The organism is Pseudonocardia xinjiangensis, assembly GCF_050948425.1.
GTDB classification, from domain to species: domain Bacteria; phylum Actinomycetota; class Actinomycetes; order Mycobacteriales; family Pseudonocardiaceae; genus Pseudonocardia; species Pseudonocardia xinjiangensis.
Map to the genome: position 1 here is coordinate 7,272,618 of NZ_CP192009.1, position 56,850 is coordinate 7,329,467.

Sequence of the window (56,850 nt, forward strand, 5' to 3'; positions counted from 1 at the left end):
ACGATGAACGTCAGCCCACGGCCGCCAGCACCGCCCGGCCGGTGAGCACCTTGGCCAGGTGTTCACGGTAGTCGGCGGCCGCATCCGCGTCACTTGGAGCGGATGTGCCCTCCGTGACGTGGTCGGCGGCGGCGCGCACCGCGTCGGCGGTGGCAGGCTGACCGACGAGCGCCTGCTCGACGCCGGTGGCGCGGATCGGCGTGGTGCCCATGTTCGTCAGCCCGACCCGGGCCTCCGCGATGGTCCCACCCTCGACCCGGATGGCCGCCGCGATGGCGACCATCGACCAGGCCTGCGCGGTCCGGTTGAACTTCTCGTAGTGGCTCCCCCAGCCCGTGTACTTCGGGAACCGGATCTCGGTGAGGATCTCGCCCTCGCCGATCGCCGTGGTGAAGTAGTCCACGAAGAACTCGCTCGCCGGCACCGTGCGCGTGCCGTCCGCACCGGCGATCACCAGCTCGGCGTCCAGCGCCAGCGCCACGGCGCCCAGGTCACCGGCGGGGTCGGCGTGGGCCAGCGAGCCGCCGAGGGTGCCCCGGTGGCGCACCTGGCCGTCGGCCACCGTCTCCGTGGCCTGGGCGAGCAGCCTGACGTGCTGCTTCACCAGGTCGTCCCGAATGACGTCGTAGTAGGCGGTCATCGCACCGATCGCGATGCGGTCGCCGTCCTCGCGGATGCCCCGCAGCTCCGGGATCCCCCCGAGGTCGATCAGCACCGACGGCGTCGCGAGCCGCAGCCGCAGCACCGGGATCAGGCTCTGGCCGCCGGCCAGGATCTTGGCGTCGTCGCCGCCGTCGCGCAGCGCCGTGATGGCCTCGGCCACCGACGACGGCTTGACGTAGTCGAACTTGGACGGGATCACTGGACCTCTCCCTGAGGGTTGTTCGGGTCGATCGAGCCCAGACCGGCACCCGGCGAGTGGGTGTCGACCGGGGTCTCCTGGGTGGAACGCCCCTGTGCGTCCTGGAGTGCCCGCCACACGCGCTGCGACGTGCACGGCATCTCGACGTCGCGGACGCCGAGGTGGCGCAGCGCGTCGAGCACGCCGTTCACGATCGCGGGCGTCGAGGCGATCGTGCCCGCCTCGCCGACGCCCTTGACGCCGAGCGGGTTCGACGTGGCCGGGGTGCTCACCGTGCGGGTGTCGAAGCTCGGCAGGTCGGCCGCCGAGGGCAGCGTGTAGTCGACGAACGTGCCGTTGACCAGCGTGCCCTGGTCGTCGTAGTTGGCCTCTTCGAACAGCGCCTGCGCGATGCCCTGGGCGAGGCCGCCGTGCACCTGGCCCTCGACGATGAGCGGGTTGACCACGTTGCCGATGTCGTCAACGCAGACGTACTTGCGCAGGTCGACGTGCCCGGTCTCGGTGTCGATCTCGATGGCCGCCAGGTGCGTGCCGTGCGGGAACGAAAAGTTCTCCGGGTCGTACACGGCGTCGGAGTCGAGCGAGGGCTCCATGTCCTCCGGGTAGTCGTGCGCCATGAACGCGGCGAACGCGATCTCCTGGATCGACCTGCCCTTGTCCGTGCCGCGGACGGTGAAGTTGCCACCCGCGAACTCGATGTCGTCCTCGGACGCCTCGAGCAGGTGCGCCGCGATCTTCTTGGCCTTCGCGATGACCTTGTCGGCGGCCTTCACGATCGCGATGCCACCGACCACGAGCGAGCGCGAGCCGTAGGTGTCGAGGCCCTTCGGTGAGATCTGCGTGTCGCCGTGCAGGACCTCGACGTCCTCGAACGGCACGCCCAGCTGGTCGACGACGATCTGGCTGAACGCCGTCTCGTGGCCCTGGCCGTGCGCCGAGGCGCCCGTGATCACCTCGACCTTGCCGGTGGCGAGCATCCGGATGCTCGCGGCCTCCCAGCCGCCCGCGCCGTAGGACAGCGAACCCAGCACCCGCGAGGGCGCGAGACCGCACATCTCGGTGAACGTCGAGATGCCGATCCCGAGCTGGACGGGGTCGCCCGAGCGCCGCCGCTCCTCCTGCTCACGACGCAGGCCCGCATAGTCGAACAGCTCCATCGCCTGCTGCGTGGCCTGCTCGTAGTTGCCCGAGTCGTAGGTCAGCCCGCACACCGTGGTGAACGGGAACTCCTCGTGCTTGATCCAGTTCTGCTCGCGCAGCTCCATCGGGTCGCGGCCGAGCTCGACGGCGAGCTCGTCCATGATCCGCTCGACGGCGAACGTGGCCTCCGGCCGCCCGGCGCCGCGATAGGCGTCGGTCAGCGTCTTCGTGGTGAAGACGTTGGTGCACGTGAACCTGTAGGCCGGGAACTTGTAGATCGCGTTGAACATGAACGCGCCGAGGATCGGCACGCCCGGACCGACCAGGCCGAGGTAGGCACCCATGTCGGCCAGTAGCTTGACGTCCAGGCCGGTGACCGTGCCGTCCTTCTTCGCCGTGATCGTGATGTCCTGGATCTGGTCGCGGCCGTGGTGGGCGGCGAGCAGCGACTCCGAGCGCGTCTCGCTCCACTTGACGGGCTTGCCCAGCTTCTGCGCGAGTGCGACGACGAGCATCTCCTCGGGCAGCACACCGATCTTGCCCCCGAAGCCGCCGCCCACGTCCGGGGCGATGACCCGCAGCTTGCTCTCGGGCACCCCGAGCGTGACCGTCGTCATCGTCCGCAGGATGTGCGGCACCTGGGTGGCCGCGTAGAGGGTGATCTGCTCGCCGGTCGGGTCGCACACCGCGGACCGCGGCTCCATGAACGCCGGGATCAGGCGCTGCTGGCGGAACCGGCGCCGCACGACCACCTGGTCGGGGTCGGCCTCGGCAGCCGAGATCGCGTCGCTGACACTCGTGCCGGTGCCGGCCTCGCCCGAGTCGAACACCCAGGTGGCGTTCTCGTTCGTCCCCAGGTCGGGGTGGACGAGGGTGGCGCCGTCGGCGAGTGCGGCCTCCATGTCGAGCACGGGGTCGAGCGGCTCGTAGTCGATCTCGACGAGGTCGGCGGCGTCGCGGGCCTCCGCGGGGCTCCGGGCGACGATGACGGCCACGCCCTCACCGGCGAAGTGCACGGTGCCGGTGGCGAGCACGGGACGCTGCGGCGCCTTCATGTCCGGGGTGACCGGCCACGCGCAGGGTAGGCCGACCCCCTCGAGGCCCAGGTCGGCGGCCGTGTAGACGCCGACGACACCCGGAGCCTGCTCGGCCTCGGACTTGTCGACGCCCGTGATCGTCGCGTGCGCGAGCGGTGAGCGGACAACGGCGATGTGCAAGGTGCCCGACGGCGTGATGGCGTCGGTGTAGCGGCTGCGGCCCGTGATGAGACGGGCGTCCTCCTTGCGGGGTCGGGCCTTTCCGAACTCGACGGTGGGTTCCGCGGTCGCGGTCATCTAGTCGCCCCCTCCGGCCACGGACACCGGCGACTGCACGTCGGCCTGGGCGCCCGGCTTCATCTTCTCCGCGGCGCTCTGGACGGCGCGGACGATGTTCTGGTACCCGGTGCAGCGGCAGAGGTTGCCCTCGATGCCCTCGCGCACCTCCTGCTCGTTGGGGTCGGGGTTGTCCCCGAGCAGGTCGATGGACTGCATGATCATCCCCGGCGTGCAGTAGCCGCACTGCAGCGCGTGGCACTCGTTGAAGGCTTCCTGCACCGGGTGCAGCTTGCCGTCACGCGCGATGCCCTCGATCGTCGTGACCTCGGCACCATCGACCTGGACGGCCAGCACGGAACAGGACTTCACACTCTGCCCGTTCAGGTGGACGGTGCAGGCTCCACAGTTGCTGGTGTCGCACCCGACCAGGGTGCCCGTCTTGCCGAGGCGTTCCCGCAGATAGTGGACCAGCAACGTGCGGGGCTCGACGTCGTCGGCGTACACCACGCCGTCGACCGTGACCCGGACCTGTGCCATGAGATCTTCTCCTCAACCGCGACCACGGTGTCGTATCGCGCCAGCATGTCTTCCGGAGGGCCGGCCGAGGTGGTCGCACCACCATCCGGGCCGCCACGCCGTTGTGGCGGCGACCACATCACACCCCTGTTGATCCGGCGGCGCAACGGGTCCCCTTCCGACCGGTATACCCACCCGCAGGTGACCTCGGGGCGAACAAATCACTCACCAGGCCTTCCCTCCGCGGATGCGGCGCAATATCGCACCCCGGAAACGCATCGGCAGACCGGGTGAGCGGTTGGTCTCACCCATCCGGATTACTCCCGACGGACGGCTGCATCCACCGGCAACGGTGGTCCGTCGTGGTCCGAAGATCCGCTACGACCCCGTACCGACCGGCCGGAGCGGTTCCGTCGTGCGGTGCCGCAGTGCGCCCCACCACAGGCCGGTGCCGTACGCCAGGTCGTCGAGCCGGTGCGCCACCAGGTGCCCGAGCAGCCCTGGTCGCACGGACGCGTCCCGGCCGCGGTGGCGCCACCAGTCGACGATGCCCTCCGCCACCGCAACGGCCGCCACCGTGCGCCGCGCCCGCCGCGACAGCAGGCACGCGGCGAGCGACACGGGCCAGTAGTGCCGCGTCACGCCGTCGGCCGTCTGTGCCACCGTGCCCACCGCACCCATCGCGATCAGCCGGGCCGCCGTGGCGCGCGGACGGCGCACCGGCAGCTTCCGCGCCAGCCGCTGCGCCGCCGCGGCGCTCACCGCCACCGCAGCAGCCGCTGACCACGGGGTGCCCACCAGCACCAGCGCCCCGACCGCCGCCGACCACGGGCTGAGCACCATCGGCGGCACGGAACCGGGGTGCGCCACGGCGAGCGGCGCCGCACCCGTGCCGTAGTAGGCCTTGCGCAGCCACCAGGCCGCCGGCGTGGTCCGGTGGTCGTGCGCGACCCGGGCGGCCGGCTCATAGCGCAGCCGCCAGCCGGCCTCGTGCATGCGCAGCACCAGGTCGACGTCCTCGGCCACCCGCATCCCGTCGTCGAAACCGGGCCCGACCGCGGTGCGGCGCACGAGCACGGCGGCGCTCGGCACGTACGCGACGCGCGAGCGCGGCACCACCAGCGCCGGGTCCGGACCAAGGTCCAACGATGACCGGACGGCCTCGTACCGGGCCAGCAGCCCGTCGATCCGCGACAGGGGTCCCGGGGGCAGGGCGACGATCCGCGGCGCCGCGAGCCCGACCGCGGGATCGGCGAAGAGCGCCAGCAGCGGCTCCAACCAGCCGGGCAGGGGCACCACATCGGAGTCGAGGAACGCCACCAGCGCAGTGGTCGCCGCGGCGAGCCCCGCGTTGCGGGCGGCGGCCGGGCCGAGCGGCCGCTCGTGGCGGAGCACCCGCGCACCGGCGGCGGCGACCCCGCCGACCCCGTCCGCGTCCACCGACCCGTCGTCCACGACGATCACGCCACCCAGGCCGCCGGGCAGAGCGGCGAGGAGCCGGCGCAGGCCGTCGACGCGGTCCTTCACCGGCACCACCACGGTGACGTCGCAGGCGGACGGCACGTCGCCGCCGGGAACGGCCACCGGGTGGGCCATCCCGGCGTCCACCAGAGCCCGGGCCAGCCGCGCCGAGGCCTCGTCGCCCACGGTGCAGATGCCGTCCGCGGCGAGCAGGTCCCGGGCCGCCCGGGCGAGGCGCAGCATGCGCGGCGGCGCGCCCCCGAACATGACCTCGCCGTCGTCGACCGTCCACACCCTCCGGTCGAGGGCGATCCGGAACCCCGCGGGAAGGCGTGTCCGGGCCGGGCCGGCGGGTACCTCGATCACGGCGCCGATCGTGTCACGGCCAGGGGCGCCGCCGCGGTGAGGCGGTCAGGCCGGGCGCGCGACCAGCAGCGGCACGACCTGCTCGGCCACGGTGAGGGAGCCGTGCTGGCCCGGCAGGCCCGCGAGCACGGGCTCGGCCACCGAGCGGACCACGGCCGTGCCGCCGCGGGCGGCGACCACGACGTCCCCGATCCGGTTGCGCATGCGCTGGTCGACCCGCCCGAACCAGCCTTCGGCGACGGCCTGCTCGCCCGGTACGACCCAGGCGCCGTCGCCGAGGACCGCTCGCCACGCGGCCAGCACGTCGTCCTGGGCGCCGGGCTGCACGTAGACGTGCCGCGACCGGGGGTCGCCGCCCAGCAGGTCGACGCCGGAGCGCAGCGCCGGGTCGGTGTCGGCGTCGACGACCCGGTCGACCCGGACCATCCCGTGGTCGCCGGTCACCACCAGCATTCCGTCGGGCGGGAGATGCTCGGCGACCAGCGCGGCCAGCCGGTCGACCTGGCTCAGCTGCAGCCGCCACGGCAGCGTCCCCGGTCCGTACAGGTGACCCAGGGCGTCGAGGTCGGCGTGGTAGCCGTAGACCAGCCGCCTGCCCTGGCCCGCGAGCGCCCCGATCATCTCGGCGGCGAGGTCACCGAGCGCGTACGTGCCCGCGTACCGCCCGCCGCGCAGCGCCGCGCGGGTGAGGCCCGAACCGCCGAACTCCGCCTTCGACACCACCGTGACCTCGACGCCCGCGGCCGCCGCCCGCTCGAACACCGTGGTGCTCGGCTGGATCTCCTCGGGCGGCCGCCGCTCCCGCAGGTCGACGGGCTCCGGCGTCCCGACCGACCGCCACTGGAGGGTGTCGAGCAGCTCGTCGGGGGCGGTGCGGAAGGAGATGCCGAGCATGCCGTGCGCGCCCGGTGGCAGGCCGGTGCCCAGCGAGGTGAGGCTGATCGACGTGCTGGACGGGAAGCCGACCGTGAGCGGGCCGGCGTCGGACAGGCCCGCGAGGAACGGCGCGTCGGCGGCGTGCGTGCGGAGGAGTTCGCTGCCGAGCCCGTCGACCAGCAACAACGCGACGGCCGGGGCCGGGGCGAGCTCCAGGCCCGGCTGCCCGGGTGCCTCGCCGGGCACACCGAGCGCGGTGAGCAGAGCGGGCAGCACTTCGGCGAGCGAACGGTGCCCGTACACGGGCAGGACGGGATCGGTCACGACGTCCAGCATCGCACCGCGGGGGCGCCCCGATCCCCGGCCGCCCGTTGCAGCAAAGCCACTTTCATGCAGCCACGTTGCGTCAAAGTGGCTTTGCTGCAACCCCGGGGGAGCTCAGCTCAGCGCGCCTCGGGAGGTCGGGGTCCAGTTCTCGACGGCGCTGCGGAGGCGGGCGGCCATCTCCGTCAGCAGCCGCTCGCCCTCCTGCGCGGTGGCGCCGGCCGGGTCGCCCAGCACGCCGTTCGGGCTCACGGCGGCGACGCCCCCGCTGCGCAGGTCGGCGAGCAGGTCGGTGAGCGGGGCGGTGTTGCCCGCCGCCGCCTCGTCGAGACGGACGAGCCCGGGGGCCAGTGCGAGCAGCAGCGACGTCTCGGTGCGGCCGGCGTGGGCGTCGCCGCCCGCCACGCCGCAGCCGAACCACGCCGCGTCCCGGCCTTCGGCGCGCAACTGCACCACGGCGTCGGAGACGGTGGGGAGGTTGCCGCCGTGACCGTTGACGAACACCAGCCGAGCGGCCCAGCGGCCGGCCGAGCGGCCCAGCTCGACCAGCACCGCGCGCAGCGCCTCGTGCCCGATGGAGAGCGTCCCGGGGAACGCCTCGTGCTCGCCCGACGCGCCGAAGGCCAGCGCGGGCGCCACCAGCACACCCGGCGCTGCGTCGGCAGCGCGGCGGGCGACGGCGGCGGCGACGCGGGCGTCGGTGTCCAGCGGCAGGTGCGGGCCGTGCTGCTCCAGCGACCCGACGGGGACGAGAAGCGTGTGCCGCGCCTCCAGCTCGGTCCAGGTGCGGCTGCCCAGCGAGCCGGCGGACGGGTTCACAGCGCGACTCCGATGCGGTGGCCCTCACGGACGGCGGCGGCGGCCCGGCGCGGGGCGAGGCAGTCGCCGATCCGGTGCACCGGAACGTCCTGCCCGCGCAGCGCCCGCCACAGCGCGTCCTCCGGTTCCGGTGGTACGGCGGTCACGACCCAGTCGTACCCGATCTCGGTGACGGCATCGACGGCGTGGTCGAGCACGGTGAGCACCACGCCGGACCGGGCGGGCGCCGCGGCGAGCACGACCCGGTCGGTGGTCATCGTGATCCCGGCGGCGTGCGCGCGGCGGTGGAACAGCTCCATGTCGAGCGTCAGGCCGAGGTCCTGGCCGACCACCATCGCCGGAGTGGCGATCTCCACCGCGCAGCCGGCCGCCACGAGGTGCTCGGCCACGGAGGTGGCCGGGTGGAAGCCCAGCTCGTCGTACACGAGCACGGAGCCCGTCGGCGCCACGCGGCCGGACAGCACGTCCCGCACGTCGGCGACGCGCGCAAGCGAACCGGCCCACGCCGGACGGGCCGGGCGGGCGCCGGTCGCGAGCACCACGGCGTCGGGCCGCTCGCGCTCGACGAACGCGGCGTCCACGGTGACGCCGGTGCGGATGTCGACGCCGTCGCACTCGGCGAGCAGGTCCCGCACCACCGCCGCGAACCCGGCTCGCCCCGGCGTCGACGCGGCCACCGCCACCTGCCCGCCTGTCCGCTGTTCGCGCTCGCACAACGTCACCCGGTGCCCCCGCGCCGCCGCGGTGGCCGCGGCGCTGAGCCCGGCGGGGCCCCCACCGACGACGAGGACGGCCCGGCCGCGCCGCAACGGGCGACTCGCCCACGGAATTTCGGCGACTCGCGCGCCGGAAACGGGCGACTCGCGGGGGATGCGGGGCGGGGGCAGCGCCACCGCCTCCTGCCCCGCCCGCGGGTTCACCAGGCACCCCAGCGACTGGTTGAGCCCCACCCGCCCGGCACACTCCTGGTTGCACCCCACGCACGTGCGGCCCGGCCGTCCGCTGCGGGCGTGCGCGGCGAACTCCGGGTCGGCGATCTGTCCGCGGACGACCCCCACCAGGTCGCAGTGGCCCTCGGCCAGCGCGCGGGCGGCGTCGGCGGGGTCGGTGAACCGGCCGACCCCCACCACCGGCAGCGCGACGGCCGCCCGGATCGCGGCCGCGACGGGCAGCGCGTACCCGGCACGCACCGGCATCGGCGGCTCGACCAGGTGCAGCGTGGCGGTCGCGACGCCGACCGAGGTGTTCAGGTAGTCGATCCGGCCGTCCGCGGCCAGCAGCTGTGCCGTGGCCACGGCCTCGGCGAGCGTCGTGCCGCCGGGGATCCCCTCGTCACCGCAGAGCCGCACCCCGAGCACGCGCCGCGGGCCGATCGCCTCGCGCACCGCGGCGAGCACCTCCAGGACGATCCGCGCCCGCCCGGCCAGGTCACCGCCGTAGCGGTCGGTGCGCCGGTTCGTGAGCGGGGAGAGGAACTGCCGCAGCAGCGACGCCTGCGAGCACTGGATCTCGACCCCGTCGAAGCCGCCGGCGGCGCAGTGGCCCGCGGTGCGCGCGTATCCGGCCACGACCTCGCGGATCTCCGCTGCCGTGATCTCCTTCGGGACCTCGCGGAACAGCGGGTCGGCCACCGGCGATGGCGCCAACAGCGGCCGTCGCGAGTACAGGCCCGACGACTGCCCGCCGTTGTGGTTGAGCTGCGCGAGCACCGGGACGCCGTGGGCGTGCACGGCCGCTGTGAGCCGCCGGTAGCCGGGCACGGCGGCCGGATCGTGCCCGCGCAGCAGCTTCTCGTAGGGCCGGTCGTCCGGGTGCACCGAGTGCTCCTCGGTGACGATCAACCCGGCCCCGCCCGCGGCACGTGCCGCGTAGTAGGCGGCGTGCCGCTCGGTGGGCAGCCCGTCGAGCGCGCTGCCCGTCAGATGCGCGCAGAACACGATCCGGGTGGGCAGCGTCAACGGCCCCACCCGCAGCGGTGAGAAGAGCGTCATCCTGATGCGCCGACCGTGAACGCGGCACGGCGGCCCTCGAGCACGGCCTCGTGCACCGTGCGGGGCGCGACGCAGTCCCCGGCCCGCCGCAGCTGCGGCCGGGCCCGCCACAGCTCGTCGGCGGGCAGCCGGTGGCCGCAGTCGATGACCACCGCGCAGCCGATCTCGCGGCGCGCGCCGGTCCAGACGTGCTCCAGCACCGCCCGCCCGTCGCGCACGTCGAGCAGCCGCGTGCGCAGCTCCCGCACCACCCCCGCGCGCTGCAACCGGATGTTCGCCGGGACGAGGTCGCCGGTGCGGGCCAGCTGGACCCCGGCCACCTGGTCCGGGGTGACGAGGACGGCGGCCCGTCCCGCGGCCGCGACCTGCTCGGCGATCCCGACGCCGGTCGCGTCCCCGACCGGGTCGTGCACCACCACCGTGCCTGTAGGCCGGCGCGCCAGCACCGCCGCCGTCGACCCGGCCGCCAGCACGGCGGACTCGAAGGCGGCGGCGTCGAGGAAGACGGCGTCGAGGACGGCCGGCCCCCCGATCGGCGACTGCGCCGGGCGCGAACCGGTGGCGAGCAGCACCGCCTCTCCCGCGCGCTCGGCCGCGTCGAGCAGCGCCGGATCGGCCTCGGCGCCCAGCTCCACTGCCACCCCCAGGCGCGCCAGCTCGCGCTCCCACCACGGCACGAGCAGACCCATCCGCGCCCGGCCGGGCACCGCGGCGGCGAGCCGCAGCGCGCCGCCGAGCCGGCCGTCCCGCTCGAGGAGGCGCGCCCGGTGCCCGCGCAGCGCCAGCACCCGCGCCGCCTCCATCCCGGCCGGTCCCCCACCGACCACGACGGCGGCGCGGCTCACGGCGTCGGTGCCCTCGACGGGCGGGTCCTCGGTCTCGTGCCCGGCACGGGGCTCGGCGTCGTCGGAGACGACCGGGTTGCGCGGGTCGCGGACCGCGGTGCGCGCGTTGGACAGCGTGCACGGGCGGATCCGCTCCGCCGTCCCGGCCCGGACGTGCCTCACCAGGTCCGGCTCGGCGATCTGCGCTCTCGTCATCTCGACGAGATCGGCGACGCCCTGGTCGAGTGCCTGCTGTGCGGACGCCGGGTCCACCACGCTGCCCTGCAGGACGACGGGGACGGCCACGGCGGTGCGCACCCGCGCGCAGAGCCCGCGGTTGAAGCCGGGCTCCTCGTGCATGTCGGGGCGGGTCGCCCAGACCGACAGGCCCGACCCACGAACCGGCACCAGGTAGTCGACGGTCCCGGCGACCGCGCCGGCCACCGCGGTCCCCTGCTCCGGGGTGATCCCGGCCCACGGGGCCAGCTCGTCGCAGCACAGCCGCAGCCCCAGCACGCCGTCCGCGCCGAGGCCGGCCCGCACCGCCGTGAGCACCTCCCGGAGCAGGCGGACGCGGTCGGCGCCGTAGGTGTCGCGGCGGCGGTTGGTGAGCCCGGACAGGAACTGGCGCAGGATCGAGTGCTGGCCGGCGGCGACCTCCACGCCGTCCAGTCCGGCGGACACGGCGGAGGTTGCCGCCGCGGCGAACCCGGCGACCAGCGCGTCGATCTCGGGCTGCTCGACCACCATCGGCACCTCGCGGGTGCCGGGGTCGGCCACCCCGGACGGCGCCCAGAGCGCCTGCTGCCCGTACGCGGAGCTGCCCTGCCCGCCCGAGTGCCCGAGCCCGGCGAGCACCAGCGAGCCGTACGGGCGGCACGCCTGCGCGACCGCCGCCCAGCCGGGCCCGGCGTCGGCGGCGAGCGGCGCCCGCTCGTAGGGCCAGTCCGACCCGTGCACGCTCGCCACCTCGGTGACGATCACCCCGGCCCCACCGGCGGCCCGCCGGGCGTAGTAGGCGACGTGCCGCGATGAGATCTCCCGGCGCCACGCCAGGTTCGTCTCGTGCGGCCCGAACAGCACCCGGCTGGGCGCCGTGCGTCCGCGCAGCACGACCGGCCCGGCCAGCCGTGGCACGTGCGCCTCCGACGTGGGCCGGATCGAGGTCAGCTCCCGGCCACCGGGACCCGCAGGCGCGAGTCGGAGGCGTCGCCGGGCATCCCGGCCAGCGGGCTCGTCTCGCAGGCGCGGTCCGGCTGGGCCGCGGGTCCGGTGCCGGCACCGGCCCGGCTCGGCATGCCGATCTGCACCGGCACCGGACCGCGGGCGTTGCGCGGCGCCGAGCGGGAGTGGTCCACGTCCGACCGCGGGACCAGGGTGCTCCCGTCGCGCGCGGCGAGCGCCTCCTCGCCGAACCCGCGCACGCACTCCGGGTCCGGACCGTCCAGCGGCAGGCCGGTGAAGAACTTGGCCGCCATGCAGCCGCCCTGGCAGGAGTCGTAGAAGCCGCAGCTGCGGCACGCGCCGCCGGTCTGCGGCTGACGCAGCTGCGCGAACAGCTCCGAGTGCTGCCAGACCTGCTGGAACCCGCCCGGCGACCGGACGTTGCCCGCGAGGAAGTTCTCGTGGATGGCGAACGGGCACGCGTAGACGTCCCCGACCGGGTCGATCAGGCAGACCACGCGCCCGGCGCCGCACAGGTTGAGCCCGGGGAGGGACTCGCCGTACGCGGAGAGGTGGAAGAAGGAGTCGCCGGTCAACACACCCTCGCCGTGCGCGACGAGCCAGTCGTAGAGCTGACGCTGCTGCCCCGCGGTGGGGTGCAGCTCGTCCCAGACGTCGGCGCCACGCCCGGACGGCCGCAGCCGGGTGATGCGCAGCTGCGCTCCGAACCTGTCCGCGATGGCCTTGAAGTCGTCGAGCTGGTCGACGTTCTGCCGCGTCATGACGACACTGATCTTCGGCTGGGCGAACCCGGCCGCCGCGAGGTTCTCCAGAGCCCGGATCGCCGTGGCGTACGAGCCGGGGCCCCGCACGTGGTCGTTGACGTCGGCGGTGGCGCCGTCAAGGGAGATCTGGACGTCGACGTAGTCGGTGGCCGCGAGCTGCCGGGCCCGCTTCTCGTCGAGCTTGATCCCGTTGGTCGAGAACTTCACCCCGACGTCGTGGCCGACCGCGTAGTCGAGCAGCTCCCAGAAGTCGGAGCGCACGGTCGGCTCGCCACCGCCGATGTTGACGTAGAAGACCTGCATCCGCTGCAGCTCGTCGATCACGCCCTTGGCCTCTGCGGTGGTCAGCTCCCGCGGATCCCGGCGTCCCGACGACGACAGGCAGTGCACGCACGCCAGGTTGCAGGCGTAGGTGAGCTCCCAGGTGAGGCAGATCGGTGAGTTCAGGCCGTACTGGAAGTGCTCGACCAGTTTCACTGCGACTCCGTCTCTACGACGTCTAGTGCGGTGGCCACGAACGTTGCCGGGTTGATCGCGGGATCCAGGTGGTTCCTCGCAAGGCGCCGTCCGCAGCTCATACCGGGGTATTTGCCAGGACGGCAACGCCGCGAGGGGCCGCCTGGGCCAGCGAGGAACCCGGTGGACGTTTGTGGCCGCCGCACTAGGACCGCTGCTCGATGGTGCCGTTGGCGGCCAGGCCGGCCAGGGCGCGCAGGTACGCCGGGCGCTGCGTGTCCTCCACGTCGGCCGCGTCGATCGCGGCGTGCACGGAGTGGTGCTGCTCCAGGCCGGACACGACCGCGACCAGCTGCGGCGTCTTCAGGAACGACAGCCTGCGGGTGCCGAAGTGGTAGACGAGCGCCCCGAACGGCTCGGGGCGCAGCGCCACCCGCGGACTGCAGCGGTAGGCGCGGTCCGGGTCGAACGGGTCGCTCGGGGCGGGGTCAGTAGACACCGCACATGCCGTCGATCGAGACCTCCTCGACGAGCATCTCCTCGACGACGGGCTCCTCGGTCGCGGACTCGGACTGCTCGATCGGGGGCATGGAAGGCCTCCTGCCGTCGACGGGGTTGTCCGCCGCACGTTAATTGGCACCCGGTGCCAATGACAAGGCTCGGCGGCATCCCGTCCCGGTTTCCGGCACGGCGGTCCCGCTCCCGAGCCGCGCAGGCGGCATGCTGCCTACCGTGCCCGGTCCCCTCCTGCACCTGACCACGCCCGCCGAGTGGCGGTCCGCCCTCGCCGCCGGCGCGATCGCGCCGGCCTCCCTCGCCGACCTCGGGTTCGTCCACCTGTCCACGCCGGAGCAGGTGGCGCTGCCGGCCGGGCGGCTCTTCCGCGGCCGCACCGACCTCGTGCTGCTCGTGCTCGACCCCGACCGCATCGTCGTCCCGGTCCGCTTCGAGCCCGGTCTGCCGACCGATCCGCCCTCGATGCGCTTCCCGCACGCCTACGGTCCCGTGCCCACCGCGGCCGTGCTCGCCGTGCTGCCGTACCGCCCGCAACCGGACGGCGGGTTCGACGCTCCCGAGCTCGGGCCCGTCGGCCCCGGTTGGCGCCACGGCGTCCTCGAACCGTCGGTGCTGCGGAGAACGGCCACCGCCGAGGTGCCCGTCACGGGCGGGGTCGCCGTCCGCACCGCGGCGGTCCCCGCGTCACCGGCACACAACCAGCTGCTGGTGAACGGCCGGGTGGACGCGGCTGCGGTAGACGCCGACGCCGACCGCGTCCTCAACGGCACGGCACAGCGCTGGGCCCTGCTCTCCGGAGCGCACCTGGCGGACACGGCAGCCGGGCTCGCCGGCCGCGGCTGGGAGGTGCAGGAGATGGTCGGGATGGCGGCGCCCGCGGGCGGGGAACCGGTCGCGCGCGTCGAGCAGGTCGACGCCGAGGCGTTGCGCCCGTTGATCGACGCCTCCTGGCGGCGCGACCTGCCCGGCATCCGCGACGAGGAGATCACCCAGGCCGTCGACGGACGGCGACTCGAGGAAGCCGTCGTCGACGTCCGTTACCTCGCCGTCCCCGCCGGTGGGGAGCTCGTCGCCTCGGCCGTCCTCGCGATCGACGGCGGCACCGCCCTGCTCGACGCCGTGAGCACGGAGCCGGAGCATCGCAGGCGCGGGCACGGCGACGCCCTGCTCCGCACGGCGATGGCCATGGCGGCACAGGCCGGCTGCGACCTGGTCGTCCTGAACGCGGCCGTCGACGACTGGACCAGGCACTGGTACACGCGCCGCGGCTTCGCCGAGGTCGGGCGCTCCTGGTCGGCCCGGCTCACCACGTGAGGGCGGCGGCCACGACCTGCCCCGTCACCCGGTGAGCAGGACGGCGGCGCGCTCGGCGATGGCGTAGACGGTGGCGTTGGTGTTGGCGGAGACGATCGAGGGCATCACGGAGGCATCGGCCACGCGGAGCCCGTCGATCCCGTGCACCCTCAGGTCGCTGTCCACGACCGCCGCGTCGTCGGAGCCGATCCGGCAGGTGCCCACCCCGTGGAAGTACGGCAGCAGGCTCCTCCGCACGTAGTCCTGCACCCGGTCGGCGCCGAACACGTCGAGGCCGGGCAGCGCCTCGGCGTCACGCCAGGGGTCCAGCGCAGGCGCGTCGCCGATCTCCCGCGCCATCCGCAGCCCGAGGGCCATCAGCTGCAGGTCCCGCTCGTCGGTGAGGTAGGCGGGGTCGAGCAGGGGCGCCGCGGCCGGGTCGGCCGTGGCCAGCCGCACCGTTCCGCGGCTGCGCGGGTTCATCAGCGAGACCGCGATCGTGTAGCCCTCCTGGGGACCCGGGAGCGTCATGACGTCGTAGTAGGGCATGGCGACGAACAGGATCTGCAGGTCAGGGCCGTCGGTGTCGGGACCGCTGCGCACGAGACCGATCGCCTCGCCGTGGTTGTTCGCACTGGCGGCCATCGGCTGCCTCGAGGTGTAGACGACGGTCGTCATGGGGTGGTCGTGCATGTTCGCGCCGACACCGGGGAGGTCGAGTGTCACGTCGACACCGACCTCGCGCAGGTGCGCCTGGGGACCGATGCCGGACAGCAGGAGCAGCTGCGCCGACCCGACGACACCCGCGGTCAGCACCACCTCCCTCGTGCACGCCGCCGTGACCACCTCGGTGCCCACGCGGTACTCCACGCCGGTGCAGCGGCCGCCCTCGACGAGGACCCGGTGGACCGGCGCATCGGTCACCACGTCGAGGTTGGGTCGCCGCAGCGCCGGCCGGAGGTAGGCGTCCGCGGCGCTCTGCCTCTCCCCGTCGACGATGTTGAGGTCGGGCAGACCGAACCCCTCCTCCCGGCCGCCGCTGATGTCGGTGGCCACCGGATGACCCGCCTCGGCCGCCGCGTCCAGCAGCGCCCGCACCGCCGGGTTCGGCTCCGCCGGCCGGACGGTCAGCGGACCGCCGACGCCGCGCAGGGCCGGGTCGCGACCCTCGACGTTCTCGGTGCGCCGGAAGTACGGCAGCAGGTCGGCGAACCCCCACCCCTTCGCTCCCGCCTCGGACCACGCGTCGTAGCTGGAGTAATGCCCGCGGGTGAAGACCATGCCGTTCAGTGCGGACGAGCCGCCGAGTCCGCGCCCCCGCGGCCAGGGCATCGGTGACCCGGTGGCAGCCAACTCGACGGTGCTCGTGCACCAGTCCATCGACGAGCCCAGGAGCGTGGGCCACGCCGGCGGTACCGCCGAGGCCTCCAACGGCTGCCCGGCCCCGGCCTCCAGCAGGAGGACGCGAACGTTCTCGTCCTCGGAGAGGCGGGTGGCCAGCACACAGCCGGCACTACCTCCACCGACGACGATGAAATCGTGAACAGATGCCGGGAAAGCCATTCCCCACGCCCTTCGGATGAGCCGAAACTACTCCCGGCCCCAGCGTGCACATCTTTTCCCCGGCGCTCCTGCGCTGTGCCGCCCAGCGGCACAGCGATCACCAGCCGCCGTCCCGCCCGACATTGTCGACGTCGATGCCGATGCTCTCGCTCATGCGATGCAGCGCTTTCACGAACTGCTCGACGCCCCGGCCACGGGGCAGCGTGAGGGTGAGAGCACCGACCTCACCGGTGGCGAGCGGGAACAGATCCGCGATGCATTCGTACCCGGGCCCGACCGAGCCACGTTCGATCGCCGGGCCGCCGGCCGCCATGGCGAGCGCCGCGGCCGAGGCCGGGTGCGCGGCCATGCTCATCTGCTGCTCCGGAGAGATCCGCGGATCGATCAGTGCGCCGCTGACCTGGTCCAAGGTCACCGGACCCGCGGCGTCGCCCACGGAGAGGAAAGTGGAGGCACCGGTGGCCAGCGCAATCCTGCGCAGGCGTGGCCTGGTGACATATCTCAATCCGGACACCGATCGCGAATCCACCCCGACCTGTCTCATCGTGAGGCCGATGGTCCAGGCCCGTCCCACGCGTTCGACGGCGCCTTCGGCGGCCATCTGCACCAGCAGCCGTTGAACGGTCGACTTGGGTAGCCCGACGCGTCGCGACAAAGTGCTGACGCCCAACGGCGCAGTCTCTTCCCGCAACTCACGCAAAACCGCGAATACCCCGCGGACCACACTGCGGCCAGCGCTGTCGTCCGCCGCCGACTCCCTCGTCACCCCACAAACATACCGAGGCAGGCAGGTTGCCCAATCGCCGATCATCGGCTGTGCCACTTACCGAATTGTTACGCGTCACCAGTGGGTGGAAATGCCGGGAGAACGACCATCGGCGACATTCCGCAGCGGCTCGGCACCCGGCTGGTGGGCACGGTGCGGACCCGGCCCTCGGCACCGCACTAGAGTCCGGGCCCGGCGGACGGCCCCCGCTCCGCGTGACACGAGGGAGCGCCGTTCCGTGTGGCCCGCTGACGGCGTCCCGCCTGCCCGACCACCCTGGACGGGCCGGGTGGTGACCGCGGCGGGTGTGCTCGTGATGGTCGCCGCCGTCGCGGTGGCCCAGCGGTACACGCTCTTCTGGTTCGACCCCGACGAGGGATGTGCGCTCCACGGTCGATGTGCCACCCCGGAATCGGCGAACATGCTGCGTGCCATGTGGTGGGTGGCGGGCGCCGGGTTCCTGCTGGTGCTCGCCGGCCGCACCTTGACGTGGCGTCAGCTCCCGCGGGGCCCACGCTCCGCCGCCGGGTTCCCGCTGCCCCCGTGGGGCCAGGCCGGAGCCGCGGCGCTGGTCGGGCTGGTGTTCTGTCTGGTGGCCGGACCTCCCCTCCTGGCAACCGCCTTCGGCTCCGAGCAGGCCATCCCGACCGCCCTCTGCATCTTCTGGCTCCTCCAGGCGCGCCTGGTGACCGAGGTCGACCGCGCGACCGGGCCCCCACGCCGCCCGGCGCGCGTCGAGTGGCTGATCGGGCTGGTCGGCAGCGCCGTGGCCCTCGCCGTGACGGTGGGGGTGGGGCTGTGGCTGATCGACGGCGGCCCTGATGCGGTCGGGCCGCTCCTGATCGCCGACGCCGGAACGCTCGCCGCCGCCGTCCTCCTGGACCGCGTCCTGCCCGCACGAGGCGAGCAGTCGACCGGGACAGGGCCGGTGCGGAACGTCGCCGGGGCCGTCATCGCTGTCCTCGGCGTCGCGGCCCTCGTCGCACCGGCAGTGCCGTGGCCGGACTCCGCCGAGGAACCCGGCACTGCCGGGCCGCCTCCGGCTGCCGTGCTCCCGACGCTCCCTCCCGAGCCGGCGCGACGCACCACGGCGCCCGCCCCGCCGCCTGCTCCGGTCGATGCGGCAACCCCGTGCCTGCCCGGCGACCTCACGTGGAGCGTCGCCGGCTGGGACGCCACCATGGGCTCCCGGGCCGTCACCGTGGTGGCCACCCAGCACGGCCCCCACCCCTGCTACCTCGACGGGTTCGCCGGCGTCACGCTGGCGCAGGGCGGCCTGCCGCTGCGCCTCGACATCGTCCCGGGATCGATGAGCGGATCCGGTAAGGCACCGACCGCCCAGCGGGTCGGCGTCGCCCCCGGCGGCACGGCGTCCTTCACCCTGTTCTGGAAGGGGTACGGCGCCGCGGCGGACCACGACACCCCGCAGACCATGAGCGTCACGCTGCCGGGAACCGCGGCCCCCGGCGACGTCCCGCTCGGGGAGGGCCCCGCCCCGTTCGACGTCGTCGACGGGGCGACGATGCAGGTGAGCGGGTGGAAGCCGGGCAGCCCGTGACAGATCTCCGTCATTCCCTTCCGGACTGGACCGGCACCCGGCCGATGCCCTGCACGCGGTGCGCGAGCAGTTCCAACGGCCCGCGGTCGAAGCGCCGCAGCCACAGCGACGCGGCCACCATCAGTACCGCGCAGACCCCGGCCCAGAGCCCGACCACCCACCACGGCCGCGCATCGGCCAGGCTGACGGCCAGGCCGAGCCCCCAGCCGTAGCAGAGCACGCTGCCCAGCACGTTCTGCAGCACGTAGGAGGACAGGGCCGTCCGGCCGACCGCGGCGAGGCCTCGACGCAGCGGGCCGGGCGCTTCCCGCGACCGCAGCACGATGCTCGTCACCAGGCCGAGCAGGCCGAGCGCGACGAGCGGCGGCAGCAGGTAACGGTCGACCAGGAACCAGTCCTCCCCGCCGAACGTCGTGAGCGCGTTGAGCGGGAGAGCCACCCCGAAGCCCCAGACCATCAGCCTGCGCCGGATCCGCGCACCGGGCGGTGAGCCGGCGAACGCACCCGACCGCAGCAGCCGCGCGCCGACCAGGAACAACACGGTGGCCGACGGGACGATCAGCAGGATCTCGATGCGGAACAGGGGGAGGTACTGCAGGCGGTCGGCGACCTGGGCGGTCCAGCTCGCGGTGGCCGCGAGATCCGCCACCGGCGGTGTGGCCGGTGCGTCGTCGGGCAGGGCGAGCAGCAGCGCGGTCAGCCCGAGCAGCACGACCACGTAGATGCCGCCGACCGCCACCGTCCACGCCAGCACGGCATGGTCGCTGCGCCCCACCAGGTAGGCCACCAGCAGCGCGGCGACCGCGTATCCCATGAGCACGTCGAACTCGAAGACGAGCACGTAGTGCAGCACGCCCTCCACGAACAGGACCAGCGCCCGCACCGGGTACCGGCCCGGCCACCGCGCGCCCCGGCGCAGCGCGGCCCGGTACTGCAGCTCGATCCCGACGCCGAACAGCAGCGTCAGCAGCGCGAGGAACTTGCCGTTGGACAGCAGCCGCAGCCCGGCCTCCACCGGGTCGTTCGCCAGCAGCCCTCCCGACAGCCACACCGAGGCACCCCCCGGGACGGCGAACAGCCACGCGTTGGACGCGAAGGTGCCGAGGATCGCGACGCCCCGCAGGACGTCGAGCGACGCGATCCGGCCGGTGGCCGGCGTCTGCTCAGCCACGGACATCGGTGGTCTCCGGTGCGCGGGGCGGGGAGAGCGTGGTCCACAGCGGCCAGCCGACGAACCAGATCAGCACGACGGGCACGAGCCGGGCTCCCCAGCTCCACATCGGGTCGGCGGACCAGTCGGACGGCGCGGGCACACCGGTGCCGGCGACGGTCGCCGTCAGCAGCATCACGGCGAGCGCGATCCCCCACGCCAGCACGATCTTGCCCCACTCCCGCCACTCGTACGCCACCTTGGCGGCGCCGTAGCGGGGTGGTCGCGGCGGTGGCGGCCCTCCGGCGAAGCGGTGCGCGAACCGCGCGTCCGCCCAGCGGATCAGCGAGTGCCCGAACGCGACCGTGCCACCGAGATAGACCGCGGCCAGCCCGTGCGTGGCGTCCGGCGGCGAGCCCCCGGCCACGTCGACGAGTGCCGCCGACACCAGCACCACGTCGAGGACGGGCACGAGCAGCAGCAGGACGGTGCTCAGCCGGCGGGCTCGCAGCAGGTAGCGCGCGGCGAGGCCGGCGGCGAGCAGCACCCAGAAGCCCACCTCGCTGGCGCCGATGAGCAGCACCAGCGGGTTCTCGGACAGGAAATCCCCCATACCGGGAGACTCTGGCCGCCGGGCGCGCCCCGGTCGTCGGTCGTGGGACCGATCTCCGCCGCCCCGGACGTACCTCCTTCGACCGACGCGCCGCACCGGGCGGCCGTGCTGGGATGGGCGCGTGCGGCTGTCGGGACGGGAGCGGGGCGAGGACGCGTTCCAGGCCATCGGCTACTTCGCGGTCGGCGCGCTCCTGCTGCTGGTCCTGCCCGAGGTCACGGTGTCAGCGCGCCCCGGCGCGGGAGAACCGCCGCTCTGGACCGGGCTGGTCGTGATCGCCGTGGCGTGCCTCGGCGAGACGCAACGGCGGGGACGGCCCGTGCTCGGCCTGGCCGTGGCCTGGGCCGCGGTGCTCGGGGGGATGCTGGCCACCGGGAGCAGCCCGCTGGGAGCGGTCCTGGTCTTCGGCGACATGCTCTACTGCGCCATCCTGTTCACCTCGCGGCGTGCGAGCCGGGCGGTGGCGGCCACCGCCGCGCTGGTCGCGGGCGGTCTCGGGCTGGCCAGCCTCGTCTCCGACGGCGGCCGGGCTGCCCTGCTCACCGTGCTCAACCTCGGTCTGCTGCTCGCGATACCCGTGCTGTGGGCCCAGGAGGTCCGACGGCATCGCGAGGCCGCCGACTCCGAGCGCGAGCGCACCGAGCAGACCCGCCGGATGGCCGAGCTGGACCGGGTCGCGGCGATCACGGCGGAGCGCACCCGGATGGCCCGCGACCTGCACGACGTGATCGCGGGCCAGCTGTCGGCCATCGCGATCCAGTCCGAGGCCGCGCTCACCCTGCCCGACGCCGACCCCGCCACCCTGCGCCGGGTACTGGCGGCGGTGCGCCGCGACAGCGTGGCGTCGCTCGCGGAGATGCGCACCATGATCGGCCTGCTACGGGCCGACGACTCGGCCGACGCGGAGCCGCGCACCTCCCCGGCCGGGCTCGGCCGCCTCGACGACCTGCTCGCCGCCGGGCGGTCCAACGGGCTGCGGATCGACGTGGACGACCGCCGCTGCGGGCCCGGTCCGGTCGCGGCCGCCGTGGATCTCGCCGCCTACCGGATCGTGCAGGAGTCGTTGACGAACGCGGCCAAGCACGCCCCCGGCTGCGCGGTGCGTCTGACGCTGCAGCACCGGGACGGTGAGCTGGTGATCGAGGTGGACAACGACCTCGTTCCGGACGCCCCGGCGGCCCCGGGCACCGGTACCGGACTGGTGGGGCTCGCCGAGCGGGCGGGTGCGGTGGGCGGCACGGTCGAGGCGGGCCGGCGGGGGCGGATCTGGAGTGTCCGCGCCGCGCTGCCCGTGCCCGTGCCGGACGGGGTGTCGCGATGACGGTTCGCGTGGTGGTGGCCGACGACCAGGCGGCGATCCGCACCGGCCTGACGATGATCCTCGACTCCGCGCCGGACATCACGGTGGTCGGCGAGGCGGCCGACGGGCTCGCGGCCGTCGCGCTGGCGCGGGAGACCGCCCCGGACGTCGTGCTGATGGACATCCGGATGCCCGGCATCGACGGGATCGAGGCCACCCGCAGGCTCGTGGGGGATCCCGGCACGCGGGACCGGGTGTGCGAGGTGCTCGTGCTCACGACCTTCGACCTCGACGACTACGTCGACTCCGCCCTCGCCGCCGGGGCGGCCGGGTTCCTGCTCAAGTCCGTCGACGCCCCGTCGCTGCTCGCGGCCGTGCGGGCGGTGGCCCGTGGTGACGGGGTGCTCGCCCCGGAGATCACCCGCCGGGTGATCTCCCGCCTCGCCCCACCGGCCCGCCGTCCGCAGCCGCCGGCGGGTCTCGCCGACCTGACGCCCCGGGAGACCGACGTGCTCACCTGCCTGGGGCGTGGCCTGTCCAACGCCGAGATCGCCGCGGAGCTGGTGATCACGGAGGCGACCACGAAGACGCACGTGTCCCGGGTGCTCACGAAACTCGGGCTGCGGTCCCGGGTGCAGGCGGCCATCGCCGCGCAGGACGCCGGCCTCGTCGGCTGACGGTCGGCGGCTCCGGCCCCCCATGCACGGCGAGCTGTGACGTCCGACGTCGGCCTGTCCTCCGGCCGGGTGCGCGGAGCTAGCGTCGGACCCGTTGCCGCGCTCGGCGCGTACGAGGCGGCGGTGCGGGGGGGTTCGGCATGGAGACCGACGACCACGGCGTGGTCGGTGGTGGGAGCGCGCCGTGCGTGCTGGCGGCGCGTCTCTCCGAGAACCCCGGCACGCGGGTACTGCTCCTGGAGGCGGGGCCTGCGACCGGGCCGCCCGCCATGAGCGTCCCGGCCCGCTGGCAGGAACTGCTCGGCAGCACGGTCGACTGGGCCTACGAGACGGTGCCGCAACGTGGCACGAACGGCACGGTCCACGCGTGGCCCCGAGGGCGGGTCCTCGGTGGCTCCGCAGCGATCAACGGCATGGCCTTTCCCCGCGGCGACCGCTCCGTGTTCGACGGGTTGCTGGTCGCGCAGGCCTCCGTCATACCGTCGGTGCCCTCGATGAACCCCAACGCCACAGTGCTCGCCATCGCCGAGCGCGGCGCCGACCTGATCATCGACGCGCACTGACGCTGCCGCACTACTCGTTCAGCAGACCGGCGGACACGGTGCCGTGCGACGCCCCCGGGATCCCGGGCACCACGGCGCCCTGATCGACGTCCGGCACGGAGACGGGAGCGGGTGGGTCCGACGGCGAGGCCCCGGCGAGTACCGCGACGACCCCGGTGAGCAGCATGAGCGTGAGCCGGGACGCCGCAGGCCTGCGCTGCCCACGACAGGGCAGCCGGTGCCGCCCGTGCCGCAACCCGGCAGGCGCCCGCCGCGTCCGGCGAGCCGGATCCGCGGCGAGGACGGCGGCGACCTGGGCGGCGGTGGGCCGTTGCCGAGGGTCGCTCCTCGTCATCGCGTCGAGGAGCTCGCCGAGGCCACCGGGCAGTCCGCGCGGCACCGCGGGACAGCGGTGCAGCCGCGCGGTCGCCGACTCCACCGCGAGCCCGGGATACTCGCGGCGGCCGGTGAGGGCCTCCAGCAGCACGAGCCCCAGCGCGTAGACGTCGACCGGGGGTCCGACCGCCTCCCCGCGCACCTGCTCGGGAGCGAGGTAGGCGGCCGTGCCGACGACGCACCCGGTCGCGGTGGCCGCGGTCCCGTCGAGCGCGCGGGCGATGCCGAAGTCGGCGAGCCGCGGGCGGACGCCGTCGAGCAGCACGTTCGCGGGTTTCACGTCCCGGTGCACGATCCCACCGCTGTGCACGTGGGCGAGCGCCTCGGCCAGCTGCCTGCCGAGCGTCCGCACCGCTCCGGGCGCGAGCGGGCCCGCGCTGATCCGCTGGGCCAGCGTCGGACCTTCGACGAGGTCGGTGACCACGAACGGCCTGCCGTCCTCGGTGCCCCCGTCGTGCAGCCCGACCAGGCCGGGGTGGTCGAGCCGCGCGAGCACCGTCATCTCCCGGCGCTGCTGGCGCAGGTCGTGCGGCGACGACCCGGAGTGGAACCGCTTGACCGCCACCTCGTCGCCGCTGCGCAGGTCACGAGCCCGGTGGACGACCGCGGACGACCCGGTGCCGAGCACCCGGCCGAGCGCGTACCGACCGGCGATGAGCCGGCGCCCGTCCCGGGGCTCAGCAGCGCGATCCCTGGACGGCATGGACTCGTCGAGGGCCATGCCGTCCTCGTTCCCCCATTGCGCCGCATCCATGCGCAAATGGCGGAATCATCCCCAGGAGTGTCAGCCGGCGGCGGTGGTGAGGGCGCGGCGGGTGAGGAGCCGGGCGAGGTGCCGCCGGTACTCCGCCGTGGCCGACACGTCGGTCTGCGGGTCCGTGCCCTGGTCAGCCAGCGCCGCAGCCTCGTCGATCGACGCCCCGTCGGCCAGCGCGGCCTCCGTGGCCGACGCCCGCAACGGGCTCGCTCCCATGTTGACCAGGCCCACGCGGCCGTCGACGACCGCGACCCCGACGATCGCCCAGTCGTTGGCCCGACGGGTGAACTTCTCGTACGCCCACCCGGCCGAACCCGTGCGCGGCACCCGGATCTCGACGATCAGCTCGTCGGGCTCCTTCACCGAGGAGAACATCCCGGTGTAGAAGCCGGTGGCGGGGACCTGACGCTCCCCGCGCGGGCTGCGCAGCACGATGGTGGCGTCGAGCGCGAGGACAGCGGCCGGGAGGTCGGACGCCGGGTCGGCGTGCGCCAGGGACCCGCCGATGGTTCCGCGGTGACGCACCTGCGGGTCACCGACGGTGCGGGCCACCGCGGCGAGCAGTGGCACGTCGGATCCGAGCACGTCGGAGGCCTCCAGGTCGCGGTGCCGGGTGCCGGCGCCGATCGCGACCTCGTCGCCCTGGACCCGGATGTAGCGCAGCTCCGGCAGCCGCCCGATGTCGATGACCACCTCGGGCGCACCGAGCCGGAGCTTCATCACCGGCAGCAGCGAGTGGCCACCCGCGAGGATCGTGGCGTCCTCCCCGTGCTCCGCGAGCAGCGCCAGCGCACCGTCGACGGAGTCCGGACGCGCGTAGGAGAAAGCGACGGGGATCATGCACCACTCCCGGTGGAGAAGCCCGGCGCGGACTCGACGCCGCCGGCCGGTGACTGGTCGGCGTCCGCGTCGACGGAGGTGGTCTGCACGGCGTCGGGGTTCTGGCCGCTGGCGGAGAGCACCGCGCGCACGATGTTGTGGTAGCCCGTGCACCGGCAGAGGTTGCCCTCGAGACCCTCGCGCACCTCGCGCTCGGTGGGGGTGGGGTTCTCCTCCAGCAGGCTCACCGCGGCCATCACCATGCCGGGCGTGCAGAACCCGCACTGCAGGCCGTGCTCGGCGCGGAACGCCGCCGCCATCGGGTGCAGCTCGGTGGAGTTCGGGGAGAGCCCCTCCATCGTGGTGACCGACTGCCCGTCGGCCTGCACCGCGAGCACGGTGCACGACTTCACCGACTCGCCGTCCACGAGCACCGTGCAGGCGCCGCAGGAGGTGGTGTCGCAGCCGACGTTCGTGGCCTTGAGCCCGAGCACGTCCCGCAGGTAGTGCACGAGCAGCAGGCGCGGCTCGACGTCGGCGGTGGTCTCCTCGCCGTTGACGGTGATCCCGACCTTGACGGATGTGTTCACTGAGATCGTCACTGCTGCGCTCCCTCGGAGCTGTCGCTGCCGGCTCCGCTTTCGCCGCGGGCGGCGTTGATGGCCTCCCACACCCGCAGCGGGCTGGTGGGCATGTCGATGTGGCGGACGCCGAGGTAGGACACGGCGTCGATCACCGCGCTCTGCACCGCGGGCGTGGCACCGATGGTGCCCGCCTCGCCGATGCCCTTGGCGCCGAGCGGGTTGAGGTTGGTGGGTGTGGCCATGTCCAGCAGCGTGAAGCTGGGCAGCTCGGCCGCCGACGGGAACGCGTAGTCGGCGAAGGTGGCCGTGAGCGGGTTGCCCTCGGAGTCGTAGACGACCTCCTCGAGCAGCGCCTGGGAGATGCCCTGGGCGATACCGCCGTGACGCTGACCCTCGGCGAGCAGCGGGTTCACGATCGGCCCGGCGTCGTCGAGCGTGACGATCCGGTCGACCACGGCCTTGCCCGACTCGATGTCGACCTCCACGACCGCGACGTGCGCGCCGAACGGGAACGTCGGGGCGCCGCTGTCGAACACGGTGTCGACCTTCAGCTGCTCCTTCTCCGCGAGCTCGGCGAGCGTGACGCTCGTGTCCGTGCCCTTGACCGTGACCGCGCCCTCGGCGACCTCCAGGTCGTCGACGCTCGCCTCCAGGACGTCAGCCGCGCGCCGCTTCGCCAGCTCGACGAGCTCGCCCGCCGCCTGGTGGACGGCCACACCGCCGGTCTGCAGGCTGCGCGAGCCCATGGTGCCGGAGCCCCGCGGGATGAGGTCGGTGTCGCCGTGCTTCACCGTGATCTTCTCGATGGGGATGCCCAGGTGCTCGCTGGCGAGCATCGACCACGCCGTGGCGTGACCCTGGCCGTGTGGTGAGGTGCCGGTCAGCACCGTGACCGTGCCGTCGGGGTGCACCTCGACCGAGGCGTCCTCGCTGAACGCGCCGCCGCCGGTGATCTCGACGTAGGCCGAGACGCCGATCCCGAGCTGGACGACGTCGCCACGCTCGCGGCGGGCGGCCTGCTCAGCCCGCAGCTCGGCGTAGCCCGCGCCCTCCAGCACCCGGTCGATGGCCTTCGCGTACTCGCCGCTGTCGTAGACGGCGCCGCCCTTGGTCTCGAACGGGAACGCGTCCGGCGGCACGACGTTGCGCTTGCGGACCTCGGCCGGGTCCTTGCCGATCTCGGCGGCGAACAGGTCCATGGCCCGCTCGATCGCCGCGGTGGCCTCCGGACGCCCGGCGCCGCGGTAGGCGCCCGTCGACGTCGTGGTGGTGACCACGGTGCGCGCCCGCGACTCGACCTTGGGGATGTCGTAGACACCAGGGGCCATCTGCCGGGTGAAGAACGGCAGGAACACGCCGAGACGCGGGTAGGCACCGGCGTCGGCCAGGATGTCGAGGCGGTAGGCGAGCACGTCGCCGTCGCGGTTGCCGCCGATCGTGATGGTCTGCAGCTGCGCCCGGCCCTGCAGCATCCCGGTGAGGTTCTCCGAACGGGTCTCCGCCCAGCGCACCGGGCGGCCGGCGGCCTTGGCGAGCCACACCACCAGCGCGAACTCGGGGTCGGCCCCGATCTTCGCACCGAAACCGCCGCCCACGTCGGGCGCGATCAGGTGGATCAGCGCGGCGTCGATGCCCAGCCACCCGGCGATCTCGTCCCGGGCGGACTGCGGGTTCTGGGTGGACGCCCAGAGGGTGACGCGCCCGTCGTCGCCCCAGACGGCGGCGGCGGCGCGCGTCTCCAGCGGAGAGGCGGCGAGGCGCTGGTTGACGATGTCCCGCGTGACGACGACGTCGCAGTCGTCGAAGAGGTGCTCGTCGAACTCCTTGTCGTGCCCGAAGCCGCCGGCGAGGTTGGTGCCGACCTCCTCGAACAGCAACACCTCGTCCGCGAGCGCGGCCCTGGGGTCGACCACCGCAGGCAGCGGGTCGTAGTCGACCTCGACCAGGTCGGCGGCGTCCTGGCCCTGGTAGACCTGCTCGGTCAGTACGGCGGCCACCGGCTCGCCGACGAAGCGCACCTTGTCGGTGGCCAGCCAGGGTCGGACCATGCCGGGGTTGGCGCCCGCGAACAACAGCGCCGGCGCCAGGTCGACGTCGGCCCCGGTGAACACCGCGACGACGCCGGGCGCCTCGCGGGCGGCCTCGACGTCGACGGCGGTGATCCGCGCGTGCGCAAGCGGGGACCGTACGAGCGTGAGGTGCAGGGCACCGTTCAGCCGCTCGTCGGTCAGGTCATCGGTGTAGGTGGCGCCCCGGGAGAGGAACACCGGATCCTCTGTACGGACGACGCGCGTGCCCATGATGCTCATCGCCGTCGAGCCTAGTCCGGAGCTGCTCTGATCGCGTGGCGCAGCGCGTCACACGATCTCCCGGGACGCCACCGGGGCTCACCCGTTCACGATGGGCAACTGGACCCGGCCGCCACTGCTGGTGAACTCCTCGGCCTTCTCCGACATACCGGCCTCGATCGCCTCCACGCTCGTCAGCCCGTGCGCCTCCGCGTACTCGCGGACGTCCTGCGTGATGCGCATCGAGCAGAACTTCGGCCCGCACATCGAGCAGAAGTGCGCGGTCTTGGCCGGCTCGGCCGGCAGCGTCTCGTCGTGGAAGGACAGCGCCGTGTCCGGATCGAGCGAGAGGTGGAACTGGTCGAGCCAGCGGAACTCGAACCGGGCGGCGGACAGCGCGTCGTCGCGGGCCTGGGCCCTGGGGTGCTCCTTCGCGAGGTCGGCGGCATGCGCGGCGATCTTGTAGGTGATCACGCCGGTCTTGACGTCGTCCCGGTCCGGCAGGCCGAGGTGCTCCTTCGGCGTGACGTAGCAGAGCATCGCGGTGCCGCGGGCCGCGATCGTGGCGGCGCCGATCGCGCTGGTGATGTGGTCGTAGCCGGGCGCGATGTCGGTGGCGAGCGGGCCGAGGGTGTAGAACGGCGCCTCGCCGCACCACTCCTCCTCCAGCCGCACGTTCTCCGCGATCTTGTGCAGCGGGACGTGGCCGGGCCCCTCGATCATCACCTGCACGTCCCGGGCCCTGGCGATGGCCGTGAGCTCTCCGAGGGTCCGCAGCTCGGCGAGCTGCGCCTCGTCGTTGGCGTCGGCGATCGAGCCGGGCCGCAGCCCGTCGCCGAGGGAGAACGTGACGTCGTAGGCGCGGAGGATCTCGCAGAGCTCCTCGAACCTCGTGTAGAGGAACGACTCGCGGTGGTGCGCGAGGCACCAGGCCGCCATGATCGACCCGCCACGCGACACGATGCCCGTGACGCGCTTCGCGGTGAGCGGCACGTAGCGCAGCAGCACGCCGGCGTGCACCGTCATGTAGTCGACGCCCTGCTCGCACTGCTCGATCACGGTGTCGCGGTAGACCTCCCACGACAGCTTCGCCGGGTCGCCGTCCACCTTCTCCAGCGCCTGGTAGATCGGCACCGTGCCGATCGGGACGGGGGAGTTCCGCAGGATCCACTCGCGCGTCTCGTGGATGTTCCTGCCGGTCGACAGGTCCATGACGGTGTCGGCGCCCCAGCGGGTGGCCCACACCATTTTCTCCACCTCCTCCTCGATCGAGGAGGTCACCGCCGAGTTGCCGAGGTTGGCGTTGATCTTCACCAGGAACGACTTGCCGATGATCATCGGCTCGGCCTCGGGGTGGCACCGGTTCGCCGGGATCACGGCCCGGCCGCGGGCGACCTCGGACCGCACCAGCTCCGCGTCCACCCCCTCCCGGATCGCGATGAACCGCATCTCCGGGGTGACCACCCCGGCCCGGGCCCAGGCCAGCTGCGTGGCGGCGCCGTCCACCGGCTCCCGGGCGGCGATCCACGGGGCACGCAGTGCCGGCAGGCCGGCGCGGACGTCGATCGTGGCGTCGGCGTCCGTGTACGGCCCTGATGTGTCGTAGACGTCGTGGTGTTCGCCGGTGCTGAGCTCCACCCGGCGGACCGGGACCCGCAGGTCGTCCGGGCCGTCCAGATACACCTTGTGCGAGCCCCTGATGGGACCGGTGGTGACCTCGGGGCGGACCGAACGGTCCTCGAGTGCCGTCATGGCATCGTCCTTCCTACGCCGGCATTACCCGGACAGGTTCTGCGGTCGGCGGCGATGGTCAGCCGCCCTCTCAGCCCGTTCGATCACGAGCTCCCGCGTGTCATCTGGAGTTGTGCTCACCGGTCGAGCGACCGGGAGATCAGGGGGTGGGCTCCTCCCACCAGTGGCGCACCGCCCACAGTGGCGACACCGGCCCGTGGCCGGCACCGAGTGGGTAGGAGTGCCGGACGGCCTCCACGACGTAGCGCTTGCCGAACGCGACCGCCTCCGGCACGGCCAGGCCCCGGGCGAGCCCGGACGCGATGGCCGCGCCCATGCTGTCGCCGCCACCGTGGGTGTTGCCGGTGTCGAAGCGGGGCCCGGGCAGCTCGGTGAAGGTGTGGCCGTCGTAGAGGAGGTCGACGCACCTGTCGACGTCCTCCTCCAGGTGGCCGCCCTTCACCAGCACGTACTGCGGCCCGAGCCCGTGCAGCACCTTCGCTGCGTCGTACTGGGCGCTGCGGTCGTGGACGTCGATCCCGACCAGTAACCGCACCTCGTCGAGGTTCGGGGTGATGACGGTGGCGCGCGGGAACAGCAGCGTGCGGTAGGCGTCCAGCGCCTCGTCGGCCAGCAGCGGGTCACCGTGCATCGACGCCGCGACCGGGTCGATCACGAACGGGATGGGGCCGGTGCCGCCGATCCCCACCCGGTCGCAGGCCGCCACGATGGCCTCGATGATCGGGCGGCTCGCGAGCATGCCGGTCTTCGCCGCGTCCAGCCCGATGTCGCCGGCCACGGTCTCGATCTGGGCGGCCACCGTCTCCGGCGGGATCGGGTGCACGCCCGTGACGCCCACGGAGTTCTGCACGGTGACCGCGGTGACCGCGATGCATCCGTGTACCCCGCAGCCGGTGAACGCGCGCAGGTCGGCGGCGACTCCGGCGCCCCCACCCGAGTCCGTGCCCGCGATCGTGAGCACCCGCGGCGGTGTGACGCCCACCGTCGGCTCTCCCATGTTGCCTCCCTACGCCGGCATTACCCGGACAGGTTCCTGCGGTCGGCGGCGCCCAGCCGCCCTCTCAGCCCGCTGCTGCGAGCTCCCGTGGTACCCCGACCGTAACCTGGGCGACGCCCGGTGCGCCAGAGATCACGGAATGTTCAAGGTCGCCCCCGGGTTGCCCACAGATATGCCATTGACAGGTGAGTACGAGATCAGCCCCGTCGGCTGGGTCCGCGACCAGACCGAGAAGATCTTCGAGACCGGCACCACGGAGAGCGTCGACATCAAGGGCCGCAAGGTGATCCTGCTGACCACCCGCGGCGCGAAGTCCGGGAAGCTGCGCAAGGTGCCGCTCATGCGCGTCGAGCACGACGGCCGGTACGCGATCGTCGCCTCGCTCGGCGGCGCCCCGAAGAACCCGGTCTGGTACTACAACGTGAAGGCCGACCCGCACGTCGAACTGCAGGACGGCACCGTCTCCAAGGACTACGTCGCCCGCGAGATCACCGGCGACGAGAAGGCCACCTGGTGGGAGCGGGCCGTCGAGGCGTACCCCGACTACGCCGACTACCAGAAGAAGACCGACCGCCAGATCCCCGTCTTCCTGCTGGAGCCGGCCGAGGCCTGAGCCTCCGGTGCGACCGCGGCACCGGCCGCCGGGCAGCCGTATGTCGGCGCCCCTCCGGCCGGTGCCGTGTGGGGCGGACCCGCCGTAGCCCGCCCTCACGCCTCCTGGAGCGCGCGGATCGGCGGCACCCGACCGGCACGGACGGCCGGTGCCATCGCCGCCAATGCCGCCACGACGACGACCCCGACAACGAGCCCGGTGAGCGTCAGAATGGGCAGCGAGAGGCTTGTGGCGAGGCCGAGCACCTGCATGCCGAGCGCGCCGTAGACCGCACCGAGCACGGCCCCGACCACGGCGGCACCCGCGCCGGTCAGCGCGGCCTCCCAGGCCACCATCGAACGGACGCCGTGCCGGGACAGCCCCACCGCGCGCAGCAGCCCGGTCTCCCTGGTCCGTTCCGTCACCGACAGCGTCAGCGTGACGCCCACCCCCACCACGGCGACGAGCGCGGTCATCCCGACGAGCCCGAACCCGATGAGCTGCGCGATGGCGAGCGTCTCCTCCACCTGGTCCCGCGCGTCCCCGGCGTACTGCACCAGCGCGCCCGGCGCCCCGCTCGCCCCCTGCTCGACAGCCTTGCGGGCCTCGTCCTCCGCGACCCCCGGCGCGGGGTCGACGAACACGGCGGGCCCGTCGGCCCGCACCGTCAGCCGGGGATCGGCAGCCAGCCGGGCCGCCAGTGCCGCGGCGCCCTCGGCGTCCCCCGTCGCGACGACGACGTCGGTCGGGAACATCTCGGCGATGTTCTGCTCGGCTCCTGCGCGGACCGACGACACCCCGACCAGCAGGGCCGACGTCAGGCCGACGCCGAGAGCCAGCACCGAGATCGTCGCCGCGGTGCGTCGGGGCACCTGGGCGGCGTTGGCCACCGCGAGCCGCCCGGACGCGCCGCCGACCGCGGCGACCGGACGCCCGGCGACCGCCACCAGCCCCCGCACCAGCACGGGGCCGATGACGATGAGCGCGCCGAACGCGACGATCCCGGATCCCGCCACGACCAGCATCGCGAGCTCGTCGGAGGTCCGCGCGACGCCGAGTGCCAGTGCGGCGAGGCCGCCTGCGGCCACCGCCAGTACGGCGGCGACCGCGATCCGGCGTCCGGCGCGGGGTGTTCCGGCGTCCGAGGCGTCGGCGACACCCAGTGCGGCCACCGGGGGGATGCGCGCCGCCGCCAGCGCGGGTGCGAGCGCAGCCAGCACAGTCGCCAGCACGGCCACCACCAGCACCCCTGCGAGCCCCGCCCACCACACCACCAGGTCCGGCACGTCCTGCATGCCGCTCGCGCGCATCGCCGCGACCAGCCCGTACCCGGCGAGCAAGGCCAACCCCACGCCCAAGGCTCCCGCGACGAGGCCGGTGACGACCGCCTCGGCGAGCACGGCCCGGACCACCTGCCCCCGCCGGGCCCCCACGCACCGCAGCAGGGCCATCTGCGTGCGCCGCTGGGTGAGCACGATGCGGAAGGTGGACGCGACGATCACGGAGGCCGCGACCAGGGCCAGCGCCGCGAACACGCCGACGCCGACGAGCACGGCGCTCACCGAGGCCGACCCGTCTGCGAGCTCGGCCGCTCGCTGCTCGGTGCCCGTCCGTGCGGCGTCCGGGGCTCCGAGGGCAGCGGAGATACGGGCAGCCAGCTCCGCGGGGTCGACCCCCGGATCCGCGGCGACGTCCACCTGTTCGAGAAAGCCGCCGAGTGCCGACATGGCGTCGGGAGTGGTGACGAGCGAGTTCAGCCCTCCGTCGTCCAGCGGCACCACGGCGGTGACCGTCACCGTCCGCGGGGCCCCCGCACCCGCGGACAGCGTGACCGTGTCGCCCGGCGCGAGGTCGGTGCGCTTCGCCGTGCCCTCGCCCACCGCCACCTGGTCGAGTCCCGCCGGCAACGTGCCCCGCACCGGAGGTGCGGACAGGCGGGTGAGGGGCCCGGTCATCGGATCGGACGTCACCCGCCAGGTCGTGGCCGCGCCTGCGCCCCCGACGGTCGGGTAGAGCTCCCGCAGCTCCACGGCCTGCGCCACGCCGGCCACCGAGGACACCCGGCCGTCGAGGTCGGCACGGGCGTCCTCCGGCAGGCGGTCCGGCATGACGACAGCCGCGACCGTGTCGGGCGTCTCCACGCTGGTGGCGCCCAGGTACGAGCGCAGCGTCTCGCCGAACAGGAGCGTGCCGGCCGCGAAGACCGTGGCCACCGTGATGGCGAGCCCCGTGAGCAGCAGGCGTCCCGGACGGCGGCGCGTCTCGGCGAGCAGCGCCCCCGCCGCACCGGCGGCCATCAGATACCCGCCCGGGCGCCGGACAGCGCAGACAGTGCGGAGAGAACGGAGTCCGGGCGCGGGTCGGGCACCGAGCCGGCCACGCGACCGTCCCGCAGCAGGACCACCTCGTCGGCGAACGAGGCCGCGACCGGGTCGTGCGTCACCATCACGACGGTCTGGCCGAGCTCCCTGACCGACGTGCGCAGCAGATGCAGCAGTTCGTGGCCACTGGCGGTGTCGAGGTTGCCGGTCGGCTCGTCCGCGAAGACCACCTCGGGCCGGCCCAGCAGCGCCCTGGCCACGGCGACCCGCTGCTGCTGGCCGCCCGACAGCTGGGTGGGACGGTGCGTGAGCCGGTCGCCGATGCCGAGCAGGCCGACGAGGGTGTCGCGCCACGCCCGGTCGGGACGGCGCCCCGCCAGCCGTGCGGGCAGCTCGATGTTCTGTGCCGCGGTCAGCTGGGGCAGCAGGTTGAAGGCCTGGAACACGAACCCGATCCGGTCGCGACGCAGCGCGGTCAGCTGGGCGTCGCTGCACGCGCCCAGTTCGGTGTCGCCGAGGAGGACCTGGCCGGACGTGGCGTTGTCCAGCCCGGCGAGCAGGTGCAGCAGCGTGGACTTACCGGAACCAGACGGCCCCATGATCGCGGTGAACCGGGCCGCGGGTACGGCGAGATCCACCCCGTCGAGCGCGCGGACGGCGGCATCGCCGCGACCGTGGACCTTCACGAGCTCGACGGCGCGGATGGCCGGGCGGAGGTGGCGCGACGGCGCCCGCAGGTCGGCACCGGGCGGCAGCGGACCGGTCACCGCCGCGCACCCGGCGTGCCGAACCGCTCCAGGAGCGGCAGCGCCGCCATCAACGCCAGGACGAGCAGGCCCGTCGCCCATGCCGCGGTGCCCAACACCGCAGCGATCATGTCCGTCATGACCGGAACGATCTCAGTGCAGCTGCATGGCGCACCTCGTCCGGAGGACCGAACGGAACGCCCGGACCTCGTACTTCCGGCCGAGGGGGCACGAGCGGAGGCGCAATAGGCTCGTTGCATGATCCGCCCGCTCCGCTGGGTCCGGCGGCATGTCGACCTCGTGGTCGAGCTGGCCGCCTACGCGGTGTGGCTCCTGGCCGACGCCGTCATCTCCCACAACACCGGCAACTACCTCCCCGTCGTCGCCGGGATCGCCGTCGCCGGGATCGTCCTGCTGCGCAGGCGGCCGGGCGCGGACGCGGTCCTCGTCGCCGTGTTCGCGGTGGGCTCCTCGCTGACGATCTCGGTCCTCACCCTGACCCCGGCGGTCGGGTTGCTGGGCCGCCCGAACGGCCCCTACTTCCTCTCCTTCGCGGAGCTGCTCGCGCTCGCCGTGGCCGTCGTCACCGTGCTGCGCCGCTGCCGGCTGCGCCCCGCGCTGCTGCTCACCGCGGCCGCCGCGGTGGCGATCGTCGGGTCGCCGGTCATCCGATTCGCCCAGGACGACGCCCGCGGGCTCGCCCTGCCGTGCGCGCTCGGCTGGGGCGGCGCCGTCGCCGTCGGGCTCGTCCTGCGCGAGGTCGAGACGCGCAGGCGCGCGGCACTCGCGGACGTCCGGGCGGCGGAGCGGATGGAGCTCGCCCGCGAGCTGCACGACGTGGTCGCCCACCACGTCACCGGGATCGTCGTGGCTGCTCAGGCCGCGGCGGTGGTGGCCCGCACCTCCCCCGACGACGTCGACAGGGCGCTCGCCGCGATCGAGACGGCAGGAACGGACGCGCTGGCCGCGATGCGCCGGATGGTCGGGGTGCTGCGCGGCCAGGACGGGACGGAGGCCACGCGCACCCCGGGCGCGGAGCTGCGCGAGGTCCACACGCTCGTCCGCCGGTTCGACCCCGACGCCCGGCTCGTGCGGCTCGCGACCGCGCCCGGGCTGGAGCACGCCGTGCTGCCCGCGGGGATCGCCGCAACCGGGTACCGGGTCGTACAGGAAGCTCTGACCAACGTCCGCAGGCATGCTCCGGACGCCACAGCCGTGGAGGTGGACGTCCGGATGCGCGAGGAGGCACTGGTGGTGTCGGTCCGCAATGACGGGGTGTCAGCGGGGGGCGCCGGGCCACGCGCGGGGTCGAGCGGCTTCGGGCTCGCCGGGATGGCCGAGCGGGTGGGCGCGCTGGACGGCACGCTCACCGCCGGGCCGACGGGCCCCGGGGAGTGGACGGTGTCGGTGCGCCTGCCGCTGCGGGGCGCACGGTGATCCGGGTCCTGCTCGCCGACGACCAGGAGATGGTGCGCACCGGTTTCCGGCTGATCCTGTCGGCCGAGGACGGCATCGAGGTGGTCGGCGAGGCCGGCACCGGGGTCGACGCCATCGCCCGCGCCCGCGAGCTGCGGCCGGACGTCGTGCTCATGGACATCCGCATGCCCGAGCTGGACGGGCTGGAGGCCACGCGCCTGCTGATGGCCGACCGGGAGCCGCCGCGGATCGTCGTCGTCACGACGTTCGACCTCGACGAGTACGTGTACGGCGCACTGCGGGTGGGGGCGTGCGGGTTCCTGCTCAAGGACGCCGGGCCACGGCTGCTCGTCGAGGCGGTGCGGGCCGCGGCGGCGGGTGACGCGCTCGTCTCGCCGTCGGTCACCGTGCGGCTGCTGAAGCACCTGGCCACCCGGCCGGCCGCGGGGTCCCCGCTGCCCGACCCGCTCTCCCCACGGGAGCTGGACGTCGTGCGGGCCGTCGCCCGGGGCCGCACGAACGCGGAGATCGCGGCCGAGCTGTTCGTCTCCCTGTCGACGGTGAAGACGCACCTCACCAACGTGCAGGCCAAGCTGTCGGCCCGGAACCGGGTGGAGATCGCCGCGTGGGCGTGGGAGCACGGCTACGTGCGCTGACCCAGGGTGGTGTCGGCACAGCTGGTGGTGTCAGCGCAGCTCGGTGGGCACCGCGACCACGTCGACCATCGCTCCGTTGCGCAGCACGGTGACCGGCAGCGGCACCCCGATCGCGTCGCCGAAGAGCTGGCGCTGCACGCCCTGCGCGTCCTGCACCGGGCGCCGGCCGACGTCGAGCACGAGGTCGCCGGCCCGCAGGCCGGCCTGGGCAGCCGGGCTGCCGCCGATCACCTCGGCGAGGCGCAGCCCGCTGCCTCGGCCGTAGCGCTCGGCGACCGTCGCCGGCACGGGCGCGGGGGCGCCGACGACCCCGAGGTAGGCGCGCCGCACCCGCCCGTCGGCGAGCAGGGCGGCCACGATCCGCCGCGTCGTCGCGTTGACCGGCACCGCCAGCCCGAGCCCGACCCCGGCGACGGCGGTGTTGATCCCGACCACGCGCCCGCGGCTGTCGGCGAGCGCTCCCCCCGAGTTGCCGGGGTTGAGCGCCGCGTCGGTCTGGATGACGTCCTCCACGACGCGGCCCGCGCTCCCGCTGCGGGTGGGCAGGGCCCGGCCGAGCGCGCTCACGACGCCTGCCGTCACCGAGCCGGCGAGGCCCAGCGGGTTGCCGACGGCCACCACGAGCTGGCCGACGACGAGCTCGTCGGCGTCGCCGAGCCGCGCGGGCGGCGGCAGGTCGCCCGGCCGTGCGGCCCGGAGCACCGCGAGATCGGAGAGAGGGTCGGTGCCCACCACGACGATGTCGGCCTGGGTGCCGTCGACGAAGTCGGCGCGGCCCCGGGTGGCCTCGCCGACCACGTGGGCGTTGGTGACCAGTACGCCGTCGGCGTCGACGACCACGGCAGAGCCGCTGCCCCGCCCGGTGCGGATCGCCGCCACCCGGCCGGTCAGCTCGGCCGCCACCGCACTGACGGTGCGGGAGTAGGAGTCGAGTTCGTCCATGGCGACCTCCTTCTGCTTACAGTGTTGCAGAAGTCGGAACGCCAGGCTCTCCGCTCGTGTTCCTGGCGCTGCTAGACGTCCTCTGCCTGCTGGGTGGCCGGATCCCACGACAGCCCCGGCACCCCCCACTCGAGCTGCTTGAGCATCCGGCGGGCGGCCCGCTGGTTGCGCCCGACGAGCCGGTCGAGGTAGATCACGCCGTCGAGGTGGTCGGTCTCGTGCTGCAGGCACCGGGCCAGGAACCCGCGGCCCTCCACCGCCACCGGCGTCCCGTCGATGTCCGAGCCCGTGACACGGGCCCACTCCGCACGACCCGTCGGGAAGTGCTCGCCCGGCACCGAGAGGCAGCCCTCCTCGTCGTCCTCGGGGTCGGGCATCGTCTCGGGACGTTCCGAGGTCTCCAGCACGGGGTTGACGACGACGCCCCGCACCCTCTCCCGCAGTTCCTCGTCGGGACAGTCGTAGACGAACAGGCGCAGGTCGACCCCGATCTGGTTCGCTGCGAGGCCGACGCCGTCAGCAGCAGCCATGGTGTCGAACATGTCCTCGACCAGCGCCTTCAGCTCGTCGTCGAAGACCTCGACGGGCCGGGTGGGCGTGTGCAGGACAGGGTCACCGACGATGCGGATGGGACGGACGGCCACGGTGATGACAGTAGTCGCCGCTGGGGTACCGACCGTCGATCCACTCCTCCGGGTGCTGCGTGCCTGACCGCTTTCCGTCGGTCCATCGTGGTTGAATGGCCGCCGCGAATGACAGGCATGTCATTCGCCGACGGCCAGGCCTGCAAGGAGCGTGATGGAGTCCGCCACCGGCCCCAGCGGGGGGTCTCCCGCCGGGAGCGCCAACCGCGAGCTGGACCGCAGGGAACGCGAGATCCTCGCATTCGAGGGTCAGTGGTGGAAGTACGCCGGCGCGAAGGAACAGGCGATCCGCGAGCTGTTCGACATGTCGGCCACCCGCTACTACCAGGTCCTCAACGCACTGATCGACAAGCCGGAGGCGCTCGCCGCCGACCCACTGCTCGTACGCAGGCTCCGACGGCTGCGCAGCAGCCGGCAGCGCACTCGTGCGGCGCGTCGCCTGGGCATCGAGCCGTGGTAGCGGCACCATGATCGCCCCGGCCGCTGAACGGAACTAACCCCCCACCGGAGGCATTCGTGACCGCACCCGCTTCGTCCGGGGGGCCGTCTCCGCTGCGAATCGGCGGTCTCGCACTGATCGGTATCGGGATCATCGCCGGCGTCGTCGGTCTCACCGCGCTCGCCACCGGCGGTGGCGGCGACAACGGCTCGCAGGCGGCTGCGCCACCCCCGTCCACCCAGGTCACCGACACCCCCGCTCCCAGCGCGAGCGCGGCCGTCCCGCCCACCAGCGGTACCGCCCCCACCGGCGACAGCGCCGTGCCGCTGCCGTCGTTCAGCCCCACCCCCACCAACGGGGTCGCGGCGCCGCCCCCCGCCATCGCCTCCCCCGCCCCGCCCGGCTCGAGCGGTGCCGGCGGCCCGGGTGCCTCGACCACCAAGGACGACGTCTCGCGGTCGGGGGGCGCAGCCGGCTCCGGCACCGTGCGCGCCCCGCTGCGGGTCTACAACAACAGCACCATCACCGGTCTCGCCGCCCGTGCCGCCGCCGACTTCCGCAACGCCGGGTGGCAGGTCGAGGAGGTCGGCAACTATCCGTCCGGGATCATCCCGACGAGCACCGTCTACTACCGCCCCGGCACGGCCGAGCAGCAGGCGGCGCAGGCACTCGGCACCCAGTTCGGGCTGCGGGTCGAGCCGCGGTTCCAGGGTCTGGACGAGGCCAGCCCCGGACTGATCGTCATCGCCACCAACGACTACCGCGGCAGGTGACGCCGGCTGTCCTGGCCTGGCCCCAGGGCGGTCAGGACACCCGGCGCTCGGCGTAGGCCGCCAGCGCAGCCACCTGCACCGGGTCCAGCGACGGCGGCACGGCAGCGCGGGCCGCGGCGATGTGCGCGCCCGTCACCACGGCGGCGTCCAACGACTCCCGCATCGCGGCGAGAGCGGCCTCGCGCAGCACCGCGGCACAGTCGGCGGCCGAGTAACCGTCCAGGTCCGCGCCGAGGGCGTCGAGGTCCACGTCGTCGGCCAGCGGGATGTTCCTCCCGGACGCGCGCAGGATCTCGGCGCGGGCGGCCGCGTCGGGCGGCGGCACGTACACGAGCCTCTCCAGCCGCCCCGGCCGCAGCAGGGCCGGGTCGATCAGCTCGGGCCGGTTGGTGGCGCCGACGACGATCACGTCCCGGAGCGGCTCCGCCCCGTCGAGCTCGGTGAGCAGCGCGGCGACGACCCGATCGGCGACCCCCGAGTCGGACGACTGCCCGCGCCGCGGCGCGAGGGCGTCGACCTCGTCGAGGAACACGAGTGCCGGCGCGGCGTCGGCCGCCTTGCGGAACAGCTCGCGGACCGCCCGCTCCGACTCGCCGACGTACTTGTCGAGCAGCTCCGCACCCTTGACCGCGAACACGTTGAGCTGGCCGGTGCCGGCCAGCGCGCGCAGCAGGAAGGTCTTGCCGCCGCCGGGCGGACCGTAGACGAGCACCCCTCTCGGGGCGGCGACGCCGAGGCGGGCGAACGAGTCGGGGTACTGCAGCGGCCAGAGCACCGCCTCGGTGAGCGCCTGCTTGACCTCGACCATGTCGCCCACCTGGTCGAGGCTGATCCCGCCGGTCTGGAGGGTGTCCGACGACGACATGGAGATCGGGCGCACGGAGCCGACGGCGTCGAGCAGGTCTTCCTGGCAGATCCGGGGCTCGCCCTCGCCGGTGTGCCGGAGCGCGGCCTGCACCGCCGCCTCGCGCCGGGCCGCGACGAGGTCGGCGGCCACGAAGCCGGGGGCCCGCTCGGCCACCGCCTTGAGGTCCACGTCGTCGGCCAGCGGCACCGTGGCCAGCAGCCTGCGCAGCAGCTCGGTGCGCGTGCGCAGGTCGGGCAGCGCCAGCCCGAGCTCACGATCCACGAGGTCGGGGGCGCGCAGCCGCGGGTCCACCGACTCGGGCGACGCGGTGGTGGCGACCAGGGCGAGCCCCGGTGTCCCCACCGCCTCCCGCAGCGCGTCCAGCACGATGGTGGCCAGTGGCGGGGGCGAGGCGGCCGGGAGCAGGGCGTCGACGTCGGTGACCACCAGCACCGTCCGGGTGCCCGCCCGGGCCGCCGCCCGCGCCGCACCGACCACCTCGTGCACCCGTTGCGAGGCGGCGCCCGCTTCGATCGCAGCCACTCCCGGCGCCGCGAGCTCCACGCAGGACGCGCCGACGGCGGCGGCGGTGCTGCGCGCCAACGTCAGCTTCCCGACGCCCTCGGGGCCGACGAGGAGCACTCCGAGCCGAGCGGAACCGCCGAGGCGGGTGAGCAGCTCCGGCCGGTCGAGGGTGAGCTCCAGCCACTCGACGAGCCTGCGCGCGGCGTCCGTGTTGCCGACCAGATCCTCGACGGCGACAGCCGGCTCGCCGACCTGCTCGACGACGGCCTGCTCGACGACGGCCCGGGCACCGGGCGTGGCCGGTGCCGCCGGTGCGCCCGGCACGACCCGGGCCGGACCGGCACCGCTCGCACCAGCGGACGGCCCTGCCCCGTCGACCGGAACGCCGGTCACCGGGCCGCCCTCCCAGCCCACCACGGTGCTCGGCAGCACGGCCACCGCCCCCGCCGGTTCGACCGTGGCCACGGTGAGCAGTTCGGTGGTCCACGCGCTGCCCAGAGCGCCGGCGACGCGCGTGCGCGCCGTGTGCACGTCCAGGCCCGGTGCCGGCTCGACGTCCTGCGGCAGCAGGGAGACCGCGTCGCCACCGGTGACGACCTTGCCCAGCAGCGCGAGCCGCACGGTCTCCGGGGTGAGCGCGGCACGGGCGAGCCGGGAGCCGGTGAGCAGGACCCGACGGGCGGGTTCGACGAGTGCCGGCGCCACCACCACCGCGGCCCCGTCGGACAGCCCCGTGTTGGAGAGGGTGACGTCGTCCAGCGTCGCCTGCCCGGCCGGCCCGACCGCCGGGGCGACGAGAGCCGTGGTCACGCGCGCTCCCGTCAGGGTGACGGCATCCCACGAACGCAGCCCGAGCGCGTCGATGACCTCGGGGTGCAAACGCACGACACCGCGCCTGGCGTCGGCAGCGGACGCGGCGAGGCGGGCGACGAGGGTGATCGAGGGGGCCGGCACGGGCTGAACGCTAACGCCCTCCCCCCAGCCCCCGGCACCCGCCGCATCATGGACGGACCCCGCGTCATGGACACATGACGCGGTCCGGGACGGGCTCAGAACAGCGATATGTGTCCATGACGCTGCTGGGCGGGCTGCGGCAGCAGAAACGGGCCTCCCGGGCAGGTGTCAGCGGCGGCGGGCCCGGCGCAGGCCGAGCCGCAGCCTGCTGCGGGGGGGTAGGGGGGCCGGGCCGGGGGCCCGGCCGTTGCCGGTGCGGCCGTTGCCTGCGCGGCCGCGCTGGATGGCTCCGGTGGGGTCGTCGCCGAACCGGCGGACGGCGGCGGCCATGGCGCTGGCCCGCCCGGCGACGCGGCGGCGCAGCGGGGAGCGCAGGCCGAGGCGGCGGGCCGAGCGGGCGGCCCGTGCGACGGCGCGGCGCTCCCGTACCGGGACGCCCCAGGCCTCCGGGTGCCGGGCGAGCCAGCGGTACCGGTAGCCGGTGTAGGGGATCAGCAGCAGGTAGACCACGGCGACGATGGCGAGCCCGAGGAACGGTGCAGTGATCAGCAGCGCGGCGGCGATGCCGACCAGCACCAGCAGCGGGGCGATGTAGTTGGGCGGCACCCGCACGGTCTTGAACGACAGCGTGGGTAGTCGGCTCACCATCAGCCCGGCCACGAGCAGGGCCCACAGTCCCACCAGCAGCGGGGCCGACCACCAGCCCGGCCCGAAGTGCAGGGTGAGGTAGAGCGGGATGCCTGCCGACAGCGCCGCGGCGGGGGCCGGGACGCCGACGAAGAACTCCTTGGCGAAGGGGTACTCGTCCTCGGCGTCGATCAGGGTGTTGAAGCGGGCCAGCCGCAGGGCCATGCAGATCGCGAAGACCAGCGCGACGATCCAGCCGAACCGGCTGCCCTCCAGCGCCCAGATGTAGATGACCAGCGCGGGCGCGACGCCGAACGACACCAGGTCGGCCAGCGAGTCGAGCTCTGCGCCGATCCTGGTGCTCGCGTCGAGCAGCCGGGCGAGCCGCCCGTCGAGCGCGTCGCACAGCGCGGCGGCACCCACGGCGGCGACGCACAGCTCGAAGCGCCCGCTCAGCGCGAAGTAGACCGCGGAGAGCCCGGCGCAGAGCGCGAGGACGGTGACGGCGTTCGGCAGCAGCCGGACACCTGCGGAGTAAGGCGGCGCGGGCATCAGGACACCCCGTGCCCTGGCAGCTCGGCCAGCACTGTCTCGCCGCCGATGGTGCGCTGCCCGACGGAGACGGTGACCCGCGAGCCGGGGGGCAGGTAGACGTCGACTCGGGAGCCGAACCGGATGAGCCCGTAGGTCTCACCGGCCGCGACCTCGTCGCCCGGGCCGACATCGCACACGATGCGCCGCGCGAGCAGCCCGGCGATCTGGACGACCCCGAGCCGGACGCCGCCGGCGGTCTCCAGCAGCAGGGCGCTGCGCTCGTTGTCCTCGCTGGCCTTGTCGAGGTCGGCGGACAGGAACCGGCCGGGGCGGTACTCCACGGCGAGCACGCGCCCGTCGACGGGGATCCGCTGCACGTGCACGTCCAGCACGGACAGGAACACGCTCACCCGGCACACCGGTGTGGGCGGGAGGTCCAGCTCGGGCGGGGGCAGCACGTCGGAGACGGTGGCCACCGTGCCGTCGGCGGCGGCGAGCACCACGTTGTCGAGCGGTGGCCGGACGCGGCGGGGGTCGCGGAAGAAGGCGGCGGTGGCCGCGGTGGCGAGCGCGCCCGCCAGGGTGCCGCGGCCGGTGGCTGTCCTGATCACCGCTGCTGCCGCCGCCACGGCCGCCACCAGAGGGCGGCCCCCGGGGTGCATCGGGGGGAGGGCGGCGCGGATGAGCCCGGCAACGTGTGGCAGCGACAGCCCGGCGTGGGACGGTGCTGGAGGGGAGGCCCCGGGAGGGGCGGCTCCGATGGGGTCGGGCATGGGGGCGGGTCGGCTCCTCCGGGTGGCGACACGGGACGATCGCAGCGGCGGCTACGGTACGCGAGAGCAGATCGTCACCGTGTGCCACACTGCCGTCACCGGGCCGAGGACCGGGTGAACGCAAAGGGCCGGGGCCGTCATCCCCCGAGACGACGACCCCGGCCGTGGAACCGCTCGTCCGCTCCCCAGCGACGGGCGGTAGGTCCGTTGCGACACGACCTCGGTCTCCCGACGCCGCTCTACAAGTATCCCCGAGTACCCGATCGATCGTCCAGATCACAGGCCCTGAAAGGCTGTGATGTGCACCGATCGGCCGAACACCCAATCAGTAAGACGCTCCGGGAGCGGGAATTGTTGCCTCTAGAGCCTGTGACCTGAGTCACATTTTAGTCGCTGCTCAGGGCTCGAGCAACCACACCTCGACCGGCGAGCCCGCGTCGAGCTCCGTCACGTCCTCCGGAACGACGACCAGACACTCCGCCCTGGCCAACGAACCGAGGAGGTGCGACGCCGGCGTTCCGACCTCCCGAACCGTGCCGTGCACCGCGTCGAGGACGCCTCTGCGGAACTGCCGACGACCCGCGGGCGAGGTCCAACGCTCACTGAGCGTAGCCGTCACGACGGGCCGATCGGGGTACGGATGCCCGAACGAGGCCCGCAGGGCGGACCGGACGAACACCTCGAACGAGACATGTGAGCTCACCGGGTTACCGGGCAGCGTCACCACCCCGACCCCGCCCAGGTCGCCGACACGCCCTGCCCCCTGGGGTCCGCCGGGCTGCATGGCGACCTTGCCGAACTCCACACCGCGCCCGGAGAACGCGTCGCGCACCACCTCGTACGCCCCCGCGCTCACCCCGCCGGAGGTCAGCACGAGATCGACGTGCCCGGCGTCGAGGCGACGGCGGATCCGGTCGAGGAACTGCTCGACGTCGTCCGGAACGAACCGGAGCAGCTCGGCACGACCGCCTGCGTCCTCGACCGCAGCCGCGAGCATCGGGCCGTTCGACTCGTAGATCTGCCCCGGCTGCAGCGCGGTCCCGGGCGCCACGAGCTCCGATCCGGTGGACAGCACCAGCACGGTGGGCAGGCGCCGCACCGCCACGGTGACCGCACCGACCGCTGCCGCCACCCCGATCTGGGCCGGGCCGAGCACCATGCCCGCGGTGAGGACGACGTCGCCGGCCAGCACGTCCTCGCCCGCGTAGCGGACGTGCGCGCCCGGGGCGGGAGCAGCGGAGAGCCGGACCGTCGCGGTGCCGCCGTCGGTGTCCTCGACGGGCACCACGGCGTCGGCCCCTGCTGGCAGCGCGGCACCCGTCATGATCCGGTGGGCGGTGCCGGGTTCGAGCGGTGGCACGTCGAGACGCCCCGCCGGGATGTCGGCGCCGACGGGCAGTTCGACGGGACGCGAGTCCTCCCGGCCCGCCACGTCGGCGGCGCGCACGGCGTACCCGTCCATCGCCGAGTTGTCGAAGGACGGCAGCGAGACCGCCGCCACGACGTCGGCGGCGAGCACGCGCCCCCTGGCCTGCCCCACCGGGACGTCCTCGGCGGGCATCGGCGGCAGCAGCGCAGCGACCACGGCACGGTGTTCTTCTACGGTCCTCGGGAAGCTCGCCACACAGGCATCCTGCCTGACCTCACTCAGCGATCTCATAAGGGCGCGGGCGCTGGTTTTTGGGTAGCGTCGATCGGGCGTAGATCAGCGAGGAACATGGAGGTGCCGTGGCTCAGGGCACGGTCAAGTGGTTCAACGCGGAGAAGGGCTTCGGCTTCATCGCCACCGACGGTGGGCCGGACGTCTTCGTCCACTACAGCGCGATCCAGTCGGACGGTTTCAGAACGCTGGACGAGGGCGACCGCGTGGAGTTCGAGACGACGGCAGGTCGGGACGGGCGCAGCCAGGCCGACGCGGTGCGTCGTATCTGACGGAGCCGCCGGCGCGGCGAGTCACCAGGGGGGATCGGTCGAACCGGTCCCCCCGGCTCGTTTCCGGGGCCTCCCACCACCGTCGGGTGACCTTGCACTCGCCGGGCGCGAGTGCTAAAACCGGGTTGGCACTCGGCACGGTAGAGTGCCAGATGTCGAGCAGGTGAGACCGGCGCAGGGTTGTCGGTCGTCCGTCGCGGGCGCCGGGCTCGACGCGAGACTTTCGTGTCATCCCAATCGGAGGACAACACCCCCATGGCGAAGATGATCGCTTTCGACGAGGAGGCGCGCCGCGGGCTCGAGCGCGGCATGAACACCCTCGCCGACGCTGTCAAGGTGACGCTCGGCCCGCGTGGCCGCAACGTTGTCCTGGAGAAGAAGTGGGGCGCGCCCACCATCACGAACGATGGTGTGTCGATCGCCAAGGAGATCGAGCTCGAGGACCCCTGGGAGAAGATCGGGGCCGAGCTCGTCAAGGAAGTTGCCAAGAAGACCGACGACATCGCGGGTGACGGCACCACCACCGCCACCGTGCTGGCGCAGGCGCTGGTCCGCGAGGGCCTGCGCAACGTCGCCGCCGGCGCGAACCCGATGGCGCTCAAGCGGGGCATCGAGAAGGCCGTCGAGGCCGTCTCCCAGCAGCTGCTCAAGACCGCCAAGGAGGTCGAGACCAAGGAGCAGATCGCTGCCACCGCCTCGATCTCCGCGGCCGACTCCACCATCGGCGAGCTGATCGCCGAGGCGATGGACAAGGTCGGCAAGGAAGGCGTGATCACGGTCGAGGAGAGCCAGACCTTCGGTCTGGAGCTCGAGCTCACCGAGGGCATGCGCTTCGACAAGGGCTACATCTCGCCCTACTTCGTCACCGACGCGGAGCGGATGGAGGCCGAGCTCGAGGACCCCTACATCCTCCTGGTCAGCTCCAAGATCTCCACCGTCAAGGACCTGCTCCCGCTGCTGGAGAAGGTCATGCAGGGCGGCAAGCCGCTCGCGATCATCGCCGAGGACGTCGAGGGCGAGGCCCTGGCCACCCTGGTCGTCAACAAGATCCGTGGCACCTTCAAGTCCGTTGCCGTCAAGGCGCCGGGCTTCGGTGACCGCCGCGAGGCGATGCTGGCCGACATGGCCATCCTCACCGGTGGCGAGGTCATCTCGGAGAAGGTCGGCCTCAAGCTGGAGAACGCCGACCTGTCGCTGCTGGGCCGCGCCCGCAAGGTCGTGGTCACCAAGGACGAGACCACCATCGTCGACGGTTCCGGCGACGCCGACCAGATCGCGGGCCGGGTCAACCAGATCCGCGCCGAGATCGAGCGCACCGACTCCGACTACGACCGCGAGAAGCTGCAGGAGCGCCTGGCCAAGCTGGCCGGCGGTGTTGCGGTCATCAAGGCCGGAGCGGCCACCGAGGTGGAGCTCAAGGAGCGCAAGCACCGCATCGAGGACGCCGTTCGCAACGCGAAGGCGGCCGTCGAGGAGGGCATCGTCGCCGGCGGTGGCGTCGCCCTGATCCAGGCCGGTGCCGGCCTGTTCGAGGGTCTCGGCCTGGACGGTGACGAGGCCACTGGCGCCAACATCGTCAAGGTCGCGCTGGAGGCTCCGCTCAAGCAGATCGCCATCAACGCCGGCCTCGAGGGCGGCGTCGTCGCGGAGAAGGTGCGCGGGCTCAACGCCGGCGAGGGCCTCGACGCGGCCACCGGTGAGTACAAGGACCTGATCAAGGCCGGGATCATCGACCCCGCCAAGGTCACCCGCTCGGCGCTGCAGAACGCAGCCTCGATCGCGGCCCTGTTCCTCACCACCGAGGCCGTCATCGCCGACAAGCCGGAGAAGAACCCGGCCCCGGCCGGGGGCGACCCGACCGGCGGCATGGGCGGCATGGACTTCTGAGTCCGTCCCACCCCGCAGTACCCAGCTCGTCCCGCAGGGGCGGCACCCGGTTCCGGGTGCCGCCCCTGCGGCGTTCCGGACGCGCTCACCCCCTAGAGCAGGGTGACCGCCGCGAAGAAGAGCAGCGGCACCACGTAGCCGAGCAGGCAGATGCCCAGCCGGGCGGCGACCTGGGCCAGGGTGGTGGCCCGCCTGCCCCAGATGCCGAAGACCACCGGCACGAGCAGCGTCGCGAGACAGGCGACCACGAGGAACTCCCCCACCGCGGCGCACCGGTTCGCCGCCGAGCTCGCCCCGGAGTCGTAGCACAGGGCGAACATCCCGCCGGCCCCCACGCCGAACAGGGCCGTCACCAGGGAGAGCGGGATCGTCAGGACCAGCGCCACCCCGTACAGGACGCGGCCGCGGCGGGCCGGTGCGGTGGTCATCTCCATGATCCGGACCCTAGATCGCGTGAATCGCCAGTGCGTCCGGAGAACTACGGAACCGCCGGTCGCCGATGATCTGGGCGGGACCACCTGCAAGCCCCCCGGCACCCAGCGCCGCCTCCGTGGCGAGTCCCCCCGAGGGGCGCTGGTGCGGTGGTCCCGCCCATGTCCTGAACGGTAGTGGCCGCGCCGGTCCGGCGGCCTCCGAAGAACCACTGGGTAGGAGTCGGTAGATCTACGGAACCGGTCCGGTGGGCGCACCACTGGGCGGCAGGGTGGCAGCGGCGACGTAACGGGCCGCGGTGGCCGCCGCCCGTTCGACGACGGCCGCACGCAACTGCGGGGGCTCGATCGCCTCGGCGTCCGGACCGAGGGCCCAGACGGCGCCCAACGCGTGGTCGAGCCCGGTGAACTCCAGCTCGAGACGCAGCCACCCGTCGCCGTCGACCTGCTCGGCGATCACCTGACGCACGGAGCGCACGAGGGCGCCCCTCGCGTGCGAGCGGACCCGGACCGTCACGGTCAGGGCGGCCATGGTGGCCGCGAACCGCGCGCGGCGCTCCTCCCAGGCCCGCTGCAGGTCCACCCCGGCGGGCCGGTCGGCGGCTTCGGCCAGCTCCTCGACGGCGAGGATCCGGGACAGCCGGTAGGTCCGGTCCGCGCCGTCACGGGTGGCGAGCAGGTACCACCGGCCGCGGGCGTTCACGAGGCCCACCGGATCGACCGTCCGCCACCGGGCCTCCTCCCCGGACGCGGCGTAGTGGACGCGCAACCTGCGTCCGGCGAACACGGCGCCCCGGACCACGGCCAGCCGCTCCTCGTCGTCGGGAGCCTCCGCCGCCGGGCCGTGCGTCCGGCCGACCATGCCCTCCCGCCGGACCAGGATGCGTCCGGCGTCGCGGGTGGCGGCGGCGCGTCGCTGCTGGGGCAGCGCCGCCACGACCTTCCGCATGGCGGACGCCAGCGCCGGTGCTCCGCCGGACGGCGGGGGCGCGGTCTGCGAGCCGGCCACCAGCAGCGCGAGCGCCTCGTCGTGGGTCAGTCCGGTGAGGTCGGTGGTGTAGCCGGGGAGGAGCGCGAACCCCCCGTGGCGGCCGCGCTCGGCGTACACCGGAACGCCGGCGGCCGAGAGCGCGTCGACGTCACGCAGCACCGTGCGCGTGGACACCTCCAGCTCCCGGGCCAGCGCCGGAGCCGTCATCCGTCCGCGGTGCTGCAGCAGCAGGAGCAAGGACAGCAGACGGTCGGCACGCACGCCACGAAGAATCGCAGATATACACGACACAAGGTGTCGGGAATGGCGCCGAGACTCCTCGCCATGACGACCAGTGAGCTCACCGACCCTCGCCCCCTCTACGCCCACGCCCTCTCCTGGGCCCAGGACATCGTTCGCGGGATCCGCCCCGACCAGCTCGGCGAGCCGACCCCGTGCCCGGAGTTCGACGTCCGCACGCTCCTCGCGCACCTCGTCGGCACCGTCGTCCGTGCCACCGCGGTCGGAAAGGGCATGGACTGGGCATCGACCCCGAGCTTCGTCCCGGCCGCGCCCGACGACGAGTGGTCGAGGGTGTTCGGCGACGCGATCGCCGCGATGTGGGCCGTCTGGGGCGACGAGGCCGACAGCGGCCGGTTGCTCGAGCGGGTCGTCACGGCTCCGTTCGGCGCCGTTCCCGGCCGCGGGGCGCTGGTCGGCTGGACGCGGGAGACGCTCGTCCACGGCTGGGACCTCGCCGTGGCCACGGACCAGGCCGGGGAGGCCGACCCCGAGGTGGCGCGGGCCGTGCTCGCGATGACGGAGCGCGTCCTCCCCGCCGAGCCCCGCGGTGGCCACATCCCCTTCGCGGCGCCGGTGCCGCCCCGCGCGGACGCCGGGCCGACCGAGCGGCTCGCGAACTGGTGCGGCCACCGCCGGGGCTGACGGGACCCGCCCGCGGGGACGCGATCACGGTTGTGGGCGGTCTTGACTCCGTCCGGCGGGGAGGGTCATGCTGGAAAGCGGTTACCAAGCCTGTCCGGAAAGCGCATACCGGATTCTGGACCGCTTTCCCGTCACGCCGTACATGGAGGTACAACGTGATCAGTCGTGGTACGGGACGCGGACGACTCGGCCTGGGTCTTGCCGCCGCGGTCCTGCTCGGGCTGGCCGGGTGCGGCGCGCCCGGAGCGCAGCAGACCGGCGCCGACGAGGTGGTCACTCCCGAGCGGCCCACCAGTCCGATCGCCCTCACGCTGCTCGACGGAGCGGGCAACCTCACCGGCAACAAGGTCATCTACGACAACTTCGCCAAGGCACACCCCGAGCTCGTCTCCGGAATCAGCTACCAGACGGCCCCCGCCCCCGACGTGGCCGGCAAGGTGCGCGCGCAGCAGGTGGCCGACAAGGTCGACATCTCGGTGGTCCTCGGGGGCCCCGACGTGCTGGGCGCCGGCCAGACCGAGAACCTCATCATGCAGCTGCTGCCGCAGTACTCGTCGAGCCTCCCCGACCTGTCCCAGGTGCAGGACGCGGCGAGCAAGGAGCTGCAGGACCTCAGCGGCGGCTACGGCATCCTGAACCGCTACAACCCGAACGGCCCGCTGCTCGCCTTCCATCCGGGCACCATGAGCGCGCCGCCCACGACGCCCGACGAGCTGCTGGCCTGGGCCCGTGAGCACCCCGGCCGGTTCACCTACGCGCAGCCCGCCAACTCGGGCCCCGGCCGCACGTTCATGATGTCGCTGCCGTACATGCTGGGCGACAGTGATCCCTCCGACCCCGTGAACGGGTGGAGCAAGACCTGGGCGTACCTGCGCGAGCTCGGCAAGTACGTCACCTCGTACCCCGCCAGCTCGACGATCATGAACCAGCAGTTCGGCTCCGGGCAGCTGCAGCTGATCCCCACCATCGTGTCGATGGACATCAACAGCCGCCGGGACGGCACGTGGGCGGGCACCGACCAGGTGGCGATGTTCGCCGACCAGCACTGGATCGGCGACGGCCACTTCATGATGATCCCCAAGGGGGTGTCGCCGCAGACGCTGTACGTGGCGCTCGAGCTGATCAAGTTCACGCTGCAGCCCGACCAGCAGGCCCTCACCTACGCCACCGGGTCGCTGGTCACGGCCAACAAGAACGTGAAGCCGTCGGACGCCCCCGCGGACGGCCAGGCACTCCTGCAGCAGTTCGGCAGGCCGGACTTCTACCCGCAGGCGCTGGCGTCGGGGCAGAACCATCCACCGCTCCCACCTCCGACGATGGTGAAGGCGTTCGACCTGTGGCAGCGGGAGGTCGGCAGCCATGTCGGTAGCTGAGCAGACCACCGGCGCCGGCACGCAGGGCAGCACCTTCGGCTCGCTGCAGATGCGCCAGGTGTCGCGCTGGTACGGGAAGACGGCCGCGCTGACCGACCTCGACCTCGAGCTGGCCCGCGGCGAGTTCGTCGCCCTGCTCGGTCCGTCCGGCTGCGGCAAGTCGACGGCGCTGGCCTGCCTCGCCGGCCTGCAGCCGCTGACCACCGGCTCGATCTGGCGGGACGGCAAGCGGATCGACTCCCTGCCGGCCGACAAGCGCGGCTTCGGGATGGTCTTCCAGAGCTACGCGCTGTTCCCGCACCTCACGGTGGCGCGCAACGTCGAGTTCGGGCTCTCGATGCGCAAGGTCCCACGCGCCGAACGGCGCAGACGGGCACAGGCCGCACTCGACCTCGTGCAGCTCGCCGACCACGCCGGCAAGCTCCCGTCCCAGCTGTCGGGCGGCCAGCAGCAGCGCGTCGCGATCGCCAGGGCACTGGCCATCGACCCGGAGATCGTGCTCATGGACGAGCCGCTGTCCAACCTGGACGCCGCGCTGCGCATCGAGATGCGCACCGAGATCAAGCGGCTCTACCAGGAACGGGAGCTGTCGGTCCTCTACGTCACCCACGACCAGGAGGAGGCGCTGTCGCTCGCCACCCGGCTCGTGGTGCTGCGCGGCGGCAGGCTGGAGCAGAGCGGCACGCCCGAGCAGGTCTACACCCAGCCGGCGAGCGCGTACGTCGCCGGCTTCATGGGCTACCGCAACATGATCAGCGCTCGGGTGGAGCAGGTGGAGAGCGACCCGCGCAGGGTCTGCGTGGTCGCCGACGACCTGCGGCTGCAGGGCACGGCCGACCCCGCGGCCGGGCTCCGGGCCGGTTCCGAGGTGATGGTCGCGATCCGGCCGGAGGACATCGTGCCGGGACGGGCCGGGGTGAACGACGTCCCCGCGCTCGCCGAGGTGGTGGAGTACCACGGGCGCGAGCTCGCCGTCCGCGCCCGCACGGAACGCGGCGTGGTGCTGCACTTCCGCACCGAGAAGCCGGTGGCGGCCGGTGCGCGCGTCACGCTCGGCGCTCCCGAGGAGCGGGTACTGGTGTTCCCCGCCGAGGGCCGGGCGGAGGTGCCCGATGACGCTCACGGCTGAGCCGGGCACCCCGGCCACCACCGCACCGGCGCGACCGCCGCAGCCGCTGCGCCATCGCCTCGCGGAGCGCGGCGTGGACTGGACCCTGCTGCTCATCCTGCCCGCGGTGCTGATCATCGGCGCGCTGTTCGTCTACCCGTTCCTCTACGGGCTGTCGATCTCGTTCCAGCCGCTCGAGGGCGGCGACCCGCTGGCCAACTACACCGACTTCTTCGGTGACCCGTACCTGCGCGACTCCATCTGGAAGACGCTGCGGCTCGCCGTGCCCGTCGCGGTCCTCAGCGTGGCGGCCGCCGCGCCGCTGGCCTTCCGGATGCGCCGCGACTTCCCCGGCCGCCGGATCGTGACGCTGGTGGTGCTCCTGCCGCTGACGTTCGGCTCCGTGCTCATCGCCCAGGGCATGACGCAGGTCTTCTCGCCGACGGGCTGGACCAACCTGCTGCTGACCTCGCTCGGCGTTCCCCAGCAGCAGTTCATCTACAACTACACGGGCACCTTCATCGCCACGACGCTGGTGAGCATCCCGTTCGCGTTCGTGATGCTGATGGGCTTCTTCGGCGGCATCGACCGGTCGATCGAGGACGCCGCGGCCACCCTCGGCGCGAGCCGTGCCGCACGGTTCTGGCGGATCATCATGCCGCTGGCCGTGCCCGGCCTGATCACGGCGTTCACGCTCTGCCTGGTGGAGGCGTTCGCCGTGTTCCCGTCGGCGATCCTCGTCGGGCAGCCCGACAACGCCACCCACGTGCTCACGCTGCCGATCTACCAGGCGGCCTCCCAGCGGTCGGACTACCCGGCGGCCGCGGCCATCGCGGTGGTCATGACCGTGCTCGAGCTGGTGATCCTCGGCGTGCTGATGCTGCTGCGCAACCGGCTCTACCGCGGCCCGGCGACGGGAGGCAAGGGATGACCACCGCCGACATCGCGGCCGGACCGCCCCCGCGCACGCGGCGCGAGCGCCCCACGCTCACCGCCGTGATCACGTGGGTGGCCGCAGGCTGCTTCGTGGCCGTGATCCTCGGGGTGCTGGCGTCCGTCGTCGTCCAGTCGTTCGCCACCACGTGGCGGGGCGGCTGGTGGCCGGCGGGGCTCACCGCCACCTGGTACGGCCGGGCCTGGTCGAGCACCGGCATGTCGCAGGCTCTCGCCAACACCGCGCAGGCCGGGGTCGCGGTCGTCGTGATCGCGCTGCTGGCCGGCGTGCCTGCCGGCTACCTGCTCGCCCGCCGCGCCTTCCCCGGCCGGTCGGTGGTCATGCTGCTCATGCTGCTGCCGATCATCCTGCCGCCGATGACGTACGCGGTGCAGCTCGCGGCGCTCATGTACCGCGTCGGGCTCGGCGGCTCGATGACGGCCGTGGTGCTCGTGAACCTGGTGCCGACTCTCCCGCTCGTCGTCCTGATCATGGTTCCGTTCGTCGAGCAGATCTCCCCCGAGGTGGAGAACGCCGCGCGCGTCTTCGGGGCCAACAACCTGCGGCTGTTCAGCCGGGTGCTGGTCCCGCTGCTCCTGCCCGGGATGCTCGCGGCCGGGATCCTGGTCCTCGTCCGGACGCTCGGCGCGTTCGAGCTCACGTTCTTCGTCTCGGCCGCCGACACCCAGACGCTCGTCGTCGCACTCTTCGGTGCGATCTCCGACCCGGGCGGCGTGCCCGGTCCGCTGACGGCGGCGATGGCCGTGACCTACATGCTCGTCGCGGTACTCGGGCTGGCCGTCAGCCTGCGCTTCGTCACCCCTTCCCAGGCCATTCGCCAGCGTCACCGCTGAGTTCGGACGACAACCCGAGGGAGCTCGTGCACATGCCAGACGGCAAGAAGCAGTACCGGGTCGCGATCGTGGGTACGGGTGCCATCGCGGGTGGCCGCCACCTGCCGGCCATCCAGGCCCAGGACGGCCGCGCCGCCGTCGTGGCCGTGGTGGACGTGGACGGCGACCGCGCCGCCGCGTTCGCCGCGGAGTGGGGGGTGGAGCACACCTACACCGACCTCGACACGATGCTGGCCACCGAACGGCCCGACCTGGCGATCATCTGCACCCCGCCGGCGGCCCACCACGACGGCGTCCGGGCCTGCCTGCAAGCCGGCGCGTGGGTGTGGTGCGAGAAGCCGCCCGTGCTCTCGCTCGCCGAGTACGACGCGCTGTCCGCCGAGGAGCGGGAGGGCGGCCCGTACGTCGGGTACGTGTTCCAGCACCGGTTCGGCTCCGCCGCCCGCACCCTGCGCGAGCAGATCGCCACCGGGGCGCTCGGGCGTCCGCTCGTGGGCATCTGCCACACGCTCTGGTACCGCGACGACGCCTACTACGAGGTGCCGTGGCGGGGCAGGTGGGAGACCGAGGGCGGCGGCCCCACGATGGGGCACGGGATCCACCAGATGGATCTGATGCTCTCGCTGCTCGGGGACTGGCGCGAGGTCCGCGCGATGATGGGCACCCTGGACCGGCGGATCGCCACCGAGGACGTCTCGCTCGCGGCGGTGTCGTTCGAGTCCGGGGCGCTGGTGTCGGTCGTCAACAGCGTCCTGTCCCCGCGCGAGGTCAGCTACCTGCGCTTCGACTTCTCCGAGGCCACGGTCGAGGTCTCGCACCTGTACGGCTACGACAACTCGAACTGGACCTGGACGCCACTGCGCGGCGTCGCCGAGGAACGCTCGGCGGGCTGGCTCCCGGCCACCGACATCCGCAGCTCGCACAACGTTCAGCTGGCGGAGTTCCTCGACGCGATGGACCGCGGCGGACGGCCCCCGGCCAGCGGTCCCGACGGGCGCCGCAGCATGGAGCTGATCACGGGCCTGTACCAGTCGGCGATCACCGGGCGCCCCGTCACCCGCGACGAGCTGGAACCGGGCAACCCCTTCCACGCACACCTGGACGGCGGCGGCCGGTACACGGCGGGCGTCCCGGCGGAGGTGGCCCGATGACCGGGCTGACGGTCACGCACGAGCACGGTCTGAAGATCGGTGTCGGCGTCGGCGACGTGGAGATCGCGAGCTACGTCTACGGCCACGACCTGCCCACCTTCGAGGCGCCCAAGCCCTACCTGTACCCGATGCGGACGCTGTCCGGCGCCCTGGTGGCGGCGTACCGCCCGCACGACCACCGCTGGCACAAGGGCCTGCAGATGACCTGGTCGCACGTGTCCGGGCAGAACTTCTGGGGCGGCAACACCTACGTACACGGGCAGGGCTACGTCGCGCTGGACAACGTCGGCACGATGCGCCACGACTCCTTCGACATCATCGACCTGACCGGGGACGAGCTCACCCTCCGCGAGTCGCTCACCTGGGTGGCCTCGACCGGCGAGAGCTGGGTGGCGGAGACGCGGACGCTGCGCTTCCACGGCGTCGACGCCGGGCGCGGCACGTGGCTGCTCGACTTCGGGACGGAGCTGCGCAACATCCGCGGCGAGGCACTGGAGCTGGGCAGCCCCACGACGCACGGGCGTCCCAACGCGGGCTACACGGGGTTCTTCTGGCGCGGGCCCCGCGGCTTCACCGGCGGCGAGATCATCACCGCCGGAGGTGGCGGCGGGCCGGAGACGATGGGCTCCACCGAGTCACCGTGGCTCGCGTACACGGGCAAGAACGACGACGTCGACGGCGGCGCGACCGTGCTGGTCCTCGCCGGGTCGACCACCCACGGGACGCTCACCTGGTTCGTGCGCAACGACCCGTTCCCCGCGGTGAACCCGTCGCCGGCGTTCGACAAGGAGATCACGCTCGCCGACGGCGACTCGCTCTCGCTGCAGCACCGGGTGGCCGTCGCCGACCGGATCTGGACGCGCGCGGAGTGCGAGGGGTTCGCCGCGGAGCACTCGCTGTGAGCGCTGCCCTGCCGCAGTTCCCGGGTGGGGTGGGGATCAGCGCGTTGCGCGTCTACCCGTGGGAGACGGCCGACGGGCTGTGCGGCGGGTCGCCCCACATGCACCTGTGCTGCTCCGAGTGCTACATCGTGGTCGGCGGCACCGGCAGGCTCCAGACGCTGACCGCGGCGGCAGGTCTCGTGGAGTCCCCGCTGCACACCGGGGACGTCGTCTGGTTCACCCCGGGCACGATCCACCGCGCGGTGAACGACGGTGACCTGCACGTGGTGGTGGTCATGCAGAACAGCGGCCTGCCGGAGGCGGGCGATGCGGTGCTGACCCTCCCGCCTGCCCATCTGGCCGACCGCGACACCTACCGGCGGGCGACCTCACTGGCGGGTCCGGACGGGGTGCCGTCCGAGGAGCGCGCGAGAGCCCGGCGCGACCTGGCCATCGAGGGGTTCGCCGAGCTCACACGGCAGCTGGCCGCGGGCAACGGTGCCGCGCTCGACGCGTTCTACGCCGCCGCCACGGGGCTGGTGCGTCCCCAACTGGGGGCGTGGCGGGCCCGGTGGGAGGAGGGCGCGGCCGCGATGAGCAGCCGGACCGGCGAGCAGCTGGCCGCGCTGGCCGCAGGTGACCACTCGCACCTGCTGGACGCGGGTGTGTCACGGATCGAGGAGCCGCCCGCGGCCGTTCTGGGCATGTGCGGTTTCCTCACCCCCTACGATCCGGTGCGCATCGGGTCGGTGGTACCCGCCGGCGGAGCCGGCTGAGCCCGGGCCACGCCACCCAAGAGGGGGAATGCGCTTTCCTCGCTCGGGCCGGGCGGTAGGCTCCACCGATACGGGGTCTGGACCGCGGGCCGGACGCACTGTGGCAGTCGACGGCGCTGTGTCATCAACGGTGCTGGGCCGTCGACGGCGCGGCCCGTCCGGTCAGCCGGTCCGGCGCCCGGTCCCGCAGCACAGGAGGCCGGCCATGAGCGACCGCGTCACGACCGCGTCGGTCACCCTTCTCGACGTCGCACGCGCGGCGGGGGTCTCCCTGGCCACCGCCTCGCGCGCCCTCAACGGCAGCACCCGGCGCGTGCGGCCCGACCTGCGCGACCGGGTGCTGGAGGC

At 73.5% G+C, this 56,850-nt stretch carries 53 protein-coding genes (1 of these 53 cut by a window edge); 21 read left to right on the forward strand and 32 right to left on the reverse strand.

Going from position 1 to position 56,850, the window contains the following annotated elements:
• Window positions 1–10: 10 nt before the first annotated feature.
• The 11 genes from ACQPZA_RS34355 to mftA form a co-directional block, all read right to left on the reverse strand.
• On the reverse strand, window positions 11–862 hold the full coding sequence (locus ACQPZA_RS34355; RefSeq protein WP_433276391.1) for an FAD binding domain-containing protein: 852 nt from the start codon (window positions 860–862) through the stop codon (window positions 11–13).
• Window positions 859–3,336, reverse strand: a complete 2,478-nt coding sequence (locus ACQPZA_RS34360) for a xanthine dehydrogenase family protein molybdopterin-binding subunit (RefSeq protein ID WP_433276393.1) — start codon at window positions 3,334–3,336, stop codon at window positions 859–861. The genes ACQPZA_RS34355 and ACQPZA_RS34360 overlap by 4 nt, the downstream gene beginning before the upstream one ends.
• A complete protein-coding gene (locus ACQPZA_RS34365) occupies window positions 3,337–3,855 on the reverse strand; it encodes a (2Fe-2S)-binding protein (RefSeq protein ID WP_169395470.1) in 519 nt (172 codons plus the stop codon).
• Window positions 3,856–4,212: 357 nt separating this feature from the next.
• Window positions 4,213–5,661 (reverse strand): mycofactocin biosynthesis glycosyltransferase MftF, encoded by a 1,449-nt coding sequence (mftF, locus tag ACQPZA_RS34370; RefSeq protein WP_433276395.1) that lies wholly within the window; start codon window positions 5,659–5,661, stop codon window positions 4,213–4,215.
• 45 nt (window positions 5,662–5,706) lie between these two features.
• Window positions 5,707–6,861: an alkaline phosphatase family protein gene (locus ACQPZA_RS34375; protein ID WP_433276397.1), complete on the reverse strand. Its 1,155-nt coding sequence runs from the start codon at window positions 6,859–6,861 to the stop codon at window positions 5,707–5,709.
• Window positions 6,862–6,975: 114 nt separating this feature from the next.
• Window positions 6,976–7,680, reverse strand: coding sequence for a mycofactocin biosynthesis peptidyl-dipeptidase MftE (gene mftE, locus ACQPZA_RS34380; protein ID WP_433276399.1), 705 nt, complete (start codon window positions 7,678–7,680; stop codon window positions 6,976–6,978).
• A complete protein-coding gene (locus tag ACQPZA_RS34385; RefSeq protein ID WP_433276401.1) occupies window positions 7,677–9,671 on the reverse strand; it encodes a mycofactocin system FadH/OYE family oxidoreductase 2 in 1,995 nt (664 codons plus the stop codon). Before ACQPZA_RS34385 ends, mftE begins: the two co-directional genes overlap by 4 nt.
• Complete coding sequence (locus tag ACQPZA_RS34390; RefSeq protein WP_433276403.1) at window positions 9,668–11,632, reverse strand: mycofactocin system FadH/OYE family oxidoreductase 1; 1,965 nt, start codon at window positions 11,630–11,632, stop codon at window positions 9,668–9,670. Before ACQPZA_RS34390 ends, ACQPZA_RS34385 begins: the two co-directional genes overlap by 4 nt.
• 29 nt (window positions 11,633–11,661) lie before the next feature.
• Window positions 11,662–12,921 carry a mycofactocin radical SAM maturase gene (mftC, locus tag ACQPZA_RS34395; protein ID WP_433276405.1) on the reverse strand — a complete coding sequence of 420 codons (1,260 nt, stop codon included), beginning with the start codon at window positions 12,919–12,921 and terminating at the stop codon, window positions 11,662–11,664.
• Between the two features lie 184 nt (window positions 12,922–13,105).
• Complete coding sequence (gene mftB / locus ACQPZA_RS34400) at window positions 13,106–13,399, reverse strand: mycofactocin biosynthesis chaperone MftB (RefSeq protein ID WP_433276407.1); 294 nt, start codon at window positions 13,397–13,399, stop codon at window positions 13,106–13,108.
• Window positions 13,389–13,490, reverse strand: coding sequence for a mycofactocin precursor MftA (gene mftA / locus ACQPZA_RS34405; protein ID WP_169395464.1), 102 nt, complete (start codon window positions 13,488–13,490; stop codon window positions 13,389–13,391). The genes mftB and mftA overlap by 11 nt, the downstream gene beginning before the upstream one ends.
• A gap of 142 nt (window positions 13,491–13,632) precedes the next feature.
• Here mftA and ACQPZA_RS34410 point away from each other — a divergent pair, with 142 nt between their 5' ends.
• Window positions 13,633–14,730, forward strand: a complete 1,098-nt coding sequence (locus ACQPZA_RS34410; RefSeq protein WP_433276409.1) for a GNAT family N-acetyltransferase — start codon at window positions 13,633–13,635, stop codon at window positions 14,728–14,730.
• Window positions 14,731–14,754: 24 nt separating this feature from the next.
• On the opposite strand, the gene ACQPZA_RS34415 is transcribed toward ACQPZA_RS34410, so the two are convergent.
• Window positions 14,755–16,272: a GMC family oxidoreductase gene (locus ACQPZA_RS34415; RefSeq protein WP_433276411.1), complete on the reverse strand. Its 1,518-nt coding sequence runs from the start codon at window positions 16,270–16,272 to the stop codon at window positions 14,755–14,757.
• Window positions 16,273–16,369: 97 nt separating this feature from the next.
• The gene (locus ACQPZA_RS34420) at window positions 16,370–17,038 is read right to left on the reverse strand and encodes a helix-turn-helix domain-containing protein (RefSeq protein WP_433276413.1); all 669 of its coding nucleotides are present in this window, start codon (window positions 17,036–17,038) and stop codon (window positions 16,370–16,372) included.
• 238 nt (window positions 17,039–17,276) lie between these two features.
• On the opposite strand from ACQPZA_RS34420, the gene ACQPZA_RS34425 reads away from it, so the two are divergent.
• On the forward strand, window positions 17,277–18,596 hold the full coding sequence (locus ACQPZA_RS34425) for a DUF4232 domain-containing protein (RefSeq protein ID WP_433276415.1): 1,320 nt from the start codon (window positions 17,277–17,279) through the stop codon (window positions 18,594–18,596).
• A gap of 10 nt (window positions 18,597–18,606) precedes the next feature.
• Here the strand turns inward: ACQPZA_RS34425 and ACQPZA_RS34430 are convergent, their stop codons facing one another.
• Window positions 18,607–19,773: a DUF418 domain-containing protein gene (locus ACQPZA_RS34430; RefSeq protein WP_433276417.1), complete on the reverse strand. Its 1,167-nt coding sequence runs from the start codon at window positions 19,771–19,773 to the stop codon at window positions 18,607–18,609.
• Window positions 19,760–20,359 (reverse strand): hypothetical protein, encoded by a 600-nt coding sequence (locus ACQPZA_RS34435; RefSeq protein WP_433276419.1) that lies wholly within the window; start codon window positions 20,357–20,359, stop codon window positions 19,760–19,762. Before ACQPZA_RS34435 ends, ACQPZA_RS34430 begins: the two co-directional genes overlap by 14 nt.
• 121 nt (window positions 20,360–20,480) lie before the next feature.
• On the opposite strand from ACQPZA_RS34435, the gene ACQPZA_RS34440 reads away from it, so the two are divergent.
• The 3 genes from ACQPZA_RS34440 (at window position 20,481) to ACQPZA_RS34450 (ending at window position 22,899) form a co-directional block, all read left to right on the forward strand.
• Window positions 20,481–21,680, forward strand: a complete 1,200-nt coding sequence (locus ACQPZA_RS34440; RefSeq protein ID WP_433276421.1) for a sensor histidine kinase — start codon at window positions 20,481–20,483, stop codon at window positions 21,678–21,680.
• Window positions 21,677–22,336 (forward strand): response regulator transcription factor, encoded by a 660-nt coding sequence (locus ACQPZA_RS34445; RefSeq protein WP_433276423.1) that lies wholly within the window; start codon window positions 21,677–21,679, stop codon window positions 22,334–22,336. The genes ACQPZA_RS34440 and ACQPZA_RS34445 overlap by 4 nt, the downstream gene beginning before the upstream one ends.
• 140 nt (window positions 22,337–22,476) lie before the next feature.
• Complete coding sequence (locus tag ACQPZA_RS34450) at window positions 22,477–22,899, forward strand: GMC family oxidoreductase N-terminal domain-containing protein (RefSeq protein WP_433276425.1); 423 nt, start codon at window positions 22,477–22,479, stop codon at window positions 22,897–22,899.
• 10 nt (window positions 22,900–22,909) lie between these two features.
• Here the strand turns inward: ACQPZA_RS34450 and ACQPZA_RS34455 are convergent, their stop codons facing one another.
• From ACQPZA_RS34455 to thiD, 6 genes are all read right to left on the reverse strand, one after another.
• A complete protein-coding gene (locus ACQPZA_RS34455; protein WP_433276427.1) occupies window positions 22,910–23,995 on the reverse strand; it encodes a protein kinase domain-containing protein in 1,086 nt (361 codons plus the stop codon).
• A 63-nt stretch (window positions 23,996–24,058) separates the two neighbouring features.
• A complete protein-coding gene (locus ACQPZA_RS34460) occupies window positions 24,059–24,871 on the reverse strand; it encodes an FAD binding domain-containing protein (RefSeq protein WP_169395453.1) in 813 nt (270 codons plus the stop codon).
• Complete coding sequence (locus ACQPZA_RS34465) at window positions 24,868–25,440, reverse strand: (2Fe-2S)-binding protein (protein WP_312859049.1); 573 nt, start codon at window positions 25,438–25,440, stop codon at window positions 24,868–24,870. The genes ACQPZA_RS34460 and ACQPZA_RS34465 overlap by 4 nt, the downstream gene beginning before the upstream one ends.
• 8 nt (window positions 25,441–25,448) lie before the next feature.
• A complete protein-coding gene (locus ACQPZA_RS34470; RefSeq protein WP_433276429.1) occupies window positions 25,449–27,743 on the reverse strand; it encodes a xanthine dehydrogenase family protein molybdopterin-binding subunit in 2,295 nt (764 codons plus the stop codon).
• Between the two features lie 78 nt (window positions 27,744–27,821).
• A complete protein-coding gene (gene thiC, locus ACQPZA_RS34475; protein ID WP_169395451.1) occupies window positions 27,822–29,474 on the reverse strand; it encodes a phosphomethylpyrimidine synthase ThiC in 1,653 nt (550 codons plus the stop codon).
• Window positions 29,475–29,613: 139 nt separating this feature from the next.
• Window positions 29,614–30,471, reverse strand: a complete 858-nt coding sequence (gene thiD, locus ACQPZA_RS34480; protein ID WP_169395450.1) for a bifunctional hydroxymethylpyrimidine kinase/phosphomethylpyrimidine kinase — start codon at window positions 30,469–30,471, stop codon at window positions 29,614–29,616.
• 172 nt (window positions 30,472–30,643) lie between these two features.
• Between thiD and ACQPZA_RS34485 the strand changes: the two genes are divergently transcribed.
• The gene (locus ACQPZA_RS34485) at window positions 30,644–31,084 is read left to right on the forward strand and encodes a nitroreductase family deazaflavin-dependent oxidoreductase (RefSeq protein WP_433276432.1); all 441 of its coding nucleotides are present in this window, start codon (window positions 30,644–30,646) and stop codon (window positions 31,082–31,084) included.
• Window positions 31,085–31,179: 95 nt separating this feature from the next.
• Here ACQPZA_RS34485 and ACQPZA_RS34490 read toward each other — a convergent pair whose 3' ends face one another.
• The 3 genes from ACQPZA_RS34490 to ACQPZA_RS34500 are packed head-to-tail and all read right to left on the reverse strand — an operon-like array spanning window position 31,180 to window position 34,270.
• Entirely contained in the window at window positions 31,180–33,360 is a 2,181-nt protein-coding gene (locus ACQPZA_RS34490; protein ID WP_433276434.1) for an FtsX-like permease family protein, read from the reverse strand.
• Window positions 33,360–34,151, reverse strand: a complete 792-nt coding sequence (locus ACQPZA_RS34495) for an ABC transporter ATP-binding protein (protein ID WP_433276436.1) — start codon at window positions 34,149–34,151, stop codon at window positions 33,360–33,362. The genes ACQPZA_RS34490 and ACQPZA_RS34495 overlap by 1 nt, the downstream gene beginning before the upstream one ends.
• Complete coding sequence (locus tag ACQPZA_RS34500) at window positions 34,148–34,270, reverse strand: hypothetical protein (RefSeq protein ID WP_281359713.1); 123 nt, start codon at window positions 34,268–34,270, stop codon at window positions 34,148–34,150. Before ACQPZA_RS34500 ends, ACQPZA_RS34495 begins: the two co-directional genes overlap by 4 nt.
• Window positions 34,271–34,388: 118 nt before the next feature.
• Here ACQPZA_RS34500 and ACQPZA_RS34505 point away from each other — a divergent pair, with 118 nt between their 5' ends.
• Entirely contained in the window at window positions 34,389–35,567 is a 1,179-nt protein-coding gene (locus ACQPZA_RS34505; protein WP_433276439.1) for a sensor histidine kinase, read from the forward strand.
• Window positions 35,564–36,202, forward strand: coding sequence for a response regulator (locus ACQPZA_RS34510; RefSeq protein ID WP_433276441.1), 639 nt, complete (start codon window positions 35,564–35,566; stop codon window positions 36,200–36,202). Before ACQPZA_RS34505 ends, ACQPZA_RS34510 begins: the two co-directional genes overlap by 4 nt.
• A gap of 30 nt (window positions 36,203–36,232) precedes the next feature.
• Here ACQPZA_RS34510 and ACQPZA_RS34515 read toward each other — a convergent pair whose 3' ends face one another.
• Both ACQPZA_RS34515 and ACQPZA_RS34520 read right to left on the reverse strand, forming a co-directional pair.
• A complete protein-coding gene (locus tag ACQPZA_RS34515) occupies window positions 36,233–37,144 on the reverse strand; it encodes a S1C family serine protease (RefSeq protein ID WP_433276443.1) in 912 nt (303 codons plus the stop codon).
• Between the two features lie 71 nt (window positions 37,145–37,215).
• Window positions 37,216–37,788, reverse strand: a complete 573-nt coding sequence (locus tag ACQPZA_RS34520; RefSeq protein WP_169395444.1) for a peptide deformylase — start codon at window positions 37,786–37,788, stop codon at window positions 37,216–37,218.
• A 154-nt stretch (window positions 37,789–37,942) separates the two neighbouring features.
• On the opposite strand from ACQPZA_RS34520, the gene ACQPZA_RS34525 reads away from it, so the two are divergent.
• Window positions 37,943–38,248 carry a DUF3263 domain-containing protein gene (locus tag ACQPZA_RS34525; protein WP_169395443.1) on the forward strand — a complete coding sequence of 102 codons (306 nt, stop codon included), beginning with the start codon at window positions 37,943–37,945 and terminating at the stop codon, window positions 38,246–38,248.
• A gap of 56 nt (window positions 38,249–38,304) precedes the next feature.
• Window positions 38,305–39,000, forward strand: coding sequence for a LytR C-terminal domain-containing protein (locus ACQPZA_RS34530; RefSeq protein WP_344016303.1), 696 nt, complete (start codon window positions 38,305–38,307; stop codon window positions 38,998–39,000).
• Window positions 39,001–39,031: 31 nt separating this feature from the next.
• Here ACQPZA_RS34530 and ACQPZA_RS34535 read toward each other — a convergent pair whose 3' ends face one another.
• From ACQPZA_RS34535 to moeA, 4 genes are all read right to left on the reverse strand, one after another.
• Window positions 39,032–41,326 carry an AAA family ATPase gene (locus tag ACQPZA_RS34535; RefSeq protein ID WP_433276446.1) on the reverse strand — a complete coding sequence of 765 codons (2,295 nt, stop codon included), beginning with the start codon at window positions 41,324–41,326 and terminating at the stop codon, window positions 39,032–39,034.
• Between the two features lie 168 nt (window positions 41,327–41,494).
• Window positions 41,495–42,505: a CDP-diacylglycerol--serine O-phosphatidyltransferase gene (pssA, locus tag ACQPZA_RS34540; protein WP_433276448.1), complete on the reverse strand. Its 1,011-nt coding sequence runs from the start codon at window positions 42,503–42,505 to the stop codon at window positions 41,495–41,497.
• Complete coding sequence (locus ACQPZA_RS34545; RefSeq protein WP_344016299.1) at window positions 42,505–43,260, reverse strand: phosphatidylserine decarboxylase; 756 nt, start codon at window positions 43,258–43,260, stop codon at window positions 42,505–42,507. Before ACQPZA_RS34545 ends, pssA begins: the two co-directional genes overlap by 1 nt.
• Window positions 43,261–43,657: 397 nt before the next feature.
• Entirely contained in the window at window positions 43,658–44,920 is a 1,263-nt protein-coding gene (moeA, locus tag ACQPZA_RS34550; protein ID WP_433276450.1) for a molybdopterin molybdotransferase MoeA, read from the reverse strand.
• A gap of 68 nt (window positions 44,921–44,988) precedes the next feature.
• Between moeA and ACQPZA_RS34555 the strand changes: the two genes are divergently transcribed.
• Window positions 44,989–45,192 carry a cold-shock protein gene (locus ACQPZA_RS34555; RefSeq protein ID WP_075944303.1) on the forward strand — a complete coding sequence of 68 codons (204 nt, stop codon included), beginning with the start codon at window positions 44,989–44,991 and terminating at the stop codon, window positions 45,190–45,192.
• A 255-nt stretch (window positions 45,193–45,447) separates the two neighbouring features.
• Complete coding sequence (groL, locus tag ACQPZA_RS34560) at window positions 45,448–47,079, forward strand: chaperonin GroEL (RefSeq protein ID WP_169397055.1); 1,632 nt, start codon at window positions 45,448–45,450, stop codon at window positions 47,077–47,079.
• Window positions 47,080–47,171: 92 nt separating this feature from the next.
• Here the strand turns inward: groL and ACQPZA_RS34565 are convergent, their stop codons facing one another.
• Both ACQPZA_RS34565 and ACQPZA_RS34570 read right to left on the reverse strand, forming a co-directional pair.
• Window positions 47,172–47,513 carry a hypothetical protein gene (locus tag ACQPZA_RS34565; RefSeq protein ID WP_433276453.1) on the reverse strand — a complete coding sequence of 114 codons (342 nt, stop codon included), beginning with the start codon at window positions 47,511–47,513 and terminating at the stop codon, window positions 47,172–47,174.
• Between the two features lie 229 nt (window positions 47,514–47,742).
• A complete protein-coding gene (locus ACQPZA_RS34570) occupies window positions 47,743–48,762 on the reverse strand; it encodes a helix-turn-helix transcriptional regulator (RefSeq protein WP_433276455.1) in 1,020 nt (339 codons plus the stop codon).
• A gap of 63 nt (window positions 48,763–48,825) precedes the next feature.
• Here ACQPZA_RS34570 and ACQPZA_RS34575 point away from each other — a divergent pair, with 63 nt between their 5' ends.
• The 9 genes from ACQPZA_RS34575 to ACQPZA_RS34615 all read left to right on the forward strand — a co-directional run.
• On the forward strand, window positions 48,826–49,425 hold the full coding sequence (locus ACQPZA_RS34575) for a TIGR03086 family metal-binding protein (RefSeq protein ID WP_433276457.1): 600 nt from the start codon (window positions 48,826–48,828) through the stop codon (window positions 49,423–49,425).
• Between the two features lie 155 nt (window positions 49,426–49,580).
• Complete coding sequence (locus ACQPZA_RS34580) at window positions 49,581–50,798, forward strand: extracellular solute-binding protein (protein WP_433276458.1); 1,218 nt, start codon at window positions 49,581–49,583, stop codon at window positions 50,796–50,798.
• On the forward strand, window positions 50,785–51,927 hold the full coding sequence (locus tag ACQPZA_RS34585) for an ABC transporter ATP-binding protein (RefSeq protein WP_433276460.1): 1,143 nt from the start codon (window positions 50,785–50,787) through the stop codon (window positions 51,925–51,927). The genes ACQPZA_RS34580 and ACQPZA_RS34585 overlap by 14 nt, the downstream gene beginning before the upstream one ends.
• Window positions 51,911–52,837, forward strand: a complete 927-nt coding sequence (locus ACQPZA_RS34590; protein ID WP_433276462.1) for an ABC transporter permease — start codon at window positions 51,911–51,913, stop codon at window positions 52,835–52,837. The genes ACQPZA_RS34585 and ACQPZA_RS34590 overlap by 17 nt, the downstream gene beginning before the upstream one ends.
• The gene (locus ACQPZA_RS34595) at window positions 52,834–53,694 is read left to right on the forward strand and encodes an ABC transporter permease (protein WP_169397049.1); all 861 of its coding nucleotides are present in this window, start codon (window positions 52,834–52,836) and stop codon (window positions 53,692–53,694) included. Before ACQPZA_RS34590 ends, ACQPZA_RS34595 begins: the two co-directional genes overlap by 4 nt.
• A 32-nt stretch (window positions 53,695–53,726) precedes the next feature.
• Window positions 53,727–54,845: a Gfo/Idh/MocA family protein gene (locus ACQPZA_RS34600; protein WP_433276464.1), complete on the forward strand. Its 1,119-nt coding sequence runs from the start codon at window positions 53,727–53,729 to the stop codon at window positions 54,843–54,845.
• Window positions 54,842–55,747: a PmoA family protein gene (locus ACQPZA_RS34605; RefSeq protein WP_433276466.1), complete on the forward strand. Its 906-nt coding sequence runs from the start codon at window positions 54,842–54,844 to the stop codon at window positions 55,745–55,747. The genes ACQPZA_RS34600 and ACQPZA_RS34605 overlap by 4 nt, the downstream gene beginning before the upstream one ends.
• Window positions 55,744–56,502 carry a cupin domain-containing protein gene (locus ACQPZA_RS34610; RefSeq protein WP_433276468.1) on the forward strand — a complete coding sequence of 253 codons (759 nt, stop codon included), beginning with the start codon at window positions 55,744–55,746 and terminating at the stop codon, window positions 56,500–56,502. The genes ACQPZA_RS34605 and ACQPZA_RS34610 overlap by 4 nt, the downstream gene beginning before the upstream one ends.
• A gap of 205 nt (window positions 56,503–56,707) precedes the next feature.
• A protein-coding gene (locus ACQPZA_RS34615) for a LacI family DNA-binding transcriptional regulator (protein WP_169397046.1) crosses the window boundary here: on the forward strand, window positions 56,708–56,850 show its 5' portion. It continues 901 nt past the right edge of the window; only the first 143 of its 1,044 coding nucleotides appear in the window; its start codon is at window positions 56,708–56,710; the stop codon falls past the right edge of the window.

Coding starts and splice junctions, on each gene's coding strand:
- thiC (WP_169395451.1), bottom strand. CDS start 29,474: ATGACGGCACTCGAGGACCGTTCGGTCCGCCCCGAGGTCACCACCGGT.
- ACQPZA_RS34600 (WP_433276464.1), top strand. CDS start 53,727: ATGCCAGACGGCAAGAAGCAGTACCGGGTCGCGATCGTGGGTACGGGT.
- ACQPZA_RS34595 (WP_169397049.1), top strand. CDS start 52,834: ATGACCACCGCCGACATCGCGGCCGGACCGCCCCCGCGCACGCGGCGC.
- thiD (WP_169395450.1), bottom strand. CDS start 30,471: ATGGGAGAGCCGACGGTGGGCGTCACACCGCCGCGGGTGCTCACGATC.
- ACQPZA_RS34435 (WP_433276419.1), bottom strand. CDS start 20,359: ATGGGGGATTTCCTGTCCGAGAACCCGCTGGTGCTGCTCATCGGCGCC.
- moeA (WP_433276450.1), bottom strand. CDS start 44,920: ATGAGATCGCTGAGTGAGGTCAGGCAGGATGCCTGTGTGGCGAGCTTC.
- ACQPZA_RS34545 (WP_344016299.1), bottom strand. CDS start 43,260: ATGCCCGACCCCATCGGAGCCGCCCCTCCCGGGGCCTCCCCTCCAGCA.
- ACQPZA_RS34385 (WP_433276401.1), bottom strand. CDS start 9,671: ATGACGCTCTTCTCACCGCTGCGGGTGGGGCCGTTGACGCTGCCCACC.
- ACQPZA_RS34565 (WP_433276453.1), bottom strand. CDS start 47,513: ATGGAGATGACCACCGCACCGGCCCGCCGCGGCCGCGTCCTGTACGGG.
- ACQPZA_RS34470 (WP_433276429.1), bottom strand. CDS start 27,743: ATGAGCATCATGGGCACGCGCGTCGTCCGTACAGAGGATCCGGTGTTC.
- ACQPZA_RS34450 (WP_433276425.1), top strand. CDS start 22,477: ATGGAGACCGACGACCACGGCGTGGTCGGTGGTGGGAGCGCGCCGTGC.
- ACQPZA_RS34525 (WP_169395443.1), top strand. CDS start 37,943: ATGGAGTCCGCCACCGGCCCCAGCGGGGGGTCTCCCGCCGGGAGCGCC.
- ACQPZA_RS34515 (WP_433276443.1), bottom strand. CDS start 37,144: ATGGACGAACTCGACTCCTACTCCCGCACCGTCAGTGCGGTGGCGGCC.
- ACQPZA_RS34445 (WP_433276423.1), top strand. CDS start 21,677: ATGACGGTTCGCGTGGTGGTGGCCGACGACCAGGCGGCGATCCGCACC.
- groL (WP_169397055.1), top strand. CDS start 45,448: ATGGCGAAGATGATCGCTTTCGACGAGGAGGCGCGCCGCGGGCTCGAG.
- ACQPZA_RS34575 (WP_433276457.1), top strand. CDS start 48,826: ATGACGACCAGTGAGCTCACCGACCCTCGCCCCCTCTACGCCCACGCC.
- ACQPZA_RS34605 (WP_433276466.1), top strand. CDS start 54,842: ATGACCGGGCTGACGGTCACGCACGAGCACGGTCTGAAGATCGGTGTC.
- ACQPZA_RS34455 (WP_433276427.1), bottom strand. CDS start 23,995: ATGGCCCTCGACGAGTCCATGCCGTCCAGGGATCGCGCTGCTGAGCCC.
- ACQPZA_RS34590 (WP_433276462.1), top strand. CDS start 51,911: ATGACGCTCACGGCTGAGCCGGGCACCCCGGCCACCACCGCACCGGCG.
- ACQPZA_RS34360 (WP_433276393.1), bottom strand. CDS start 3,336: ATGACCGCGACCGCGGAACCCACCGTCGAGTTCGGAAAGGCCCGACCC.
- ACQPZA_RS34490 (WP_433276434.1), bottom strand. CDS start 33,360: ATGGCCGCCGGTGCGGCGGGGGCGCTGCTCGCCGAGACGCGCCGCCGT.
- ACQPZA_RS34430 (WP_433276417.1), bottom strand. CDS start 19,773: ATGTCCGTGGCTGAGCAGACGCCGGCCACCGGCCGGATCGCGTCGCTC.
- ACQPZA_RS34415 (WP_433276411.1), bottom strand. CDS start 16,272: ATGGCTTTCCCGGCATCTGTTCACGATTTCATCGTCGTCGGTGGAGGT.
- ACQPZA_RS34505 (WP_433276439.1), top strand. CDS start 34,389: ATGATCCGCCCGCTCCGCTGGGTCCGGCGGCATGTCGACCTCGTGGTC.
- mftA (WP_169395464.1), bottom strand. CDS start 13,490: ATGCCCCCGATCGAGCAGTCCGAGTCCGCGACCGAGGAGCCCGTCGTC.
- pssA (WP_433276448.1), bottom strand. CDS start 42,505: ATGCCCGCGCCGCCTTACTCCGCAGGTGTCCGGCTGCTGCCGAACGCC.
- ACQPZA_RS34585 (WP_433276460.1), top strand. CDS start 50,785: ATGTCGGTAGCTGAGCAGACCACCGGCGCCGGCACGCAGGGCAGCACC.
- ACQPZA_RS34460 (WP_169395453.1), bottom strand. CDS start 24,871: ATGATCCCCGTCGCTTTCTCCTACGCGCGTCCGGACTCCGTCGACGGT.
- ACQPZA_RS34365 (WP_169395470.1), bottom strand. CDS start 3,855: ATGGCACAGGTCCGGGTCACGGTCGACGGCGTGGTGTACGCCGACGAC.
- ACQPZA_RS34500 (WP_281359713.1), bottom strand. CDS start 34,270: ATGACGGACATGATCGCTGCGGTGTTGGGCACCGCGGCATGGGCGACG.
- ACQPZA_RS34485 (WP_433276432.1), top strand. CDS start 30,644: ATGCCATTGACAGGTGAGTACGAGATCAGCCCCGTCGGCTGGGTCCGC.